Raw genomic sequence first — 54,452 nt, 5'->3', positions numbered from 1 at the left:
TCCGGACGGATGCATCAGCACCATGGGCGTGAGACGCCGACGCTGCCTCCCTCTAAGACAACACCATGACTCACACACTCGTTACGGCCGTCGCCACAGTCCTCGCCGTCATCGCTGCGCTCGAGCATCTGCCCGTAGCGCTTACTCGTCTCGTCCGGTCATGCGGCCCCTTGGCTCAGACATGGCGGGAACTTCGGCACGGGCTTGAGTAACTGGGCTCCCCGCGTACCGAAGACCGTTCTGGCCAGGGACAACTCCGCAGTTGGCGACACACGCGACAGCGTATGAAGCTCTCTCGGCGCGCAGCAGTCCGACCCGCCCGGCTACCTGGAGGTGAAACGACTGTGGCCCCCCGCACCAACGGGGGGCCACACAGCAGTCCGACAGCTTTGCTACCTGATCCCGAAGAACGTCACAGACTTCAAGATTGGATAAGAGCTATCAGTTCCTACCCTGAGGTTACGGGGCCGCTTGGCCTGCCGTCGACCCGCATCACCCGTCGGAAGGCATGGTGGACGACGTCCCGTGTCTTCACCGTCCGGCACTCCGTGCGGGCCCGCGGCCGCACGCGGTCGGTATGGGGAGCCGTCCGCGTCTTCATCACCCGCCACCGCGTTCTGAGCAGCGTCACCGGAGCAGTCCTCCTCGGACTGTGCGGCGGATTCGGCAAGGTCTTCGGCCAGTACTTCGCTGAGGAAGTTCTGGCCTGGATCACGATGCGGTTCTGACGCGCCGGGGCCGTCGCGCCGGCCCCGGCCTCATCGTCATGCTGGCCCACCCGCCCTTCGCACGGCCCCTCTCCCTTACGGAGCTGGCCACGTGAAGGTCGGGTGGGCCAGCTCGTGCACGGCTCCGCTCCGGCTGCCGCGGTGTAGCAGGTGTCGGGCTTGGCCAGCTTGCCCACCCGGCCCGCGCAGCGCCCATGGCTGCTGCGCAGACCGGGTTCCGCGTTGCAGCCCAAGCCACACGTCGTGGACAACCGCTCAGGACCTGCTCCTGCCCGAGACCTGCCGATCACGGGGAGGGCCGGTCCGGTATCCCTGGAGGACGCACAGGACAAGCGACAGGATCAGAGCGCCCCATCCGGCGGTTCCGCCGAGGAACGAGCCCGTGGCGTCCATCGAGTCGCGCACGTTCGGGCGGTCCAGCAGGAAGAAGACCATGGCGACGGTGGTGGGGACGAACACGAACATGCCCACCGCCAGGAGCAGCACAGCCCGCAGAGCGAAGACGGGCGGTACCGGGGCCGGCGCGGGGTCCGGTGCGGGAGTGGCCGGGTCGGGCGTCGGGGTGGAGTCGATCGTTGTCATGTCGGCACGTCTTTCGAGAGTTGGAATTGATCGAGCGCGGATCGTGGAGCACTCGCACCCCTTGCGTCGCGGGGTGGGGCGGCGACAGCAGCCGGGACCGTGGTTCGAGGGGCTGTTGTGTTGCCGGACAGCACCATGTGGGAGGCGGGGGCAAGCGGTGCAAGTCCCGTCGGGCGGGCCTCATCCGACCGGGCAGGGCAGGCGCATTCAACGCTCTGACCTGCTGAGATACGGGATTCCGCGTGTTGAATGGGCGCCCTGGCCGTGCTAGCGGTGCACCGCCCACCGCCTCCATTGGGTATGTCGGCAGGTCGTCCATGTGTGACGTTCAGCCGGTCGAGAGTGGCGCAGATCACAAAGTACGGGTGGTGGGTCGGGGTCCATCCGCCCGCTGCGGGACGGTTCCTGACGGTGGGCCACCCGGCTCCTGGGGGCCGGTCGACGAGGCGGGCGGGCTCGACGAGGGCCAGGGCAGCGACGAGCACCAAGGGCAGGAGCATGGCCGGGGACATCGAGCTCCCTTCGAGCGGATCCGGGCGTTGCTTCGCCCCTTGGGTCCCGGCCAGCGCCACCAACAGGGCCGTGCGCCGCGTTAGCCACCTTGCTCAGTTGCGTCGGTCGCCCGGTGGTCGCCGGGTGCGGCAGCACCATGTGACGGGTCCGGGTTAGCCGCGCAACCCTCCCTCACGGCTTCTAGGGAGGAGCGGTTCTCCGGAGCCGGTCTGCGGTGGTGAGGAGGTCGCGCCCGGAGGGAGAATCGTCGGGTGAGCACCCGCCGCCCGCTGGGCACCCCCGTACCCGCCGTCGACACTGACGGGGCGTCGCCGGGCATGCCCGTACGCGCGCCGTACTCGCCGCGGAACGCCCGGAGGGTGCAGCCTCGGCCCAGCCCCCGCCGGCCTTTGGCCCGGCACGGCATCGCTGACCCGGTGCCAGCCCGGCACACCGGAACCTCTGGACCGGCTGCCGGGAGGTCATCGGACAACGACCGGGACGACGATGGCCGCGACGAGGCCGGCGCCGAGGAGACCGAGCGTCAGCGGTGGGACCCACGCGGGGTGACGGTGCGCGACGTAGGCGAGTCCGGCGGCGAACATGAGGACAACAAGAACCAGGAGCACAGCAACAACTAGGACGAGCGAGGACATAACGAAGTTCTCCTTCGAGTAGGTGAGAGCAGTGGGGTGCAGCGGGAACCAAAAAGGCCCCGGCGGGAAACCGAGGCCTGCTCATCGATACGGGCATAAAAAATGCCCCCGCCTAGTAAAAGACGAGAGCTCGTTGACTGCGGACAAACTTGTGGCGCAGTAGTAATAACTCCTGCGGACACACTGGTGGTTCAGTTCCTTGAACCCCCGCGGGCACGCTGGGGCCGTTCACCACTATCGGGGCTCAGAGCTGCCCCGTCAAGCCGCTTTCAGTCGCGGTCTGTTGGGCGAGGACTGGCCCCGGAAGGTCAGTTGGGTAACAGGACCACCGGGAGAGGTGGAAGGCGTACCCGTCAGATCACGGCGATTGTAGACCCAACCTCGCGTCAGCCGCTAGATACTGCGCGTTGCTGTCGAATCGTCGCCGTCTGACCCCGTGGGACGCCGCCGCGTGCGGTCGCCGGGCGTGGCAGCACCATGCGACGTGGCGGGACAAGCCCCGCAACCCCTCTCAACCCATGGGCTGGGGGGCGGGTTACCTGACCGGGGGAAAATCGTCGGGTGACCACCCGCCGCCCGCTGGGCACCGGACCTGTACCCGCCGTCGACGCCCCGGGGGCGGCGGCCGCTCAGCACCGGCCCCACCCCCACCGGATGACCGATGGGGGTCACCCGATCGGCCCGGCGGGCGCGGCGAACAGTGTAGGCCGGGGCGGGGAGGATAGAGGGATGACGCGTCCGATGCTGACCCAGCGGGAGGCTGCCACCGCGTGTGGTGTGAGCCGTACGACGATCCGTCGGCGCCGTGAGGCCGGGGACTTGCCCGGCGCGGTCCAGGACGAGGCGCGGGGGTAGCTGATCTCGGTAAGGGACCTGTTCGCTGCCCGGTTTCAAAATCCGGCCCGTCGGCGAGGCACGGGCGTGTCCCTGGCCGCAGGGTGTCACCGCTCCTGGTCGTCCTTGTTGTCGCTCTTGCGGGCGCGGTGTAGGTCGAGGGCGAGCTGGGCGAGTGCGGCCAGGGTGCCGAGGGCTGCGAGGGCGGTGTTGAGGTGGTCGAGCATGAGGGTCCTCCCGGGTGAGTGCCGCAGGGGGCGGGGTGTCCGGCGGCTGTTGGGAGGTGACTGTGGGGGTGTACTGGATCGTCTGGGAGTCATCGGCCGGACAACGCAGGTAAGTTCCGGACCGGGGGCTTTTTGTCCAGGACAGGCCGGACAACACAGACAGCCCAAGAGGCGGGGGCTCACATGACACCGAAGGCCGGCGGCGGCAGGCCGTGGGGACCGATCCGCGCCGAGAACCCCGCAGCACGCAAGCTCGCCGAAATGCTGCGCCGCCACGTGGACGACAGCGGGAAAACCCTCGCCGTGCTGGGCGGTGAGATCAGCATGAGCAAGGCCCAGACTGGGGTCTATCTCGGCGGGAAGGTGCCGACGGAGGCGTTCATCACCGCGCTGATCCGCGCGACGGTCCGCCCCGAACTGCGTCAGCGCCGCCAGGAAGAAGCCCTCGCCCTGCGCGACCAGGCCCTACGCCCCGCTACCCGCACCACGACGGGTGCACCCGTCGTGGCCGGGCCTGGTGCGGGGTATGCGGTGGAGCTCGCGGCGGCGCAGGCCCGGCAGATCGAGACGTACGACCGGCTGACCCGGACGCTGGAGCAGCGGGCGGAGGTCGAGCGGGCGAAGAACAACTCCGACAAGCTCGTCATGGTCCTGCTGAACATGATCCACCAGCTCGACCGGAGGGTCACCGGCCTGATCGAGGAACGCGACCAGCTCCGCGCCCAGCCCAGGAGTGAGGCGTTGGAGGATGCCGAGCGGAAGCTGGCCCGTGCGGAGGAGCAGGAACAGCGGGCCCGGGCGGAACTGCGGCGGGCGGAGGAGAAGCAGCGCCAGGCCGAAGACCTCGAAGCCCGCGTCACGGACCAGCTCCGCCAGCTCACCGACGAACTCGACCGCCTCCGCGCCGGCGACACCACCTCACCCATCGACACCCTGCCGGTCGTGGCCGACGAACCGCAGGAACACCACGTTTCCGCGGATCCGGTCGGGGACGACATCGACGCCGCACTCGCCCACGCCAGCCAGGTCAACGACGAAGACAACACCACCCTCAACCGCGTCACCAGCGAGCTCAACGAACCGACAGCCGAGGTTGTCCAGGACAACCCACCAGACAACTCCACAAGCCCGGAGTCCCTGGATGAGCGCTTCACCCGTGCGCTGAGAGTGAGGGAGGCCGGCGACCCGAAGCGGGCCCTCGTCCTATTCGCCGAACTCCTCGCCGACTACAAGCGCACTCTGGACCCCGACCATCCCAGCATCCTCAGTACCCGCTACAACCAGGCGGTGAGCCTGGCGGAGGCCGGCGAGACAAAGCGGGCCATTCCCCTGTTCGACGATCTCCTCGCCGACTACAAGCGCACCCAGGGCTCCGACCATCCGAGCACTCTGAACATCCGCTACAGCCATGCCATAAGCGTGAGAGAGGCCGGCTACCCGAACCATTCCGTCGCCCTGTTCGACAGACTTGTTCCCGACTTCAGGCGAGCGCAGGGACCTGATCACCCCGATACCCTGAACACCCGCTACAACCACGCTGTGAGCATGGCGGAGGCCGGCGCACCACACCGGTCCGTCGCCCTGCTCGATGAACTCATCCCCCACTACACCCGCGTCCAGGGGCCCGATCACCTCCACACCCTGAAGGCCCGCTACAGGCACGCCGTGAGCGTGAGAGAGGCAGGTGACCCGGAGCGGTCCGTCGCCCTGCTCGATGAACTCATCCCCCACTACACGAGCACCCAGGGGCCTGATCACCCCAGCACCCTGAACACCCGCTACAGCCACGCCGTAAGCGTGAGGGGAGCCGGCGACGTGGAACGTTCTGTCGTCCTGCTCGGCGGACTCATTCCCCACTACACCCGCGCCCTGGGAGCTGAGCACCCCAGCACCCTGAGTGCCCGCTACAGCCACGCCGCGAGCATGGCGGAGGTCGGCGACCCAAAGCAGGCCATCGCCCTACTCAATGAGCTCATCCCCGACTACACCCGCGCCTTCGGTGCCGACCACCCCAACACCTTGCGCGCCCGCCACAGCCACGCCGTGAATATGGAAAGGGCTGGCGACCCCGAGCAGGGCATCGCCCTGCTCGATGAGCTGATCCCCGACTACACCCGAGCTCAGGGCTTCGACCACCTCAACACTCTGCGCGCCCGTTACAGCCACGCCGTGAGCATGGAAAGAACCGGCGACCCGGAGCGGGCCATCGCCCTACTCAATGAGCTCAGTTCGCACTGCACCCGTGCGCTGGGACCCGACCACCCCCATACCTTGCGCACCCGCGCCTATCTACGCGGAGAGCGGTAGGCGGCCGTGCACTGGTAGGGGGACTCTCCGAACGGCAAGACGTTATCCCTGGGGCCGCCACCGGCGCTTGTGTCCGTAAGACCGGGCACCACGTGGCGGGGCAAGCACCACGGCAAGTTCCGTCGGACCGGCGACCACTCATCACCGGTCCGACGCCCCCTTCCAGCAGCTCGCAGCCTCGTTCCGACCCTGTTCCCACACGGGTTCCAGCCAGCCCATCGCACGTTCCAACCCGCACCGGAGCGGCTGGAACCGCCGATGCACCGACAGGAGACGGGCATAGTTCGGCGCGGCTACTCCACTCCGGTTTCACAATCCGACCCGTCGGCGAGGTGCCAGATCGGTGTGGACAAGGGCGTCCGTTAGATGGCGCCGACCGGGAACGGGCGATCCAACGGACAACCACGTTGGAAAATTGCAGATTAGAGCGTTCCAACTCCACCGGCTACGCAACCTGCTGCACTCGTCAGGGCGTCCATGCCGAGATCCCGCCGGAGCCGCCGGTGAACCCCCGGCCCCTCACCCGCGGTGCGGCTGGCCGCCACCGTGCCGTCGAAGACGGTCGGCTCTCCAGATGGCAGAACTTCCAGCCCCGGCCGGTCCGCCGGAGCAGACCCCGCGCCTCGAGCCGCCCGAGCTGATGCGCGACGGAGCTCGTACTGGAAGGACCGGCCCGCACCGAGCTGCCGATTAGTCGGCCCCTCGCCGTGCTCGATGATCCAGGACCGGATCACATGCATGATCGCTTCCTGCCGGACCGACAAAGGCACCGTCGCGTCTCACGCCGCGACCCGCATCCGGCCCTCAGCGGTCCTCTGCCGGAGCTCCACCCGGGCCGCAGGGGTGCGGCCCGCCGGGCTGGCCCAGAACGGATGTTCTTCGCGCTTCAGCTGTCTCATGAGACGTGCAAGAAGAGGCCGCCGACGTCACCTAATTGGGTGAGCCGACGGCCTCTCGTTCTGAGCCATCAGGAGAGTTTGGTCTCGTGATCGAGAGCATCGATGATCGACACAATCGTTGCTAGGTCTGCTTCGACTTCGTCAACGCTGATGGTCGCGCGTCCGCGTCCGCTGCGGTCACCGGTGTGGGCGATCAGGTTGCGGCGAGCCACGATCCGGTCGAGTTCCGTGGTGGATTCACCGACGGTGACCTTGCGTCGCTTGTCGACTCGGGTCATGAGCCGCTTCTCGCCGACGAGGCTGAACAGCTGACCAATCTGGGCAGGTGCGGGACTGGCCCGCTGCCGGATCTCCAGTTCAACGACCTGTCGCAGCCCCCATCCTCGCCTGTCATATTTCTCCTCGATTGCGAGGTAGTCCCCGACTGTCATGGAGAGTTCAAGCAGGCCCCCAGGCGGTGGGGTCGAGGCTATGGCAGCGCCATAGCGTTCCATGACGCGGTCTGCGCAGAAGGTCTCTATGGCCGCGCAAGCAGCCACGAGAGCCTGTCTGAGGAGAGGCCGGAGGTTAGGTTCCTGAAGCTTCTCCCGCAGCGAGGCGTATCCCGGCTTGAAGGTCACGAAGACCCTGTCGTTCTCCAAGCACTCAAGCTCGCCCCAGTCCTTCTGGGGCAGCGAAAGGGCATCGCCGAGTCGCTCCCGCTTCTCGCGCCTCATCCTGCGCTGACGGTTGTTGACGAGGGTTCTGGCCAGGTCGACCAAGATCTCCGCGTCTTCCAGGTTGAGGTTGAACGCCTCACGGGCGGTCAGTTTCGGGGGTGCTCCCACGCTGTCTCCATGTAGCTCAGTTGCGATGGAGATCAGACTGCCTCTTCGGCCGTCCCGGGGCACTGTTTTTACGGACGAAGCGGAATGACACGGCCGCCGCTGGCGGCGAGTTCTTGACGGAGCTGGGTGTTGTCGTGGTGCAGGGCCGCGATGGCGACGGCGGCCGCTTCGAGTCGCTTGTTCGCGACGGTGCACTCACGGGTTTTCTCGGCGCGCTTTCGGCGGAGCCGGGTGATCTCGTCATCGCGGCGGGCTTCGCCCGGCGTGGTGGTGCCGTGCTCGGCGATGTGGTTGTCCCACTCGGTGAGGATGGCGGTGGCCCGGTTCATGGTGGCCCAGCTGACCTGGGCTTCTTGCCAAAGGTTCTCCTTGGTGAGGCGTCCGTCGGTGTGCTGGGGTTTGCCGTCGAATAGCCGTTGCATCGCGGCCCGTAGGGCTGCGGCGGTCTTCGCGGAGACACCGTCTTCGGTGAGAGAGCGGCTGTGCAGTGCGGTCACGGCGTCTCCTCGAAGACCTTGGCCAGGACGGCTTCGGTCCGCTCCAGCTCTCGGCTGATCAGCGCCTTGCGGGTGGCGGGCAGCCCGGGGCTGTCCAGGAGCTTGAGCTGGGTGCGTCGGTGCGAGTCATAGATCGGGACGTGCTCGGGGCAGCCCGGACTCCTTGCCCCAGGCCGACGGGCCGATGGGCCGTTCCTGCAACTGGGTCCGGATCTTCTTGAACGCCACCAGGTCCGACTCGGTGGCCGCCAGGATGTCGCGGCCGCGGCGTCCCGGCAGCCCGCACGGCTGCCGGGACCGACACATCACAGAGCCCTGTGCCGGTGGACGATGTAGCCGCCGGGGTAGAAGGCTTCCCTTCGAGTCAGTCGACGAGGTAGGCCTTCTCTCCCATCACAAGGGGAGCGTCCGCGGGGCCCTTGATGTAAGGGCCCCGCCAGATCACGCGGTGCTCCTGCAGGCTCGGGTACCACTGGCGCACCTTGTGCATCCGGACTGGCCAGCGCCGGTTGTAGACGCGCTCCTTGCTTGTGCCATCTGGGTCAGGGCGCTGGGCGGGGATCTGGTGAGTGAGCCGCACGACCCTGATGTCGCGGTCAGCGGCCGGTGCGGTGGTGTCCGGACTGGAGGAATTTCGGCGGGGTGCGACCGGTCCGATGGTGGTGGTGCCGTGGGAGGCAAGGCGCCAGAAGGCGAACATGTAGCGGGCGGCGAAGTCGTCGTTGACGTCTTCGATCCGGCCGCCGTCCCACTCCCCGATATCGGAGGGCGTGTTGGGGCGGGCCACCTGGTTGAGCGCTTGGTTGAACTGGCGGTGTTCGGCGTTCAGGCCGGCGAGGTCGGCATCGGTCTTCTCGGCGGCGGCGCGGTCGCCTCTCAGCCCGTACATGCCGTCGGGCACGAACGGCGGCAGAGGCATGTGGTTGACGCGGGCCTGGGCCACCACCATGCGCCACTCGGCGGGCTGGACCGGCCCGTCCCGGTCCATGAACGTCGTCAGCTGAACACCGGGATAGGCAGAGGTGGGTAACACCTGGTGCTGGGTGATGAACTGCCAGCCGAAAGCCACCGTGTCGGAGATGCCGCCGCCGCGGTTGACGAGGACGACGGGCTCCGGGAGCACCACGAACCCGATGGGTGCGTGGATGTCGGTGTCCCGGTCCAGGGTGACGACGTCGGCGGGCTCCAGCGTGGACGCGGCCGCCATTACCGCCGCGTGCGCCCCGGGTGAGAGCACGCACACGTCGGCCTTCCGCAGCACTTGGAGGATCTGGTCGATCTGCCAGTCGGTGGCCTGCTGCGGACCGGCCGGCCACGGCGGGGCGAAACCCTGCTTGCCGAGCGTCATGGCGAAGGAGACGTCCTCCCGCCCGCACTCGGGCACGTTGCTGCGTCCGAGGACCGTGCGTAACTCCGTCATCCGGTTGTTGATGTTCTGCATCAGCATGGCCCGCACGAACGGGTTACCGTCCAGCAGGTCCACCGTGCTGTGCCGTCGCCGGTGCGCTTCCCTGGCCGCTCCCGCAGCCGTCCAGCCCGACGTTTCCTCCCGGGTCCGCTGCTTCTTCGAGCGGCTCGCCTTCCCCATCCATCCCCCACGATCGGCCCTACCCCTGAGCGTTCAGGGGAAGCGATACCCCTCAGCCCTCGTGGATACGCCGTGGCAGCGACCGCGCAAGACTCCGCCCTTACACTCCTTAATTGCTTTCGCTCTCAGCTGTTAAGTTCTCCTGAGTCGCTCATAATAAAAGTCGAACTCAGCGCTACTAGGGAGCACCATGCCCACCGTCAGTCTTCACTTCGACCCGTCCGTCTTCGCTCACCTCGCCCGCGCGACCGGCGACGACACCGTCCACCTGACCTTGTCACTGGGCGGCGACGAGCCCCCCGCGGTCACGCCCAGCCCAGTGGTTCCCCACGGACCACTCGCCAGCCTTTTGCAGGCCGGGCTGCTCAACCCGGGCACCGAGCTCAACTTCTACCAGCGGCGCGCCAACCGCAGGGGGCGCGCCGTCGTCACCGCCGAGGGGCAGCTCATCGTCGACGGGCACGCCTCCCCCTTCCCTTCTCCCTCGAAAGCTGCTGAAGCGATCACGGGCAACGTGATCAACGGCTGGACCCTGTGGCACCTGTCTGCCCCTGACGGGCGCACACTGGACGACCTTCGGCGTGAACTCCGGCGGAACGATCCCCAGCACTGACCCGTAACGAACCCGATGGGAGGATGCCCATGCCCGTCATCAAGCTGCGCGAACACCAGGTCACACAGAAGGCGGCCTTCCGCAAGTGGGCCGGATTTCCTACAAGATCACCTGTGCCTCCGCAGGGTGCCCGGGGCACGATCGTGTCAGCGACCGGTTCCGGTAAAACGATCATGGCTGCTGCGAGTGCCCTGGAGTGCTTCCCGGGCGGTCGGATTCTTGTGACCGTGCCGACCCTGGACCTGCTCGCGCAGACCGCCCAGGCTTGGCGGGCGGTGGGCCACCGGGCGTCGATGGTCGCCGTGTGCTCGCTGGAGAGCGACGCGGTCCTCAACTCGCTGGGGGTGCGCACCACCACCAACCCGATCCAGCTCGCCCTATGGGCCGGGTCCGGGCCTGTGGTCGTGTTCGCCACCTACGCCTCCCTCGTGGACCGGGAGGACGTCGACGCACCGGCGGGCCAGCGGAAGGTTCGCGGGCCGCTGGAGGCCGCTCTGGCGGGCGGGGAGCGGCTGTACGGGCAGCAGATGACCCGGTTCGACCTCGCCATCGTGGACGAAGCGCACTCAACCACGGGCGAGCTCGGGCGTCCGTGGGCCGCGATCCACGACAACCAGCGCATCCCGGCGGACTTCCGGCTCTACCTGACCGCGACGCCGCGCATCCTCGCCGCAGCCCGCCCCCAGAAGGGCACCGGCGGCCAGGAGGCGGAGATCGCGAGCATGTCGGACGACCCAGACGGCCTGTTCGGCGCCTGGCTCCCCGGGGCGGAGCTCGGGCTCTCGGAGGCGATCGAACGGGAGATCCTCGCCGGGTTCGAGATCGACGTGCTGGAGATCCGCGATCCCTCGCCGGTTCTCGGGGAGTCGGAGGAGGCGCGGCGGGGCCGGCGGCTGGCCCTGTTGCAGACCGCGCTTTTGGAGCACGCGGCGGCGTACAACCTGCGTACGGTCATGACGTTCCACCAGAAGGTCGAGGAAGCCCGCGCGTTCGCGGACAAGCTCCCCGAGACCGCTGCCGAGCTGTACATGAACGACGCCTCGAACGAGGACCTGGCCGCCGCGGACCGGCTGCCGAAGTCGTCGATCGCCGCGGAGTTCTACGAGCTGGAGGCCGGCCGCCATGTCCCGCCGGACCGGGTGTGGTCGGCATGGCTGTGCGGCGACCACCTCGTATCCGAACGACGCGAGGCGCTGAGGCAGTTCGCCAACGGCATCGACGCCGCCGGACGCAGGGTGCACCGCGCCTTCCTCGCGTCCGTGCGCGTGCTCGGGGAGGGCGTCGACATCACCGGTGAGCGCGGGGTGGAGGCGGTGTGCTTCGCGGACACCCGCGGCTCGCAGGTGGAGATCGTGCAGAACATCGGCCGCGCGCTCAGATTGAACCGCGACGGCACCACGAAGGTCGCCCGCATCATCGTGCCCGTCTTCCTGGAGCCCGACGAGGACCCCACCGACATGGTCGCCAGCGCCAGCTTCCGCCCCCTTGTAGCCGTCCTTCAGGGTCTGCGTTCGCATGACGAACGTCTGGTCGAGCAGCTGGCTTCCCGCGCGCTCACGAGCGGGAAGCGCAAGGTCCACGTCCAGCGCGACGAGGACGGCCAGATCGTCGGGGCCGGCGGCGCGGGTGACGGCGAGGACCAGGAGGACGACGACACCCAGGCCGCCGCCGAAGCAGCCCTGCTCCACTTCTCCAGTCCGCGCGACGCGGCCACCATCGCGGCCTTCCTGCGCACCCGGGTCTACCGGCCGGAGTCCCTGGTGTGGCTGGAGGGCTACCAGGCCCTGATCCGGTGGCGGAAGGAGAACGAGATCACCGGCGTCCACGCCGTCCCGTACGACACCGAGGTCGAGGTGGGGGTCATGAAGGACTTCCCGCTCGGGCGGTGGGTGCATCAGCAGCGCAAGGCGCTGCGGGCCGGTGAGCTGGAGGAACGGCGCAAGACGCTGCTGGACGCCCCGGAGGCCGGGATGGTCTGGGAGCCGGGCGAGGAGGCGTGGGAGAACAAGCTCGCCGCGCTCCGGTCCTACCGGCGGGCGACCGGGCACCTCGCGCCGCGTCAGGACGCGGTCTGGGGCGAGGGCGAGGCGATGGTGCCGATCGGGCAGCACATGGCCAACCTCCGCCGCAAAGGCGGCCTCGGCAAGGACTCGAAGCGCGCGGCGGAGCGGGCGGCGCAGCTGGCGGCGATCGATGAGGACTGGAACTGCCCCTGGCCGCTGAACTGGCAGCGGCACTACCGGGTCCTCGCCGATCTCGTGGACGCCGACGGGACCCTCCCCTACATCGCCCCCGGCATCACATACGACGGCGACGACATCGGTACGTGGAGGTGGGCGCAGCAAAACGCGGGCGTCCAAGCGCAGCTGATGCCCGAGCAGCGGGAGCGCCTGGCCGCACTGGGCATTCCCGTCACTGAGCCCGCCTTTCCCGCCCCGGCAGCACCCCGTACGACGAAGACCAAGGCGAAGGGGCCGGGCAGGGCACAGGCGGCATTCCAGCGCGGCCTGGCGGCCCTCGCGCAGTGGGTGGAGCAGGAAGGTACGGACCGGCCGGTGCCGCGGGGTGCGGTCGTCGAGGTCGCCGTCGACGGCGAGGCCGAGCCGGTGCCCGTGAAGCTCGGTGTGTGGATCTCGAACACCAAATCGAGAAAGGACCGGCTGGACACCGATCAGCTCGCCGCCCTCGCCAAGCTCGGCATGGACTGGGCCGGACCGCCCCCGGCCATCGAGGCCGCCCCGGCACGGCCCGCCCTGCAGCCCGCACCGCCGGCAGGTCCACCGCCACCGCACCACCACGACGAGTGCGACAAGGCGTCGTACGAGGGCGGGGCGTGCACGTGCGACCTCATCGAGGAGTACGGGCTGCCCTCCGAACGCGACAACTACTGACCACACCACCGCACCAGCCGGGCCCCGGACCTTCTGGTCCGGGGCCCGGTCGTCGTCAGCCGCACACAGACACGGCCACTGAAACGCGGAGTGAAACGCGCCCGCCCCGCTCGCCCTTGCGAGCGTTCTCGCAGGTCAGCGTGAAACGCGGCTCTCCGTTTCACTCGCGCGTTTCAGGGTGGCGTTCCAGTCACGCAACCCGGTCGGCTCGCTGGGCGCGGACCGCCTGGCTCACCGCCGACCAGCTCGCCGCCCTGGCGAAGCTGGGCGTGGAGTGGGCCTGACCAAGGCACGCATGACTGTCCGTGGTGCCCGGCTGGTGCTCACTGCCTTTCTCGGGGTGGGAAGAATCCTTGGCGTTCCGAGCCGTCCACGCTGAATGCGTGAACGGTGGCACGCCCTCTGATGCTCGCTGGCGGTGTCAGGTTCTCGATCACGATGACCTGGCCTGACGGGTTCTCCAGGAGGTCGCGGTAGAAGTTCTCGGCGACGTCGGCGGTCATCAGCTCGGGACGGTCTTCGTGCGGGTCTTCGGGCCGGCGGTAGGTGAGGACCGGAGTGTCGAGCACGACGAAGCCCGGGTGGATCAGGTCGCGGGCTGTGTTCCGGCGCGCGAGTGATACGGCGAAGGCGGCGTGGAGGATGGACCGCATGCCCCTGCCGCGGCTCTTTCGCGGCTGTCCGTCGACGGAGAGCTCAGCAGTCGTTGGGTCGTAGCGGACGCGGTTGCTCCCCGGGACATGCCAGGCTTCCAAGGTCTCATGGATCATGCGCTCGAAGTCGGCGACATCGGCGGCGGGGATGCCGTCGGGACGGGCAATCGGCGGAGCGGGAGCCATGGTGGACAGTGATGCCTTCAGGTCTTCGAGCTGCTCGATCTGAGCGTGCAGGGCCAGCTCGTTTTCGACCCGTGAGCGGGCATTCAGTAGTTCGGTGGCATCTGTGTTGACCGGCTGGATGCGCTGATCGAGTGCGCGGAGTTCCGCAGCGTTGTGTGTGAACTCTTCGTCTCGGGCAGCGCGGGCCGACTCTATGTCCGCTGCCTGCTCTTCCAAGTCCTCGATCATGAGGAGCAGGTCGTTGAGCAGGTCCGTTGTCTTACGCGTCTCGGCAGATACAGAGGCTGCCAGCTGGGTGCTCTCGGCGACGTTGTGTTCCGGGTGCTGGTGATGGGGCTCGGCGCCGCAGAAGACGCAGGTCCCGGTCTGGAAGTAGCCCAGGAGGGTTCCGGCTTCACCGACCATTTGGAGCCGGGCCAAGTCTGACTCGTACTGCTCTTTCAGCAGAGCGAATCGCGCGAGCAGCTGCTGGACCTCGTCGCCCCGCTGCTGGGCCGCGAGGTCGATCTCTTCCAGGCCCCGGCGGTTACGCAGAAGGCTGGTGCGGACTTCAGCAAGTTCGACGGCGGCGGAGGTCACCTCGCTGAGGGCCGCCTGCAGGCGGTCGAGCTGCTCCCGCAGTTGCGACTGGTTCACCTCCAACGTGAGCTTTCCGCGGCTCTCATCGATCAGGTGGTCGATGACCGCGATCTTCCCCTTGCCGAACTGCTTCTCCAGATTGCTGGGCGCCGCAGGACGTTCTGGCTCTTCCTCCCCGCTGAGGAGGAGTTTGAAGACCGACTTCTCCCTGGTCTCGTTCAGCGGATTCCGGGTGCCGAGTACCGGAGAGTGCTGATCTGCCATGCGTGTGTCGTTGACGACGGCCAGGCGCGCGAGGTCCCGAAAATTCAGTGGCAGCACGTTGCCGCGGCCGCTCTGGAGGATCCGCTGGCCGTCGATCCCCAGGACGGTCAGCAGGTAGCGGGAGATGTTCTTCTTCGACTTGGCGTTGTGCTTGAACTTGAGAGTCTCATCCGCTGGCTCCGAGGGCATCTCTCGGAGATCGTGGTTGAACACCTCGATGGTGTCGCCGCCGACGGCGCGGGACAGGGTGAAGCTGCGACCGTCGCTCACCCGTAGGCCGAGGAGGATGCGGGTGTAGCCGGCGTCCTCCGGGATCGACTTGAGTTCGCTGGCGCCCAGCATGTAGTCCACGGCCTCTTCGACGTAGGACTTGCCCGTGTCGGAGGCTCCGTAGATGACCGTCAGGCCGGAACTGAATTCGACCGCCGCCGGGGACTTTCCCATGCCGAGGAAGGTCAGGTGTACGAGCGTCAGTCTGATCACAGGACGTCCTCTCCCAGGTCGCCAGGGCTCACGTGGATACGGTCAGACCAGCGCTGGGTGATCTGCTTCATGCCCTCGCGGACGTCCGTTCCTTCATGCATGTAGGTGTTGGTGAGCCAGTCGGCGCGTTCGATGAGCTGGCCGACGTAGGGGGCATTTAAGGCGCTGAGGAAGCTCGCTGCCTCGTCTGTGGCCCCGTACATGAAGCCGTGGTCGGTGGTCGTCATGTCGGCGAGGCCGGCGCGCAGCAGGACCATGAGGCCCTGCTCGATGAGGCGCCGGCGCAGGCCGAGCTCGCCGGGGCTGGCGGGTAGGTCGGGGTGGAGGCTGGCGGGGCCGTGGTCGAGGTCGCCGCTGTGGAGCATGGCGTGGTCCAGGTAGACGAGCTGGGCGACGTCCAAGCGGCGGGGGAAGGTCTCTGACAGGAGGATCAGAGCGCGCATCCCGGCCTCCACGGGGCTGTTGAGGGGGCTCACGGGGTCTCCTCTTTGCACCAGGTCAGCCGGTCGTCGTTGGCCAGGCGATGGCACATGCCCTTGAGGTCGATGACTTTCACCACGGGGGCGAGGATGTTCGCCGGGTTCGGCTGGTGGGCGACGGCTGCGTCGAGCACGGCTTCGAGCCGTGTGTAGCCGCTGGCGTGGTCTCGGTCTTCGATCTCGATCACGGCGTCGTACAGATCGGTCTCGATCGCGGTGTAGGTCGCTTCCGGGACGCTCTCCTGCGCGAAGCGCCAGAGCGACTCGGCATGGAAAAAGGCAGCGCGCTGGCGGAAAAGGTGGCCGCCCACCTTCGCATGGTCGCGGGCCTCTTGCAGCGTCTCCAGGGCGAGGCCGTGCTTGGCGTTGTAGGCATCCAGCAGCTTGCGGACGTAGACGGCTTCGTGGGGTGCCTGGTCTGCTGGGGCCGGGTCGGCGGCGGGGCGCTCCTTGAGCTGCTTCGGGAAGCGTCTTACGTGGTGGGGGGTCGCGGCGTGCAGTTCGAGAATCTCGTCTAGGTCCCTGGCTTTGAACATCGAGAAGTCCGTCGCCTGCGCCAGCACCCCCACAGCAGTACGCATCTCCGGGGTGAGCTTCTTCCCGAGCTTGGAGTCCTTGTCGTTCCACGCCGCGAAGAACTCATCCTTCAGCTGAGGCGGGTTGAGCAGGAGTCGCTCCAGTGTGGTGCCAATCTTGGGCGCGACAAAAACGTACCGGGTGGGCAGCTCGTACGTACCGAGGATCTTCGCGACGAAGATCTTGACCATCTCCGGGAAGGCGTCCGCCTGCCCGAGCGCCTTTGCGTAGTGCTTGCACTGATAGCAGTGCCATTCACCCGCCGTACCTTGCTCGGAGAGGCAGGCTGCGACGTCCGCTCCGCGGTCGCCGGCCCCACCCATCCTCTGCACCCGGACGTAGGGGCGACCAGACCATGTACCGAACTGGTGGACCCACTCGACGGTGAAGTCCTCCCAGTCGTCCGCGTTGTAGATCCACTGCAGGTACACCTGAGGTGTGGGCAAGGGAGCGCTATGGGTCGGCGGGGCAACCACGACGACCTCCGGCGATTTGGGCTCCGGAAAGCCCTCGAATACCGGCCGGGCTCCATCCCTGCCCGGCTCAAGCCCCCCTGCCACAGCCCACCCCCGTCCCTACCACCACGCAAAATCACTGACCGTAGTGATATCACCTCGCACGGTCCGTCAGGAAGGCACTTGGGCAGCCTCACCCCCCTCACCCTGATCGTCGGCGCCTCTGCGTGATCCCCTCCGTCCTCGTCAGCGGCATCCTCAGGCGCCGCTGACCTGCCGAGCTGGGGCCAAGGGCGTCCTGGTGCTTCACCCCACGCCGTGCAGGCCACCTCCTAAGACAGCCCCTCACCGGCTCGCCGCCACCGCTTCCGGGCCGGCTTCCTCACGCTGGGGCAGGCGCGGCGCGGGCCAGGCCGGGTTCCAGCGCCAGGACGCCCACCGGTCGGCGTCCGCGAACGGCCCGGTGCGTTCCTCGAGCATCGCGAGGGCCTGGGCGCGGGCGAGCTCCACCACCTGATGCTCGGTGTCGGTCACGATACCCAAGCACCGGACGTGGGCGTACTCGTCCTCGTCCTTCCACTGCCAGCTGGTCAGGTCGGGGTCGATGACGAGGTCGACGGTCAGGTCGGGGTCGATGACGAGGTCGACAGTCAGGTCGAAGGTGTCGAACCCCGACTCGCTACGGCGGGTGGGGCGCTCGAAGTTGACGTACCAGTTCCTCAGCCCGGCCGCGGTGAAGAAGGCGTTGACGCTGAACCACGCCGTCGGCGGCTTCCACAGCAGCAGCTCCGTCTCCTGCCACACCCCGGGCGCCAGCTCCCACTCTCCCGTCGCCATCGCGTCGAACGCCTCCGTACGGACCGACCGGTCGCCATCGACGCGGGCCTTGGCGTACAGGGAAGGCCAGCGGGCCTGCGCCCCGGGCGCGCACGCGGTCACCAGCGCCTCGCCGGTGCGGCGACCACGCGCAGCGCCTGCTCGCTCCACACCCGGCTGCTGCGGTGCACGTCGCGCCGCACGACCGTCTCCCCCGTCGTGAAGGTCTTCACCGGTACCTCCCCTCACGAGTCCGGCCGGGACGTCCAGCCGGGCGGACACCACCTCAGCGCGCCGGAGGTGGTGTGGGCAAGCCGCCGTTCGGGGCGGCTTGCCCAGCCGCTCAGGCTTGCCCGCCAGCTCCCACAGCGGGCGGGCAAGCCCGGTTCCGTTGCAGTGGAAGCACCAGCCTTCCTCGATGGCGCCAACGGCGCTGCGGGCCCCGACGGTGTTGGTGGCGTCTTGGAAGAGCTGGGTGAGGCCGGTGATGTGTGCCGCGTGAATCGGGAGCTCCTGCCGTCTGCTGAGCGTGAGTTCCAGGGCGACACCGGGGCCGGTGAAACGGGCATGGGGGAGGTCGCCGGTCATCGCGCGGAGCGTCTCGTTCACTTGGCGCATCGTCTCCGCACCGGTCAGCTGCACCCGGGCCGCAAGGATGGTGTCGGCGGCCGCGGTGAAGGCCAGCAGCCGGGCCGGACGGGCGAGCGGCCCGACGCGGCTCACCGGGTCGGGATGGGTGTGCTGGAGCTGAGCCAGGGCGTGCCACAGGTCGCCCGGCAGGTCTTGGGGGGCGGTCTCTTCTCTGCTGCGTCTCATGAGACCGGTCTATGGCCTGGCACCGGCGTACAGCCGGGATCGGGTTGTTCCCTCCCGTACGGCGGCGCCGCGACTTTACGGGCCGTCCCGCCGGGCGGGGAGCTCTGCTACTCGTTCTTCCGTCCGTGGAGGAACCCGAAGAAGCCGGCCTGCTTCGCCGCGGCTTCCTGTTCAGCTCGTTCCTCGGCCTCGCGGCGTTCCCGTTCCTTGATGCTGAGGCAGACGCGGCAGTCCCCGTGGGGAGCTTCGGCCCCGTCGTCGGGGTAGGTCTTGCGGCCACAGGTCGGACACGGCCAGGTCGTTGCCTCCCGGCGGCGCCTCTCCTCCTTGTACGCGAGGCGCTCCCGCTCCCTCTCTGCCTCAGCTGTCCGCCGGCGTTCCTCGTCCCGGACACGGTAGGCCCGGACGTCGTCGGGGTTGTCCAGGGCCGTCTTGAGGGTTTCCCAGTCGGAGTGGCCGTATCGCCACCAGATGGGGCCCAGCGGGCCGTGCTGTTGGAGGCGGGCGAGGGTGGTGACGATGACCGGCAGGGCGCGGCTGTGGTCGCGGTAGCCGTCCTTGGATGGGCCGCCGTACATGTCGTCGCCGTTCCACTCGCCCCGCCAGCAGTGGCGGGTCAGGTCGCGGACGGCCGTCATGCGGTTCATCATCGCCTTCGCGCCGACGTCGGCGGTGAAGACGATCGCCAGGGGCGGGTACCCCTCGCGGTCGCTTTTCTCGTAGAGGGTGGTCCACAGGGGGACTTCGCTCCGGCCGGGGGCGTGGACGGTGCGCTGGTAGAAGCGGACGTACTTGCCGAGTTTCGCGGCGAGGCGGGGGCGGTCCTCGGTGCCGTTGTCGACTTCCACGCACAGCATCGGCAGGCCGGCCTCCGGGGCGGTGAGGACGGCGTCGGCGCGCAGGCTGCCCTTCACAGGGTTGACGAAAGATCCGCCGACGGGCAGGACGACTTCGGTCTCCCACGCGTCGATCGTGCTGATGCCCGGCGGTGGGAGGGGCGGTGCGGCGGCCGGGAGGGGAGCCGGCTGGTTCTTCCGGACGACCGGTTTCGTCGGGACGGGAACGGGCTGGATGAACGCGTTGATGGTGTCGGTGACCTTCCGGGCGTGCGGGGCCCCTGACGCCACGGATGCCTTCGCGGTGCTGCCCATGTCCCGGACCTCACGCTCCAGGACCACGCCTGCGGCCTCGAGGCCGGCCGGGGTGAGGTTCCACAGCTTCTCCGTGACCCGGTTGCCGTTCGCGTTGACGCTCTTCGCCGATCCCAGGGAGACGACCAGGCCGTGGGCGGCGAGGTCCTTCGCCCCGTTCAGGATCGTCTGGTTGGTCGCGTGGCCCGGTGCCATCAGCCTCCGCAACTGCGCCGCGGTCGCGACCTTCACCACCCCCAGCGCGGTCAGGATCATCGTCCGGGTTTTCTCCGTCGACCCGAACGGACACACCTTCGTCCCACCCACCGTGACTCCCCACCCTTCCCCGCGCACCCGACCGCCTTCCGGCCGGAAGGCCGGCGCGCGCCCCGCCGCCCCGAACCGATGATCACACTCCTACCACTCCCTACTGACTTAGGAGTGTTGATATAAGGGTTGTCGAGGTCGCGGAATCGAGCTGATCAAGGGGTCTGATCTGCGGAAACGCGGCGCGATGACGGCTCGGGCAGCGTAGGGGAAAACGTAGGGGAAGCCGTATGACGGTGCGTAGGGGCTGGAACGCGCAAGATTGGCATCGCGTGCAGCCCCGCGTGTGACCGGACGAAGTGGTTGGGGGCTGAGCGTTGGCGTTCTGCCTGGTCGCGGGTCTTCTGGCCAACGCGGATGGCGGGCCCGGCCACAGTAGTCGGCGGTGCCCCCGTCGAAACGGCCGACTGCATGGACAAAACCGCTGCTGGCGGATGTGTTGCCCTGTAGTTGGCGGATCCTCTGTCGGACCGCCGCGGGGGAGCCTCACGCCGTCCTGCGCGCTTCGACGAGTCGCCGCTGCACATCTGACACCAGGCTCTGAAGTCGTCCTGGCCGCACCCCTTCTCTCTCGATCTACTCGTCCAGGCGCGGACGCAGATACCGCACCATGTGAGCTCCATGGCGGCGAAGGGCTGACCGGCTCATGGAAATCTCTTCCTGGATCTCTCTTCGGAGCTCATCGGTCCAGCCCTGCTCCCGGTCGTCCTCGCCAAGAGGGGTTTTGAGAGCAGCCACCGCCTCATCGAGGACCGCGAGCAAGTCCATGACCCCTCCAGATGTGCCTCAGCAAGTACCGCAACGGCGAGCTCGCCAACTATCGCTCAAATCCGCCAACTACCGCTCAACGTCACACCGCGGTGGCCGCCGGGCCGTACTACGCCGTCAGTCCGCAGCCTCTGTCCACAGGGCCGCAATTGGAGGCTCCTCTTGAGCCGCCGCGATCAGCGGGGCGGCCCGTCGTTGAGGAGCTGTCATGCCCGAGAACACCGTCACCGTGCCGCTCGCCCCGATGGAACTGGAGGACGTCGCCGTCGCCTTCGCCTACATCCGGGCGTTGCAGGCCGACGACATCGACACCGCCTGCGCGGTCGCCGACGACACGGGCCAGGAGCTGCACCGGCTGCTCCTGGACATCGCCGCGCGCGTCATCATCCCCATCACCGCCGTGGACGACTGCGGCGGGGAGCCGTGCACGCACTCCTTCCTGGCAGCGGCACTCGGCCAGCTCCTGCTGGAGCTGCTCTGCCACGGCGAGTGCCTGGCCAATGCGCCGGGCGTCGCCGCGACCATCGTCCGGTTCACCGAGAACATCCTCACCGGGGACCACGGCGACGTCGCCGACGTCCTGCGCCAGCTGGAGGCCGCGGGGATGGAGCAGGCGATGGAGGCGCACCCGGCGCACCGCACCACCGCGTAGCCGCACCTCCAGGACTGCAGTGGTGCGGTGCGGCGCGCATCGGGACCACACCACCGCACCACGCCACGCCACCGCCCGCACCGCACCTCGTATCCGGGGCGCGTCACCGCACCGCACCGGGCACACGGCGCACGGCGGCGGGCCCAATATCACAGCCCCCCTTGACCGCGGCCTGATCAGCGTCGGGACCGGCTCTGGCAAGGGGAAATGCTCCGGTAGCCAACGTGGTCAAGGAGAGACGTGCGCCCGCCCGGACGTGGACAAGGGGTAGCCGGGCACCCGCTCGGAGTCGGACAAGGGGTGCCGGTTCGCCCGGCCCGAGCCGGACAAGGGGGCGGGCCGCCGGTGCACGCGATCCGGGAGGTGCGCATCGGGTGCGGTGGGGGACATCGGGTGCGGCGCACCGGTGCGGTGGCGCACCATCGCGGTGCGCCGCACGGTGGCGTCCATCGTCATCCGGCGCACCAGAGTGGAGCCCACCGGGTGGGCTGGACTCCATCCGATGTCGTGCATCGCCACTGGATGCAGAACATCGCGCTCCACTCGGTGGACGATGCCCAACATCGTCACCACAGCCAGGCGCTGGAGTGCCGCACCCGGGACAGGGCGCGGGCATCGCGGCGCGCGGCGGCGTTGCCGATCCGGTTCTGCCGGGGCCGGGGCCGGCGCGACTCCCCGGCCGCAAGGCGGCGCTTCCCGGCGTCCTGGAGCCGACGGCGCTGCTTGTGCAGCTGAAGCTTCTTCGCCGCCTTCGACTTCGGTGTCCGGGGCCGCTTCCAGACCGGCTGCCACCCCGCAGGCTCATCGGGCTCGGGCTCCTGATCCTCGTCGAGCGCGGCGGCCATCTTCGCGCGGGCCGCGCGGGCTCGGGCGAGGGCGTCCTGGGGGTCAGGCAGTTCTTCCGGGGTGCTCACGCGACTCCGCCTGTCGGTCGGCCCGGCGTGTGCTGGATGCCGGGCTGCTGGGTGTGCGGCGCCGGGGCCGACGCCGGGGCGGGCTGTGGACGCAGGCCGTGGGCGGCTTCACGTGCCCGCTTGCTGTCCTGGATCGTGGCGGCCAACTGCGCGGCGACGGCTTCCATGGTCTGGCGGGTCTGCTCCACCGCGTCGACGCCGGTCTCCGGCTCCAGAAGGCCGCCGTCCTTCCGGCCGGAGCGCAACGGCCGCGGGTGCGACCTCGAGGCGGCGGGCACGGCGACGGCGTACGGCCGGGAGCGGGAGCCCAGGCGCTCCGCACGTCGCGCCGCGTTGACCCGGGCGGCCAGGGCACCGGCGGCGAGGCGGGCCCGCTCGTACGGGGGCGCGGTGCGCTTGCGGGTCAGCGGGCGCAGCACGGCCTGGTCCTCGGTGTCGCGCGGGTACAGGGCGGACAGGTCGGCGGTCACCGACCGGCCCCGGCCGACGGGCCGGGTGTAGTCGTCGACGGCCGTCTGCACGATTCGTTCGTCCAGGCCCGCCTGGTGGGGGCGGCCGCGCAGGACGTAGGAGAGGTAGCGGCGGGCTTCGGCGAGCAGGTGGTGGTGCTTGAAAGCGCCGCGCATCACATACGTCACCGCGACGACGGCGACGGCCGCCAGGACCATGTCGACCACAGGCCGTACCCGCGCCCACACCGCCGCGGCCGCCGCCCTCGCCCGCTGTGCGAGCCGGTCGACGACGTCGGCGCCGAAGGCCCGGACCGCTGAGGTGCGCCACCGCTTGCGCAGCTCGGTCAGCGACAGCAGCTCGGTGCGCTTGGGCGGGCGGGTACGGTCGGCGGCCTGACAGCCCAGCGCGTAGGCGGCCCGCTCCCCCGGCGCGTGCCCGTGCTTCTCCTCGTACGTGGCCGTCAGGACGGACACGGCGTCCTCGATCTGCTGGCGGCGGGTCGACTGCCAGCCGATGAGCCGCTGATCAATACCCGCGATCTCCATGACGGGCCGGCGGCCCGGGGTCACCTCGCGCGGCTCCCACGCCCACCCGAGCCGGGCGGACACCTCCTCCATGAAAGTCAGTACGTAGAGGGTGTCGGCCGCGACGATGTGGGCCAGCATCGTGTCCGCCGACAGGTTGCCCCACGTGCCCTTCTCGTCGGGACGCCGGGCACGGATCGAGACCATCGCATGATCGTGGAGAAGGGGCCTGGACTCCGCGGCTCGGGACTCGTAGTGCCGGAAGACCGCGACGATCAGCCCGTCCCGGACACCGGCCCGGTTCTTGCCGCCGCCCTTCCAGCGGATCTGCGCGACCGCATCCTCCAGCCACTCCAGCGTCCTGTCCCGGGCGATGTCCTGGCACAGCTCCAGCACCAGGCGGATCTCGTGCCCCATCAGCGCCCACGCGATGTGGGCCGTCGGCGGGGGCCGGAACACCAGGTGCATACCGAGCCAGGGCACACGCTCCTTGGCCTTGTCGGTCTCGGGTGAGCGGTTGTGCTCGATGGGCCTGCCCAGCACCGTTGCCCCCCCCCGGGCGCGGGCCGGGCTCTCGCCCTGCGCCAGGAGCTCGCGCTCGATCCGGTCGGCGTCCGGGTGCCGGCCCTCCCCCAGGAGCAGCTCGGCCTGCCGCTCCGTCACCACATCCCCGGCCGTCAGGCCGACTGCGGCCAGGCCCCGGCCCTTCCAGATCCCGGGCGGGACACCGGCCTCGTCCTGGGCGGCGCGCAGCGACGTGCCCGCCGCGCGGTGGCCGTCGCCGACCATCACGCCACGGAAGAGATAGCGCCCGTCGCCGGGACGAATCTTCGTTTGGCTGATCACCGGCACATGAAACACCGGGGTTGAGCTGCGGAAAAGCGTGATCCGGGGTTCTTCCCGCCGGGCGGGAGGGCATCACCAAGTCTTTTCCGTGGCGCCCGCCAGGCGGGCCGCCGCACCAGCCCGAGACGGTAAGCCGTCGACGTGTGCACAGTTCGCCGCATGAACCGCGAACTGCTCCACGGAGACCTCTGCCCGCTGTGCCGCCGCCCTCTCACGCTGCGCACGACCGTCGAAGTCCACTCGAACACGCCGTACCCCAGCCGGACCGACATGGTGCCCCACTGCGAGAGCTGCGCCAACGACATGCCCCGCGCGCAGGAGTGGAACGACCTGATGCACGCCCGCCACGACAGCTGACCCCGACCGTGCGAATACTGCGCGCCCACCACCACACGAGCACCACCCGCCACGAAATTCGACTCCAGCCAACTGCAACATCGTCGAACACCCATCAACGCACCACTCCTCCGACCACCCACCACCGCTGAGCACATCGCGTCACCGACGCCCTTCAACCCAAACAGCCACCACCGCCCCCGGCCGACCCGGCCGGGGGCTTCGTGCGTCCTGGAGGAGATCACCGTGCCCACGTACGAGGCCCTGCCCCGCTTCAACGCCGACCACCGCCGCCTCACCCCGGAGCAGCGCCATCGCTTCCGTGAAGCCGTGACCGCCTTCGTTCACGACCTGCGTGCTGGAGGACGCTTCCGCGCTGGTCTCCGCGTCAAGCGCGTACAGCGGTCCACCGGCATCTATGAGATCACCTGGTCTATGGGCACCGGCCCCGCAGGCCGCGCCACATGGCAATACGGGCCCGAGGTCTACCCCCAGGTGCCGCACGTGATCTGGCGCCGCATCGGCACCCACGACATCCTCACCGGCCCCTGATCCGGCTGGTGCGGCGTGCGAATTCGCACGCGAGCGTTCGAGCCGAATCGAGCGGGAGCGCTTGCGTTGAAGTGTCTCGCCCCTGCGATGAGCCCACGCGCCAGCGGCCCACCACTCAGTGGTTGGTGGGCCGCTGTGGCCGTCGAGCCGGGCCAGCCGCGATCATGGAGTGCCAGCATCACGCGGACTGGCCGTACTCGTTGGGCGGGACATGAAACTCTCCACCACCCTCCTGGACCCGCTGGCCGAAAACGCGGTTGTCGCCGCGTGTGCTCTCGCCGACGCCTCCGGCCCTGAACGGTGGAGCGACGGCGCCGTCGAGGACGCGGCCACGGCGTTGGAGGTGCTCGCTGGAGCGCTGTCCGAGCTCAGCCCGGAGGCAGCAGAGCTCTTGGAGGTCATTCCGGCCGCCGTCGCCGCGCTTCGTGAACGCGTCGAGTCCACGCCGGACGCAGCCGCACCGCCCCGCTCGACCGGCCGCGCGGAGGAGCACTCGGCGGTGCTGAGCACTGGCCTGCGGCGAGCTCTGGCCGCGCACAACCTCGCCGGGCACCGGGTCCACCAACTCGGCCCCGCACTGCTGACCGTCACTCTGGACGCGGCCCGCGCCCAGGCCCTCGCCGTACTCCTCGCCGCACGCCGCGAACTCCCCCGCCAGGCACCCGCCGCCGAAGACGAACCCCGATGGGGCGCCGGGCCGGCAGAGACGGCTGCGGCCGCCCTCGCGGTGGCTCTGGCCGCCTACGGGCCGGGAACGTACGCCCGGGTTCTCGCCTCCGGGCACGTAACCGCAGGGCTCACCCCGACGGCTGCCAGGCAGGTAACGGACGCGCTGAATACTCGCCCGGCCCCCTCCGGCCTACCGCCGCGGCCACAGCGCCGCGGGCTCGGGCACGGGTGGAAGGGAATCGACGCCGGACGCTGACCCGGTGGAACGCGGAAGGGCCCGGCCACCCCGAGGGGTGGCCGGGCCCCACGCCGTTTCCATTGGAAACGGCGCTCAGCTGCGATCGGGGAATCCGATACTGGACGTCAGCTTCGGTAGTCGGCAGCTGGCTCGAGTGCGGGTAGCGCTGACCAGCGAGCCTCAGTGCCGTGGGACAGGGCTTGATCGATACGTCGTTCGATGCCTTCCGCGATCTTCCGATGCTCAGGCGCGCACAAATGGAGCTGCAGCTCAGGGTAGTTGAAGGTCTGGAAGCGCAGCTCGATCAGGCCCGTGCGGATTTCGTCGTCCAAGCGGATGCAGGTGTCTTTCTGCTCTGCGTAGATCGCGTCGAGGTGGCGCGCGGGGGCGACCGGCAAGCCGAACTCGGGGTCAGTGAGTGCAGCCACCAGTGGTTCCCTGCGGTACGGGATGCCGCTCCGGTGGATGATGTCGATGCACCAGCGCACGGGGCCCAGTCCTTCGTACCCGTTGATGCCGAGTCCTTTGTATCCGGTGACCGCGTCAGCTGGGGTGGTCGTTTGGAAGATCCCCAGGCGCCGCAGCAAGCCGCTGCTACACCAGGCACCGGCTTGCCAGTACTGATTCCAGCTTCCTGTGTTCCATCGCTGCTCGAAAGCAAGTTCTTCGTCTGACCACTGCTGAGGTCCGCGCCACAGTGGACGCCATCCCATGTCGGACAGGTGACCCAAAGCAGAGAGTTCATGCCGCTTCCAGGCCCCTGACGGCACGCCCGTCAGCCAGGCGGAGGTCCGGCGTCCTGCGACATGGATCTCGATGCCGCGCTGGGTGTACTTCCGGATCCGCAGCCCTGGCATGCCGTGGACTTCGCCGTCGGGTTCGTACGACGGCAGGATCCGGCTGAGCAGCCGGCCTGCACGCTGGTCGCTCTCCACCACCAGCTCGATGGTGGTCGGCTGCGGCTGCACCCGGCGGATTCCGAAGGCGAACTCCGTGAAGTCTGTGTGCGATTCGAGTACCTCGTGGAAGAGGTCGGCTTCGAAGTGACGCTGCTCATCGCCTTCTGCGGGCGGGATGGGCGGCTGGTCAGGTCGCAGGGAGGAGCGCGCCTGGGTGTAGGTCTCGTTCGTGTAGAGGGTGCGGCGTTTTGTGTGCTTGCTGATTCGGTCACGGCGCATGAGGAGGTCCTGTTTCCCCGTACCGTCGGCCCTGCGGTACGGCGAGACGAAGCCGCTACCGGAGTCATGCGTGTGCGTGCACTGCCGTGGTGTGAAGCTGGCCTCCTTTACCCCCTCTTGGGACGCTCGAATGGGCCGAGAGCAGTCCAGGGGGCCCGGCCCAACCACGGCCGTTGGACAGAGCTTAGCCAGTGACCGCCGTGTTGGGTGCCACCGTCACCCGTTCGTGTACGCGCCCTGATCGCGGCGAGGCGCGTACATGTCGCCACCGTGGTCTCGTGAGCAGTGCTCGCCACCGCAGCCCCACCCAGTGGCAGATGCTCAGACATCGATCTCACACGGCGTCGGGGCCTTCGACGTAGGGGAGGCCCACCGCCGCAAGTTTGGTCTGCAGGTTGATGTCGCTGGTCGCGGCGTACAGCTTGGAGCCAGGGTGGGCGGACTGCAGCAAGAGCGCTGAGGCGATGAAGCGGTCGTCAGGGACGTCCAGGTCCAGCCAGGTGGGGAGGCCTTCTCCGCGGGGTTCGGTGTGCTCGAAGACGGCATAGACGTCGCCGGCGATGCGGGCGCCTTTACGGACGTCCCCGTTGTCGCGCATTGCCTTCAGCCTCCGGTTTGCCCTTTGCGCTGCCTCCCGGCCCTCCAGGCGGTTGTGGCCGCGCTTGAGGTCGTCGATCTCGCGCAGCACAACAGGCAGGAGGTGAACCATGTAGCGCGGGCTGCCCAGCGCGTCCCGGTAGACCGTGACGTCGGGGTCGTCGATCAAGCAGTTGGTGTCGACGACCACGCGCACCGCCCAGTCGTCCTGTGGCAGCAGCTGTACCAGCTCACGCAGCGCCGTCAGCGAGTTCTTCAACTGCGTCACCGCCTCCGGGATGTCCTGGGGTGCACGGTGCTTCACCCGGCCCTCGCGGACCAGCCAGTCCTCCAGCAGTCGGAGTCCGTCGTCCATGCCTCGCTGCACAGCTGGTGTGGGGTGAGGAAAGAGCAGCCGGAACCGCGGAGCCCAGTCGCGTATCTGCCGCAGAAGTTCCATCCGGCTGGCCTCAACTTCGGGCGTGCTCGGCACCCACGACCACGGATGTCCGAAGATCTGTACCGCCCCCAGGTCCATTTGCCGTTCACGCACCTGCGAGTTGCTCAGGACGGTGGCGTAGGCGGATTCGATGGCGGCCAGCTCGGACAGCAGTTGGTCGACGTAGGTGGGCGGCGGGGACTTCTTCGGCATCTGCTGATGGTCCTCCCTTGAGCTGGTGAGGGCCATCGCTTCGCTTGAAGTCGTAGGCGAGCTTCTTCCTGGGTGCTGCGGTCATCGCCGGTTCCTGACGAGTGTTGCTCGATCGGACCCGCACATGGGTGAGTAAGGTATACGCATGACCGCCCCATACAGTCCCGATGATCGGGAAAAGGTAGTTGCTAAGCTCCCAGCCCCACTGCGGCAAGAACTGAAGGTCCGAGCCGCAGAGTTGGGCGTGGACATCAAGGATGCCGTCACGGAAGGCGTCCATGCCTGGCGTAGCGCCGACACGCCTCGCCCTCAAGTCGATACGTCGGGCGGCGGTTCGTTCGCTACGTACCTCCCGACGGGCTTGTACGGGGAGTTCAAGGACGTCTGCAAGACCCGGGGTATCCCGTTCAACCAGGGCATCGCCCAGTCGATCCGGCTGTGGCTCGACAGCCACCCTTCGCCCCGTCGTGTCCCCCGCACAACCGGTGCGAGGCGTCTCGTGTTCGGGAACCAAAAGGGTGGTGTCGGCAAGACGGCGACGTCAGCCGGCGTGGCGGAGGCTCTCGCGGAGATCGGCCAGCGCGTCCTGCTCGTCGACTTCGACCCCCAGTGCCACCTGACTAAGCAGCTTGGCTACGAGATGCTCGCCATCGATGAGCCCAGTCTGGCCAAGCACATGCTGGGCGAGGGAAAGGGCGCGCTGCGTGACCTGCTGGTGCCGATAGAGGAGGGTGCTTTCGGCGGCCGGCTATTCCTTCTGCCTGGGTGCAAGGACGCGTTCCTGCTCGATGCGAAGCTGGCGACGACACGTCATGTCCGTATCAAGGAGATCGCCCTGGAGAAGGCGCTGGAGCCCTTGGAGAGCGAGTTCGACTTCATCGTCATCGACTGCCCGCCCAGCCTGGGCTACTCCATGGACACGGCCCTCTACTACGCCCGTACGCGGGACGGTGAGGAACCCAGCGCGTCAGGCGTGGTCATCCCGGTGTTGGCAGAGGACAGCTCGGCCGACGCCTACGACATGCTGTACGACCAGATCGAGGACCTCTCGGAGGACCTAGACGTGGCCATCACCAAGTTGGGATTCGTCGTCAACATGTACGACAGCCGCAAGGGCTTCATCGCTACGTCATCCCTCGAAAGCTGGAAGGGCATCGGTGATCCGCCGGTTCTGGCGGTGGTCCCTGAACGGAAGGAGCAGCGTGAGGCCAACCGTCTCAAAGCTCCGCTGCTGTCCTCGGCGCCGGAGTGTGAGCAATCCGAGGCGATGCGCGCCGTTGCTCGGGCGGTGAAGGGATGAAGGCCGCAGACCGCCTGGGTAATGGGTCGTCGTTCAACAAGGTGCCGCGTGGTCGTAGTGACCGAGGGCGGGCCAAGGCCGTTGCCCAGGGTGATGTGCCGACCTACGAGCTGGTGCGGCTCCGCCTGAGCGAGGTGACGCCCACTCCCCTGAACCCTCGCCGGAACTTCGGTACGGACGATCAGAAGGCCCGTTTCGGTGAGGAGCTGCGGGCTGTACAGCTCGCAGCGTGTGTCGCCGTGTCGCGCGATGCGTACCTGTCTCTGTGGCCCGAGCACGCTGATCACGTCGGCGGGGCCGACTACGTGCTCGTGAACGGGGAGCGCCGCTACCGCAGTGCGGATCACGTGGGACTCGAGGCGCTCGATTTCGTCGTGCGGAACGACCTGGCCTCGTCGAGGGAAGACTTCGTCGACTCCCTCCTCAAGGAGAACCTCGACCGGGAGGACTTCGATCTCGTCGAACGGGCTCGTGGTGTCCAAGCGCTGGTAGAGGTCTGCGCTGGGGAGGGCGATGCCGGCGCCCAGACTCGGGCGGCTGAACGGCTGGGCAAGTCCAAGGCCTGGGTGACCAACCAGCTGGCCCTGCTCACTCTGCCTGAAGGTATTCAGGAGAAGCTCAGTGCTGGCGTCCTTCCCGAAAGGGAAGGCCGTCTGCTGGCTCGTCACCTCAAGGCATACCCGGGGCTGAGCACCCCTGACCTCATGGAGCACCTGGCCTTGCACCGGGAGGCGGAAGCAAAGAAGCGGGACGAAGAGAAGAAGCTGCTGCGGGCAGCCAAGAGTGGAGGCGTGTTGACCGCGGTCAACACGGAGACCGGCGGAGCGGGCGGCCTCGCGAATGGGCAGCCATCAGTGTTGACCGCGGTCAACACTTCGGAGCCGCTGGCAGAACCCACGAAGCCAGACGAGGAGACGCCCGAGGTGTTGACCGCGGTCAACACCTCCGCTCCCCCGCCGGTGCCCGAGCGGAAGGTGTCGGCCGACTCGGGCTCCGCAGTCTCCGAACCGCCCGCTCAGTCGTCCGTACCGTCCCAGGGCCGCTCGGCGCAGCACACCGGGGAGGCTGAGGAGTACGCGCAGGTCCTTATGAAGGAGCTCGGGGAGACTCCGGCAGCTCAAGCGGCGACGATCGCTTCGGCTCTCTCTGCGACCGAACTGACTGCCTTGATCGAAGCGCTTCGAGAGCACGTCTAGCGGACGACGTGACCCGTACACCATGGGCCTGGTCATGACAGGCACCACGGTGTGTTGACCGCGGTCAACAAGTCCACGTGCGTTGACCGCGGTCAACAAGCTCATGGTGGCGGCCGGAAAACGGATCGCGGGTACGGCTGCTGCTGTTCCGAGGATCTCGTGGACGCTGAGGCCGTCGGCTGACGTATGCGGAAAGCGTGTCGGGAATTCCGCACGCCAGGCGCCGCAAGGGCTGCAGCCACCTGGGTGCCGTTCAGAGAGGTTCTGGAGCCGCACGGAAACACAAGAAGGCCCGTATCCCGCCACAGCTTTCGCGGCGGGGTACGGGCCTTCAGAGTGAGCATCGGGGCGCCTGAGCGGTTACCCGTTCACGTCCGCGACGGCGGCGTTCAGGAGCGCGACGACGTCGGTCTCATACGGGTCGGTGAACAACTGGTGGTCGCTGACGTTGAACGGCCCGAACCTCATAGTGACGCGGAACCCGGGCGCGAGGGTGGTCTCCCGTCCGTCCAGTGCGGCGGTGAGCCGGTCACCGTCTTGCTGGGCATGCTGGGTCTCGGTGTACGGACCGAGCCGGATCAGGGTGTATCCGTCGAGGCTGTCGTCGCGCTTGCGGGCCTCGATGTAGAGGGCGTAGTGGGCGGGGGCCATGCCGACGTCGTCGGGGAGCGGCAGTCCGGTGGCGGCGTGGGTGAGCATCGCGTAGCCGGGCTGCCAGAAGCCGATGATCGAACTGGTCTGGCAGCGTAGCCAGCCGCGTTCGGTGTAGCCGAGCTGGCGGCCGTGGAGGTAGGCGGCGGCGTACGGGGTGCTGGGGTGGACCAGGGTGACGGCGATCAGGTCGGGGCCGTGGTCGTCGCCGGGGCGTGTCTGCGCACGTTCCACGAACGGGCCGACGCGTACGGCGATGTCCCGGGCGCTGCCGGTGCCCGGCGTCCAGGGCTCGGGGTTGCGCAGGGCGGTGAGCATCGCGTGGAACTGGTCGACGACGGCCTGGTCCTCGGGGGAGATGGCGCCGGGGGCGTGGCCGCAGCGGCGGAATGAGGGGAGCTTCATCGGGCGGGTTCCTGTTCGCGGGTGGGGTGGGTCCAGGGGAGGGCGAGGCCGTCGCCGGCGACTCGAGGAATCAAATGCCCGTGAAGATGCAGCACGGTCTGGGTGGCGTCGGGGCCGCAGGAGGTGAGGTAGTTCCACTGGCCGCCGATCTGGGCGGCGAGTTCAGCGGCGCGCATCTGCACGGTGGCGGAGACGACGGGGTCGGTGGTGAAGTCGGCGACGTGGCCGCGGGGGAGGACCAGGACGTGGCCGTCGGTGCAGCCGCGGCGCCCGTGGTCGTCGGCGCGCGGCAGGATCGCGAGGGCGTCGGTCCACTCGTGGACGATCGTGGCGGGTGCGCCGTCGTGGATGATCCGGCAGAAGACGCAGTCGGAGCGCGGGTGCTTGCGGGGGACCGGGGGCCGGTTGATGTGGTGGTGGGTGACCTGGACGCGGGCGCCGGTCTCCTGCATGCGGTGGCCGATGGCGTCGGCGATGGCGGGTGCGCGGTGGCGTCCGTACCAGCAGTTCACCAGGAGCTGGACCGGGCGCCCGTGCGCCGCGGCATGGAGCGCGGTGAGTTCGTGGACGGCGTCGTTGATGATGCGGTCCGTGCCGGGTGTGTTGAGGACGTAGTCGCGTACGCCGGCGTCTCGTCCGGTCTGCTGGGCGACGATGTCGGCGAGGGCCGGGTCGTCCGGCGGGTTCAGCAGTGCGTCGGTCAGGTTGATGGCGAGGACGGCGGCGCGGTAGCGGGGCGGGGGAGCGTCCTGCCAGCGGGCGCCGAAGGAGTCGATGAACAGGTCGGGGGTTGTCACGGTGCCTCCAGGGTCGGGATGTGGGGTGGAGAAGCGCTGCCCCGGCCGGAAGGCCGGGGCAGCAGGGCGCCGCGCTGGGTGTGGTCGCGGCACCGTCTAGGCGTGGCCGGGTCAGTCGCCGTTGGCGGCCTGACGCTGCTCGAAGGTTTCGAGGAGCTCGCTGATCGCGTTCGGCTCGGGCGCGGTGCCGACCCAGGCACCGGTTGCGGTGAACACCTCCACGTCGGGGGTGTCGGCGTCGAGCCAGCAGACGTACGGCCCGTACCGCTCCAGCACGGCCGTGGCGACCGTTTCCGGGTCGGACAGCAGCGGGGCGGTCTCCAGCACGGCGAGCGTGCTGACGACCAGCCACATCGGCTCGTCCGGTGTGCGGGGGAGCCGGAGGTGGCCAGTGACGCGGAGCTTGTCGCCGGGGACCAGGTCGTGGATGACCGCGAGAGCGAGCGCCGGGTCGGTGACGTTGCAGGGCAGGACCATCTCGTCGGTGCGCTCGTCGGTGGGGGAGACGGTGAGGCGGAACCGGGCCGTGCTGCCGTGCAGGTCGCCGGGCACCGTCTCCTCGTCCAGGAAGCCGTCGAGGGCTATGGCGTCGTTGGTGTCCATGAGGTCAGCCGGCCTTCCGGGCGGTGGCCTGGTGGGCGGTGTCGTACGCCTCCTGGATCCGCTTGGACACCATGCCCTGGTCGGCGACTTGATAGCCGTTCTCCCGGGCCCAGGACCGGATGGTGGCGAGCTCCTCCCGGCTGCGGCCACTGCCCGATCCCGGACGGATCCCGGCGGTGGCGGCCGCCGTGGTGCGGGTGCCGGCCTTCACGGTCCGCAGCTCCTCCTGGGCGCGCTCCAGTTCGGCCTTGGCCCTGGCGACCTTCTCTTCGGCCTCGCGCTGCGCGGCCTCGGTGTCCCGGCGCTCGATCAGCTCGGCGAGGTCGGCGGTGATGCGGTTGGCCCGGTTGCGGACGGCGGCGGCCGGGTGGGCGGCGGCCCAGTCCAACAGTTCCTGCACGGGGTTGGAGAAGGTCAGCGGGACCACGGGGACGTCGATGGCCTCGGGGGCGGGGGTAATCGTCACGGGTTTGTCTCCGGTTTCCGGGATGAGGGGGAGCAGGACGGTGAGGGTCTCGGGGTCGGTAGGCAGCCCGAGGACGTCCAGGAGCAACGTCATGTCGTGCTTGTCGCGGGCGCTGCGGGCGGTGACCCGGGCAGCGGCGGCGAGCTGCTGCGCGGAGATGGGGTCCAGGGGGAGGGACTCGGCTTCGAGGGCTTGGGCCCAGTCGGTGAACACGGTTCAGGCCGCCTTGCCGGTGAGGGCGAGTTCCAGCACGCGCCGGTTGGATGCCGCCTGCTGAGGGGTGATCGGCTGCGTCCACGGGTTGTACGGCTCTGGGCGGGTGGGCACGAGCTCCAGCTCCAGCCGTGCGAGGGCCTGGTTGCGGACGGTCGGCGGCGCAGTGCGCGCCGTACGCCGTTGCTCGCGTCGGCGGCGGTCCTGGTCGGCCACCACTCCGGCCCAGTCGTCACCGAGGCGGGCCGTGAGCTGCTTGCGCAGCCTGGTGCGGTCGCGCTTGGTGGTCGCCGCCCACACCCCGGTCAGTGCGAGGTCGGGGTTGGCGAGCGCCCACTTGAGGCACTCGGTGACGACCGGGCAGTCGGAGCACGCCTGTTTGGCCTGGGCGGTGGCCTTCTCCCGGGCGCGCGGGTCGTCCGCCGTGCTGACGTCCTCGATGGCGAACAGAGCGGGGTTGGCGCGGCAGGCCAGGGGCTGGTCGGAGACGGGGAAGGGAATCCGGGTGTCGGCCGGGACGAGCGTCGCCGTGCCGGTAAGGGAGCCGGGCATGAGAAGCCTCCTCAAGGGGAGCGAGACAAGGTGTGGTGTGGCGGTGCGGGTCAGGCGTGGTCGTCGCCGCGGCGACGTCCGGCCTGGACGTCGGAGGCGAACCGCCCGAGACGGGCCTCGACAGGGTTCGCCGCGATCCAGGACTCGGCGCAGCACTTGTGAACCGGCTCTCCCGCGTGGGAGCGCATCGGCGTGGGTTGGCCGCACAGGGCGCAGGGGCGGTCCTGCCAGCGGTCGAAGTGGCTGGCGTCGCGCCAGTCGAGGAGGCCGCCGGGGGCCGGGATCAAGCCCGGCTCCACCGACGGCTTCATACCTCGGGTGCGGGTCACGGGCGGAAGTCGGGCAGCTGCTGGAGGACCTGATCGACGAGGTCCTCGGTGGGCCGCCAGGGCCCGAGCTGCCCGCGCGCCGGAATCGGCAGGGCGAGGGCCTGGACGTCGGCGAGCTCGAGGTGCCAGGCATCCGTCTGCGCCCAGAGGGAACAAGGCGGGGACCCTTCGGGGTCCTGGTGGCAGTCGGTGATCCGGGCGATGCCGACCACCGCGCCGGTGACCAGTTCGCGGTCGCGGACCGTTCGGGCGACCAGCGGCATGCGCAGGGCGGGGCGGTCGATCTGCTGGCCCGCGTGCAGGAGCACCCACCCGCGCCAGGACCAGTGCTGCGGGCGATTCTCAACCAGCTTCGCGCCGGTCAGGATCGCCGCCGTCCAGGGCTGCTTGATGCTGATGCCGCGGATCCAGTCGCCCTCGGGCAGGGTCAGAGCGCTCATGCGGCTCGCCCCCACACGGTGGTGCCCGGGCGGCCGGCCCGGCGGCCGTTGATGGATGGCGTGGTCGCGTGCGCGGCCGTGGCGACGACGGCCCTGCCGGAGTGTTTCCCGTCGTAGAGCGCGGCGTCGGCGGCCCTCTGCAACGCGGTCAGGTCGCGGGTGCCGAGCACGTCGGGGGCCGCGGCACCGACCGATGCGGCGACGTCGACGGTGCGGCCGTCGTCCAGAGTGACCGGGGTGTGGAGCATCCGGACCAGCTGCTCCAGGCGCTGCGCGCGTCGGTCGGAGGCCAGGTCCAGGACCACCGCGAACTCATCGCCTCCGAGGCGGCCGACCGCGGCGCGGGGGCCCGCCCACGCGGCGAGCCGGAAGCCGAACGCGGCGAGCACGGCGTCGCCCGCAGCGTGGCCCAGGGTGTCGTTCACGGCCTTGAAATGGTCGGCGTCGACCATGACCACGGTGACGTCGTCGCCGTGGCGGACCAGGAGCCGGCGGGCGCGGGCGGTGTAGGCGTCGCGACGCAGCAGCCCGGTCAGCGGGTCGCGCTTCGTCGCGGCCAGTCGCTTGTGCAGGGCGACGGCGTGGACCGCCCAGCCGGTCAGCGGCAGGGCGGCGGTGGTGATCAGGAGGGCGTGCGGGCCGATCCGGCCCGGTAAGCGCGCAGGGGCGTTCATACTGAGGTCTCCCTCTCGTCTGAGACACGGGTGGGAATAGCTCGGGACCGCCGTTGCGTCGGCGGTCCCGAGCGTCTTTTGTTTCGGGCCGTCAGTGGCCGGTACGGCTGCGGTGGGTGAGGGTGGAGGAGAGCTGGACCGCGTCCCAGCCCTCGTCGATCAGTTGGTCGACGGTGGGCAGCAGGCCGTGGAACTCGCGCACCACGTCGCTGGGGACGACGCGGTCGCGGCCGGCGTTCTGCGCCTGCACGGTCGCGAGGGGCACGTCGAAGAGCACGGCCGTGGTCGGGCGCTGCCAGTGGCGGGCGCAGGCGAGAAGCCAGGCCCGGTCGGAGGAGCGGAGGTTCGTCGCGTCGATGACGGTGAGCCGCCCGCGCGCCAAGCGCTTGTCGACGATGAGGTGCAGCACCTCGAAGGCGTCGCCGGAGGCGCTCTGATCATTCTCGTCGTCGGCCACAAGAGCTCGGCAGAAGTCCGAGGAGACGATCTCGGTGGGCTTGAAGTGCTGGCGGGCGAAGGTGGACTTACCGGCGCCCGGCGGGCCGATCAGCGCACAGAGCGCACCGGCGGGAAGGGTCAGGGCGGTCATGGTGCCTTCCGGTGGGGAGGCCGGCGGCCTCGGCATGAAACCGTGGCCGCCGGGCTGTCGCGTGGGTCAGGCGGCGACGGCCGACGCGGCATCGAGGCGGACACCGCGCAGCGCGTCGAGGACGTACGGGCTGAGCCGGGCCTGGTGCTGGGCGGCGACGGTGAGCTCGGCGGCGCGGGAGCGTGCGTAGTGGACCGCGTCCTGACTGAAGTCGGCGGCGGCGAGGATCCGTTCGACGGTGTCGGTGGCCAGCTGCTCGGCCCAGCGCTGGGCGGCGGACTCGCGGCTGGCGTAGGCGGTCATGTCGGCCGCGGCCTGCGCCCACTCCCCGCGGCCGATGTCCCGGGTCCCGCACAGGCGCCAGTTCCGGCGCCGCTCCTCCATGCCCTCGGGGTCGGCGTCCCAGTCGGCGGCCCACCGGACGGCCCGCTCGGGGATCTGCTCGTGGATGACGTCCAGGACCTCCCGGCCGCCGGCACCGAGCGCGGGCCACGGGTCGGTCTCCTCCAGCACGCGGATCTGGTGGGCGACCATCCGGTAGGGGTAGTGCTGGTGGCTCCAGTTCCCGGCGTCGCCGACCGGCTCCACGATCCAAAGCCGGACCGGCCAGATGGCGGGCCAGATGCCGGTGTCCTCCAGCGCTTCGCCCACCCGCTTGACCATGCGGAAGTACGAGAAGGGGCTCTCGTCGAACCACTTGTTGGCGCAGGGGTTGGGGTGGTCGATGACCTGGCCGACGGCGTCGGGGAGGCTGACCGGCGTTCCGGCCTGGCGGGACATTTCGATAATCCCGTCGGCGGGGGTGGTCATGTACCAGGTGACGGGCTTGGGGTTGCGTGCCATGCGGATCTCCTCAGGAGAAGGGGGCGCCGGGCAGCACGGGATCGGGGCGCTGCCCGGCGTGGTGGGGAAGTAGGACGGCGGCGTTGTGCGGCGCCGTCAGCGGACGATCATGTGGTCGGGGTGGCCGTTGATCATGTGGTCCACGCACTGCGGGCAGTCCTCCCGCGGGCCGGGCCCGGCGTGGGCCTCGCGGCTGGCGTACGCGTGGAACCAGCACTGCCGACACTCCCGGCGGGGCGGATTCGTCGCCTTCTCGCTCGCCATCTCAGCGGGCACCGGGGCGCGTGGTGAGCCAGGTGGTGACGGCGGCCGCGCCGATCCCGACAGCACGGTGGAGCGCGGCGTCCAGCTCCATCCATGCGCTGCCCGGCCCGTTCACCTCCCGGGTGAGCGTGCCCTCGTCGTCGAGGCGGACTGCCTGGCAGTGCTCGATGTAGCCGGTCTTCTTGGTCTTCTTCGCCAACCACAGAAGAACAGCACCGCGGTCGATCGCGGCATGGGTCGAGGCGTTGATGGCCGCGCCGGCGAGGAGAGCGGCTGGGGTGACCCGGTAGCCGAACGCCCGAGTGACGCCGATCGTCGCGGCCAGCTGCACGGCGGTGTAGGAGGCGACGTGGCAGGCGACCGCGCGCCTGCCGAGGGTGCTGGTGGTCATGGTCGGCCGGGTGGAGTCCGGCGCGGCGGGGGTGCCGTCGGCGTGGACCAGGTCCTCGCCGTACAGCCGCTTCCGGGACGCGGTCTTGCTGCCCTGGGCCCAGTGGTCGCAGGCGGGATGCAGTTCACCGAAGGTCGCCAGGAGGGTCGCGAAGAGGGCCAGGCGCTCGGTGGTGAGGCGGTGGGGCATGCTGGTGGGTCTCCTGATCTCGGATACGGGTGAAGGGGTGCGGGGCGGCCGGCCTCTTTGCCGATGCTGCGGCCGTCCCCGTGTGCGTCTCCGCCCCGGCCTGTGCGGCCGGGGCGGAGGTGTTCAGAACGGTTCCTCGTCCGGCCAGGCCGGGACGGGCAGGAGCCGGATGCGGAGCTCGCGCCGCTCGGACCAGCAGCCGCACGCCTCCATCTCCGGGAACGGCCCGCCGGTCCACCAGCCGCCCGCGCCCCGGCAGTCGGGGCAGGAGCGGCGGGCAATGGGGGTGAGGTGGATGCGGTGCCGGTCGGCGTACAGCCGCCAGCGGTTGGCTTTGAGGACGGCGGCGGCCGCGAAGACCGTGACGGGCACGGCGGCGGCGACCAGCAGGGCGGTTCGGGCGCGCATGGTCAGGGCCGGCGGAAGGGCTGGACCATGAATCGGATGCCCTGCCCGTCGCTGGTGGGCGCCGTGGTGAGGAAGCCGGGTTCGGCCTGCACGAGGGACTCCAGCAGCGCCTTGATCCAGTGGGTGGGGCGCTGGATGTCGACGCGCAGTGCGTTGAAGTCGGCGAGGTGCACCGGGTGCGGCGCCTTGCCGTAGCGGTGGCGCCACAGCCGGGAGCGGACGAGTTCGACGGCCTCGGGGTCCTCGGGCCGGGCGGGCACACAGCGCGGCATCGCCCGGCAGGTCGTCGCGTGTGCGTTGGCGGCCTTGGCTGCTTCCGTCTCCGACATCCGGTTGTGCGCGGTGGTCTCGTCCGCGCGGTAGGTGCAGCCCAGGCAGGCGGCGGCGTAGTACGCGGTGCCGCGGTCGGCGTCGGCGGTGTAGACGAGGACGGTCGCGCCCTCCAGCGCCCGGTAGCGCTGGGAGACGAGCGTTCCCTCCGGCGTCCAGGTCTCGGGCGCGTCGACGGGAGGGAGGGCGGGGGCGGGGCGGGTGAACAGGCTGTTGAGCATGGCGGTCTCCTTCTGGAGGGGTTCAGGCGGCGAGCCGGTGGGCGACCGGGGCCGTGGAGGTGAAGTAGGTGTCGGGGCTGGGCTCGTAGCCCTTGTCGCAGGGGTCGCAGCGCCCCTGGGTGCGCAGCGGCAGGCAGAAGTAATAGCGGCGCCGGCAGTCCGGGCATGTGGACCTCGCGGCCATGGCCCGGTCCAGCGCTTCTTCCTGCGCGAGCGTCGGCGTGCGCTTCGGCCGGGCGAGTTCCACGCTGTAGAGCCAGGCCCGGGTGGGATGGATGCACGCCTGGCCGGGCCGGTAGGAGCACCCCTTGCAGCGCAGGACCGCGACGGGGCCGTGCCCGCCGGGGCTCAGTCCGCGGTCGCGTAACTGCCTGCGGGTGACCAGGCCCTCGGGGCAGGAGCGCCGGTCGAACTCCTCGAGCATCGCGTCGCTGCGCGGCACCTTCGTGATCTCGCGGCGGCGCTTCTTCCGGGGGCGTGGCATCACCGGTTCCAGGTACCGGGGAGGCGGCGCTGGGGCAGCGGGTAGCGAGGGCCGAGGCGCTGCGGGCGGGGCCGGCCGATCCGGCGGCGCGGGCGGGGGATGAGCACGGGGTGTCCTCCAACGGGTTGATGGCGGGCGGGCAGTGCTGCGCCCCACCGGCGAAGAGCGACGGCGGGGTGTGGCAGGTGGCCGGGCGGCCTGTCCGGTCCTCACCCCCGGGAGCAGGGGTGAGGGCCGGGCGGGCGGCCGGGTCAGCGGGTGGTGGCGGCGAGGATGGCGGCGTGGTCGAACGCCAGGTCCGGGAGTGCGGTGAGGGGCCACCAGCGGGCGTCGGCCGCGTCGTCCAAAGCCGTGGGTGCGGTGAGCTCGGGGCGGGTCGCGGTGTAGGCGACGGTGACGTACCGGCCGCGCGGGTCGCGGCCCGGAGCATCGAACGCGCCGACCTGCCGCAGGGCCTTGGCCGGGACGGTGATGCCGGTCTCTTCCTCCAGCTCGCGCACGGCGGCCTGGAGGGACGCCTCCCCGGCGTCGACGTGACCACCCGGGAGCGCCCAGGATCCGGCGTGGGGGTCCCAGCGGCGCTGGATGAGCAGGACGTGGCCGGCGGCGAGGAGGACGACGTCGGCGGTGTAGCGGATCGTCTCGTCGCGGGTTTCGACGGTCATGGTGTGGGTCCCTTCTCGGTGGTTCAGGCCGGTCGGCCTGTCCGCTCCTCGCCCACTCGGGTGCGGGTGGGCGAGGGCCAGGCGGGGCGACCGGAGGTCAGTCCCGGAAGGGGCAGTTGCTGTGCCGGTCGGCGGCCGGGGCGGGCAGGTGGATGTGCACGTCGGGCCGGGCGGGGGGCGTCGCGGGGTGGGCCGGGCGGCCGACGGTGCGGCGCAGGGTCAGCCCGTGCAGCGCGACGGCGGACAGGAGCGTCCAGGCAAGGACCGCCAGGGCGACGGCGACGGTGCGGCTGGTGTCCGGGGTTGCCGTCCAGACCATGAACACGGTGGCCGCCCCCCACGTGGTCCACATCGCCCGCAGGGCGTTGCTCCGGGTGAAGTAGCCGAGGACCAGGGCGGCGATGCCGGTGGCCAGCCAGAGCGTGTAGACGGTGGAGGCGGCGATCGGGAGGCCGGCGGAGTGCTGGGCGATGTAGGTGCGGACCGGCTGGTCGACGATGGCGAGCACGCTGTCGGAGGTGTCGACGCCGACCTGCACCGTCGGCACCAAGGTGAGCAGCTGGTGCAGGACGTGGAGGACGGCTTCACCGGCGGCAAGGACCGCCAGCAGGACGAAGGACGCTGCGGTCAGCATCAGGACGGCCCGGATCCAGGGCGCCATGTGCCGCAGCCCGTCCTGGGGGACGTTGAGGATGTCCATCCACATCAGGTTCAGGACGCCGTCGTCCTCCCACGCCTTGTCCCACCAGGTGCGCAGCGCCGCGAGTACGGATTCCTTGGGCGGTGTCTTCGGGAAGGGCACGGGGAGGTGGGCGAGCTCCTGGCGCTCGGTGCGGGGGGCGTTGTCGTTCTGCATGGGGCAACTCCTTGTTGGTGATGCGGGGTTCACGGAGCGTGCGAGTGGGCCAAGCTGTGAGCGACGGAATCGACAGAGGGTGAAGGGGGCGGCTGCGATGGGGTGGTTCACCCGGGATGAGCCGGTGGAGATCGTTTTCGACCAGGTCATCGACACGGACGGGACGATCTGGCCCGCGTTCACTGACGACGACGGTGTGCTGTGGCTCGACGTGGAAGAGGACGTCGAGGTGACGGTCGACCGGGCGATCGTGGACGGTCAGATCCGGGACGCTGAGGTCGATGACTACGGCCGGATCTGGATCGACTACGACTGACCGGTGAGGCCGGACGGCCTGTCCCGCACCCGAGGCCCGGCTGGCGGGCGGTGTCGGATGCGAGGCAGGGCGCCCGGAGTTCAGCGGACGTCGTTGCGGGTGCGGGAGAACATCCCCCGCTGGTTGCTGGTGTTGTTGATCTGCGTGTTCTGCACGACCGGGCCCTCGTAGACCGTCTTGGACACCGACTGGCGGGCCTTGCTGACCGCGCCGCCGATGGCGGTGGCGACCATGGCGAGGCCCGCGAACGGCAGGGTGACCATGAGGACGCCGTAGAGCGTGACGGAGGCCAGGCCCTGGAGTACGAGCCAGGCCCCACAGCCGATTCCGGTGATGCCCGCGCCGACGCCGATGGAGGCGACCGCGATCCCGGCCGCCCAGGCCGGGACGATCCGCTTGTCGTCCTGATGGACGGGCGGGGTGTCGCCGTACGCGGGCGGCGGTGTGGGGTCGCGGAAGGACGTCGGGAAGTGCCGCACGGGCGTCTCGGGCTGGAAGGACTGGGTGATGATCCGCTCGGCTTCGACCCTGGCTTCGGCGTCGGTGAGCGGGCGGGTGATGTGCTCGAAGTCCACGGTGATCTCCGGTTCGAGGGGGGAAGCGGGGCGCCCTCCCCGCCGGGTGGGCGGGGAGGCGCAGAGGGGCGGGGATTGGGGCTGGTCAGAAGCTTCCGATCCAGCCGGTGAGGGAGGAGACGGCGCTGTTGACCGTGGGGGCGATGCCGGTGCCGGCGAGGAAGAAGCCGAACAGCAGGACGGCGGTGCCCTGCATGATCCGCTGGTAGCCGGTGCGCACGAGGATGACGACGATGATGCCGAGCAGGACGACCAGGGAGATCGACAGGGCCACGGTTCGTTTCCTTCGGTGAGTTGGGGTGTCGGGGGTGCGGGTCAGCTGTCGGTGAGCTGCCAGACGCCGCGCTTGCGCGTGGTGGCCAGGCCCTTCGCCTTGAGCTGGGAGCAGGCGTTGCTGACGCTGGAGGGCTGGAAGTCCGGGAGCGCGGCGCGCAGGTCCTTGAGCGGCTTGGGCCCGTCCGCGAGGAGTTCGAGGATCTGGTCCTGGAGGCCGGGCTCCTCGCCGGGGTCGTTGTCGAGGCCGAACGGGATGTCCGCGAACGGCGCCCCGAAGGGGGCAGGCGCGGGGTCTTCGCCGCCATCACCGTCGGCGCCGGTTGCGGGGGCCGGGGTGCTGGCTGCTGGGGTGCTGCCGGGGGCGTCGGAGAAGGCCTGGGCGAGGGTGTCGCAGTCGGCGTACGGGTTGGTGTGCCGCAGGTCGTAGAGGCCGACCTTGGCCTGCGCGGCCTCCGCCTCGCCTCGGGTGAGTCCGTTCGCCGGCTCTTCGCCGTACAGGGCGATCAGGTCGGGGTAGACCCCGTCGACCTTCTGGGCGAAGAAGGTGCGCATGAACTTCGCCCGGCCGTCGAGGAACATGTACGCCATCCCGGCCGTGCTCTCTCCGTCCTCGTCGTCCTGGCCGGAGAACAGCGCTTCGATCTGCCCGTTCTCGTAGATCCGGGCGGGGATGTTCTCCATCTGGAAACCGGCCGGGGCGATGCCGTCCAGGCCCATCTCCTTGGTGGACGAACTTGCGGTGCGCATGAGGAACAGCGCTCCGACCTTGCCCTGCTGGCGGATCGCGTCGTCGTCACCGAGGTCCTTGAGGTGCAGGGACTGCACGGCGAGCCGGATACCGATGCCGACCTTGCGGCCGGTCTTCTGGATGTCGGCGATGAGGTAGGCGGTGGCCTTGCGCATCGCTTCGTCCGGGTGGGACAGCAGCCGGTTGATCTCGTCCAGCGTGATGTTGATGAGCGGCCACGGCTTGCCCAGCGCGAAGTCGCCGCGCCCCATCTCGTTGGAGAGCCGCTCGCGGTACTTCATGACCGCGTGCGCGGCCGTGAGCATCAGGAGGGTTTCGACCGGGCCCTTGGCGAACCAGTCGACGCGGCCTTCGGCCTCGGGGAGGCTCATGCCGCCCTGGACGTCGCCGACCCAGGAGACGATGCCGGAGCGCTTCTCCCCGGCGAGGATCAGGTTCTGCAGGACGGACTTGCCCGCGCCGGTGACGCCGGCGGTGATGCCGCGCAGCGCGCCCTGGCCCGGTTCCCACAGGCGCATCCGGGCGGGCTTGCCGTCGTGGCAGACGCCGATGGTGATGCGCCCCTTGTCGTCCATCGTCAGGTCTTCGACGGTGGCCTTGCGGACCTTCATGAGCGGGTTGGTCTTGTAGACGGAGACGACGCCCTGGCGGATGCCGTCGGTCTCGATGACGAGGCGGGAGGGGTCGTCGATGCCGAAGGCGGAGCAGATCGCCGTGTGCGGCAGGTAGATCGTCTTGCCGGGCGGGGAGGCGACCAGCAGGACGATGCGGTCCTTCTCGGTCCGGTGGTCGATCAGGTCGACGCCGGGGGCGGCCTTGCCCGGGGCGGCGACCGCCGTCTCCCACAGCCCGCGGATGCCTTCGGCTACGGCCTCCCGGTCCTCGGAGGTGGGGCGGGCGACCAGCCGCATCCGGCCAGGCCCCGAGCCCTGCACCGGGCGCATCTTCACCGTGCCGACCGGGAAGTCGAACGCGGCGGCCAGCTGCACCTCAGTGAAGACCGGGACGGCCTTCCCGGCCTGGGCGACGACGACGGCCTCGAAGTCCGGCCGGTCGGCGCGGTACGGGGCGATGGAGACGAGCCGGGTGCCGTCGCCGGTGGCCTGCGCCCACTTCGCGGCGAGGAACTCGGTGTAGGTCAGCTCCCGGGGAGCAAGACCGGTGCCGCCGGTCGGCACCTGGTGCTCGGTGAGCTCCAGGACCAGGCCGGCGCTGCGCGTGAGCGGCGCCATCCAGCCCATCAGACCGGCCCACGCGGCCGGAGCGACGACCTCCCACCAGTTGAAGCCCGGGGTGATCAGGTTCGCCACGTAGGTGCCGGCGGCCGTGAGGAACGGGATCGCGCGCTGCGCCCGGGTGATGGCACCCAGGCCTTGGCCCTGGTCGGTGCTCTTCGTCTTCGCGTACAGCCAGGCCAGGGTGCCCAGTCCGATGCCGCCGGAGGCGAGGTAGGACCAGGCGCTGTCGTCCAGCTGCGGGCCGACGGCCATCCCGGCGGCGGCGAGGGCGTAGGAGGTGCGTTCGGCCAGGACGCGCCGGTAGATGACGTGGCTCGGGACGCGCTTGGTGGTGTCGACGGCCGGTGCCGCCTGGTCGATGGTGCTCAACACAGCCTCCGTTCGGGGGCAGGGCGCAGTACGGGGCCGCGCCCGGTGTGGGTGCGGCCCCGTACTGCGGGGGTGGTGGGTTGGGTTAGTTGCGGCGGCCGGTGCGCCGGTAGAAGCCGGGCTTGGCCTGCTGGACTCCGGAACTATTGGAGGCTTCGTAGCCGGGGCGGTACTCGCTCTCGTGGGCGTTGTTGAAGCCGCGGGCGTCGTTGTCGACGGAGTCGGCGGCGTTCACCATGTCGCCGGAGGCCTCCGCGACGCCGGTGAGGGCGGTGGAGACGTCCTCGATCATCGAGGTGAAGCGGGGCTCGACTTCGGCCTGGCCGCACATCTCCGACAGGCGCAGCGCGGCGGTGGAGTTGGCCTGCATGTGGGAGCGGAGCAGGTGCATGCCCTCCTTGAGAAAGAGGGCGGAGGCGGCGAGCTTCGCGGTGCGGCCCGCGAGGGCGAGGAACCCGAGGCCGCCGCCGCCCGTACCGCCGGTGCTGCTGGCGACGCCGTGGTTCATGCCCGGGATGGCCGGGAGGTTGTCGCTCACGTGCTGATCTCCTCTCAGTTCAGTTCTGGTTGTGGACGCGGGCGGCGGGTACGGCCAGGCCGGTGTCCTCGGTGGCCTGCTGGAGCGGCCGGTAGGCGTCGAACATGGCGTTCTCCGCGCTCTCGGAAAGCTCGGCGGCCGTGAGGGACTTGGTGGCCATCTCGTCGGCCTTGCGGGCCAGCACCTCCATGGACTCCGCGAGCTTCGCCATCGCGGCGCCGGTCAGGCGGCCGATGACGTTGTGCGTGGAGCGCAGGTCGGCGGCGAGGTCCTCCAGCTCGTACCGGATCTGCCTCGCCTTGGCGGAGAGCTTGTTGCAGGTCTCGTGCGCCTTGAACGACTGCGCGGTGAGCTCCTCGAGGACGTCGAGGGAGTCGTCGAGGGTCACCTCCGTCTGGTGCTGGGCGTCCATGTCCGCGATGCCTCCGCTGCCCCACTGGGCCAGCCAGCTGTCGCGGGTGTCGGGGGCAGTGCTCACGCTGTTCTCCTTCGTGCTCGGGTTGTCGGCGGGGCCGGACGCCGCCGGGCTGGGCTCGGGGGCGTCGGCCCGCTCGACCGTGATCGGCCCGGCCTGGGCGGGCACCGCCGTTGCCAGGCCCATCGCCTCGAACGGCGTCAGGCGCTGCTGGCCGGTGCCCGGCACCGTGCCCCCGCCCACCGAGGCCGGAGCCGTACTGGGGCTGGCAGGTGCGGCGGGCGGGCCCGGTGCTACTGCGGCAGAACCGGGTGCTCCCGGCGGCGATGGCGGGGCAGTGGCTGCCCCGGCAGGCGCGGCGGCCGCGGTGGCCGGAGCCGGTGCAGCTGCCAAAGGGCCGGGCGGGGCCGGCGGCGCGGGCGGGGCGGGGACGGTGGTGCCGGTCGCCGGGGCGGGGACCGTGGTGGTGTGCATCCGGGCGCGCTTACGGGCCCGCGCCTTGGCGGTGGACCAGGGCGTGCGGCGGGCCGGTGCCTTCGCGGCCGGACCCGACGGTGCCTTTCCAGCGGGACCGGAGGGCGCCTTCGCGGCGGGGCCGGCGGGCTTGGTCGTCTTGGGGCCGGACTTCTTCTTCGGCTTCCTGACCTTGGCCTTCGTCACGATGGGCGGGCCCATCTTCTTGCGGCGGCGCTTGAGCCGCTTCTCGGCGGCCTCGTGCACGGCCTCACCGAAGGTGGTCCGGCCCCGGGCGGCAGACTTCATCGCCCCCAGGACCTTGCGGCTGTACTCCTTCTTGAAGCGGCGGCAGGCGCGGCAGCGGCAGTCCTGCTTCACCGACGACGCGAACGTGCCGTGCGCGATGCCCGGCGTCAGTACCTGCTTCTTGCCCTTTCGGGACTTCCCGCCCGGCGCCGTGGGCACCGAGGCCGGGCCGGTCCCGCCCTTGCCGGAGCGGGGCTTGCTCTTCTTCCCGCCGCCGCGCTTGCTGCCGGGGGCCGTGGTGGGGCCCGTACCGCTGCCGCCCTTCCCCTTCGGCTTCGTTTTCGGGCCGGTGCCGGGGGTGGTGGTGCCGGGCTTCTTGCGCAGGATCCCGGACGGGCCGGTCGTCCCGCGCGGCGACTTCTTCGTGCCGCTCTTGGGGCCGGCCCCGGTTCCCTTGCCGCTACCGGGCCCCTTCGAGCTGGGCGCTCCGGGCGTGGTCTTCCCACCCGCACCCTTGCCGGAGCCCGTGCCTTTGCCCGGGCCGGTGCCCTTCGTGGTCGGTGTGGTCTTCCCGCCCGTGCCCTTACCGGGGTTGGGGCCCGTCGTCTTGCCGGTTCCCGTCCCGGAGCCCGGTCCGTGCTTCTTCTTCGGACCGCCGGACGAGCCGCCAGCTCCGGCCCCGGTGCTGCCGGGGCCGCGCTTACGGTTCAGGAGAGAGCCGCCGCCGGAGGACCCGGACCCGCCGCCGGGGCTGCGGTTCTTCCCGCCGCCACCGCCGCCGTTGTTCGGGCCTTTGCCAGAGCCGGAACCTCCCGACCCGCCCGAGCCGGAGCCCGAACCGGGGTTGCGGTTCTTCTTGAGGCTGTGGCCGCCGCCCTGCGAGTTCCGCTTGAGCGGGGTAATCCCGGAGCCGCTCTTGGGAGGCGAGTTGGTGCGACCGCCGCCGCCCGAGCCGGAACCCGAACCGCCGCCCGAACCACGTCCACGCCCACCGCCGGAACCGCTGGGTGACTTGGTCGTCGACCCGCCGCGCCCCCGGCCGCCCGAGCCGCTGAGCGACCCGCTGCCGCCCCGCCCGGACCTGCCCGGACCGCCGCCGCCAGACCGCCCTGACGAGCCGCCAGAACCGCTCTGGAGGGCTTTGCGGCCGTACTCGGGCCCGGACGGCACGGGCTTCTTCGGGCCGTCCTTGGAGGCGCCGTCCTTGCCGCTGCTCGCGGTCTTCGCGACCGCCTCACGCTGCTCCCGGCTGGCCCGGCCCGCCGCGATGCTGGAGTGAATCCCGCGCATCGCGGCGAGGGACACCGCGAGGATCGCCGCCAGGGACAGCGACCCCAGGCCCGGAAGCGGTGCCGCCTGCGCACCCTCCGAGCGGAAGGTTGCCGGGACCGCCGCGCCCGCCGGTCCGGGGGCCGCGGAGGCCCCCGGACCGGCGGCGAACGGGGCCCCCTGACCCGGGTCCGGGAGGGCCGCGATAACGCCGATCGGGTCGGTCCGTGTCGCGAGTGCAAACGGCTCCGTCGGGGCCGGGGCGGGGTCTGCGGGGGCCGCGAACGGGACGTCGGCGGGGGCCTGCGCGGGGGGTTCGGCCGGGGGGTCGGCGGGGGCGGTGTAGCCCACGCGGGGGAAGTTGATCACGTTGGTGGGGCCGTCGTCGTCGGCCATGACGTCTCCCTCTCGAAGTTGACAGACGGTCACCGCCTGGGGCACCCTCGCGCGTGCGCATCACGCACGCGCCTTGGGGTGCTCCGGGCGGCGATGACGAAGCGGTGATGAAGAAGAACTTCGTCACCCTGCGTGGTGCTTGTAGAAGTCGTGCAGGTGGTTGGTGAGCGCCCGCCATACGTCCGGCCGGCCTTCCCTCTGCGCCTGCGCGGCGAGCGTCCGGCAGGCGTTCTGCCAGACGGTCGCCCGCTCCTGATCGGTCGTGGCTTCCGCGATCCGCTCGTTCCAGAACTTCGCGCGGTTTTGCGCCTGCCGAGGCGTCGTCACCCCTGCTCTCCTTTCGCGAAGTAGTCGTTGATCGTGCTGGTCGGCCGCTCACCACCGGCCGCCATCGGCCACTGCCCGAAGGGGCTCTCCGGGGCCACGAACTCCGCCGGCCTCGCCTGCGGAACCTGGCCCGCCGTGGGCTGCTCCTGGGGAGTGTTGAGCGCGGTCACCGTCCGGTTCAGCGAGCCCGCGACGGCCGCGCCGACGGCGGCCTGGCGGCCGTTCTTGCGCTCCAGCTTCTTGGCCTCCGCGACCGCCCGGCGCTGCGGGAGCTCCAGGACCTCGTTGACGTAGGTCGCGTACAGGGCCTCGGCCTTGCTCGCGGCCTCGCCGGAGGCCTTCTGCATGGCCTTGAGCTGCCGCGCGACCTTCCAGGCCCGCAGCCTCTTGGACAGCCAGCGGTCACCGTCGATCGGCGTCTGCTCCAGGCGGCGGCGCACGATGTCGGCGATCTGCCCGTACTGCTGGGCGTCACGAACGTGCTGGTCGCGGACGGTCGCGGTGAAATTCCGCAGGCCCTCGTCCGTGAACAGGGCGTTGATATCCATGAGGGGGTTCTCCTTCTGGGGGCGGGGACGATCTGGGAGGCTTTGTCGTGGCGTTACGGCGCCTTCACCGTGTCCCCGAGGCGCTGAGATCGTCTCGGGGGCCGGTGGAACCGTCGAACGGCCTGTTTGTGCAGGTCACTGCTCCGGGACGTAGCCGTCGGACAGCAGCTGGACGGCTTCGGCGCGGTACTCGGAGGCCGTGCCGGCGGAGTTGAGCAGCAGCTCGTGCTGGATGTCGGCGAGCGGCAGCCGTTCGGCGTCGCCGCCGACGGCGAGAATCATCCGGGCGACCTTGCGCAGCCCCCGCTCGCGCGGCTTGAGCCGCGCGATGTCCTCGGCTTCGACCGCGGCCCGCTCGATTTCGGCAGCGGCCTGTCGCGTTTCGGCGGCAGCCTTCGCCGTTTCGGCGGCAGCCTTGCGGGCGGCCTCGATATTGGCGGCGGCGATCTCCTGACGCTCGATCTCTTCCGCCTCCAGGCGCGCCGTTTCGGCAGCGGCCCGACGCGTTTCGGCAGCAGCCGCTTCGATTTCGGCAGCAGCCCGATCGGCTTCGGCAGCAGCCCTGCGGGCTTCGGCAATGGCCTGGGTCTCGATGGCCTGCGCCTCCGTCACGGCGACCCGGTCGGCCTCCGCAGCTTCCTTCCGCTTCTGGGCCGCCCGGTGCTCCAGCTCGGCCGCGTCCAGGTCGGCGGCGGCCGTCGCCTTGCGGGCCAGCGCGATCCGCTCGGTCTCGATCGCACCGGCCTCCGCAGCGGCGACCGCATCCGCCTCGGCCGCTGCCTTGCGCTGCTCAGCGGCCTTGCGCTCCAGGCCGGCCTTCTCCAGGTCGGCGGCGGCCGCGGCCCTGCGCTCCTCGGCCTCATTGCGCTCGGCCTCCGCCTCGCGGGCTCGGGCTTCGGCGACCACCGCGTTCTCCAGGGCCTTCTGCTCCAGCTCGGCGGCCTTCTCCGCCGCGCTGACCTGGGCTCGGGCGTGGGCGCGGGCCTGACCGGTCTGGCCGTCGACCTCGGCCTGGACCAGCTCGACCTTGCCCTTGGCGCGCAGCCGCTCGGCGGCGGACTCCGCCTGGGCGACCTCGCTGCGGGTCTCCGCGTCCAGGCGGCGGCGCTCGGCCTCCTCCGCACGCTCCTGAGCTGCCTGGTCCTGCTGGTCGGGCATGGCCAGGGCCTGGGCGACGGTGTAGCCGTACGGTGCCATCCTCATCGGCAGCAGCTCGTCCTCGGATGCCTGGGAGATGTCACCGTCGTACTTGCGCTTGAGCCACTGCTCGTAGGCGATGAGTTCCTGGTCGCGGCGGGTCATCTCCGGGTAGGAGGTGACGCCCCACAGCCGCATCCGGCGGAAGATCCGGGACGTCGCGACCGGGGCGAGGATCCACCGCAGCCACGGGATCGAGTCGCGTTCGGCCTGGTCAGGCCGGACAACGCGGTCGATCGACGTGCGGCCCAGCTCCACCACCATGATGAAGAGGACCGGGACGACGCCGTGCGCGCCGGCTGCGACGTAGTCCAGGAACTGCCACGCCCGTTCCTTGGGGGCGCCGGACGCGGCGTTGAGGACGACGGTGGCGGCTGTCAGAAGCCACACCGGGTAGCGGATCCAGCTGATGGGGCGCTTGAGCCAGGCCATCAGCAGGTCGACCGCGATCATCACCATGATGCCGACGTCGATGCCGATCGCGAACAGCTGGCCCTTGCCCAGCGAGCCAAAGCGCAGCTCCTCGTGAGCGAACTGGGCGACGTGCTCGAAGGAGAGGTAGAGGCCGATGCCCGCGAGGGCGAGCGCGAACGCGACGATCGCTCCGGCCGTCCACTTCTGGGTGCCGGTCAGCTTCGCTGTGGAGGTGTTCGTTCCGGTTCCGCTTTCCGTCTCCGAAACGAACTCGTCCGTCTCCGAAACAGGATCGGCCGTCCGCGAAACCGGCGCGGGCGCTCCCGAAACGGCAGCCGGTGCAGCCGTCTGGGGGTCGGGCTCGGCCGCGGTTCGCGGCCAGTCGGTGATCGTCATGAGGTCCTCCGAAGGGGGTCGTTCGGGTGTGCGCGAAACGGCGGGGGCCGCTCCCGAAACGCGGTGAGGCGTTCCCGAAACGGCCGGTTGGGCGGGCGGTTGCTTGCGAACCGGACACCGGCTCTACCCCCTCCGCGCACCCGAGCAGGCCGGCAGTCCGGGGGGCGGGCGGGTGTGCCCGCGAAACGGCGCGGGGCGGGCTCGAAACGGGGAGCGGCTCCCGCCGGGCGGGCGCGAAACGGGCGTCAGCTCTCGGGAAGCTGAGCGCCGTGCCGCCGAAGGTCGGCGGTGGTGATGCCGAAGTGACGGTCCGGCTCCCCGTCACCGCGAACCGCCTCGGACCCACAAGGCGTCCGAGGCGGTTCGCGGATCAGGCAACTGGCAGGCCGACGTCACCAGCCGTTGAGAAACGCTTCGTAGGCGGGCCAGCCGAGCCGGGCGGCCTCCGCGTGCTGCCGGGCGTCCTGCGCGCCGCGCCGGTGGATACCAGCGGCGATGGTGTGGCCCTTGGCGGCCAGCTCGTCGGCCAGGCGCTGCTGCCCGGCCGCCGACGCCTGCCACGCTTCGGCCTCGGCCTGCATCTCACGGTGGATGTAGGGCGGCGGGGGCGGCGGGGCGATCTCCCCGATCACCTGGTAGCTGTCCAGGGTGGCGGCGGTCCAGGTGGCGGGGTCACCGTGCTGGTCGCGGAAGGCGTCGGTCGTGAGCGTGAGCGTCATTGCGTACTCCTCGGCGAGGTGGGGTCAGCAGACGGGTGGAGCGGGGTGGGGCTGTCCGGCTCCCCTCGGCCCTGCCCGTACCAGCCGCTGGGCCGGGACGGGCAGGGGAGGCAGCTGGCAGGCCGTCAGGCCGCCCGCCGGCGGGGCGGGCGGAGGCACGCGGCGGCGTGTTCCTGGGCGAACTCCGAGGTCACCAGGAGCGTCCAGGCGTACTCGCCGCAGCCGGTGCAGTCGCTGCTCAGGGAGCCGTCGGAGTCCTGGTAGACGTGCACGTCGGCCCCGGCCCCGGTCGGGATGCTGCCCAAGAGCATCGGGGCGGGCGGGGGCACGTACGCTGCGATGGAGGTGACGGTGGCGGGCCGGATGGAGAGGCAGGTCATGGCGTGCCCTTCTTGGCGCGTAAGCGGGTGAGGTAGTCGTCCTGGAGCCGGACGAGCTCGGCGTAGAGGCGCTGGCCCAGCAGGCAGCGGCGGACCGGCGAGCACGTGGTGCAGGTGGCGTCGTGCCCGCGGACGGCTGCTGCGGCGGCCATGTAGAGGTCGTACAAGCTGCGCTTCGTCACGCTGCGGTCCGCTGCTCCTTGAGACGGAGGCGAGCGGCCCGCCGCTGGATGCGGCGCCGCTCCTCCTCGTCGGTGCCGCCCAGCACACCGTCCTGCTGGCCGGTTTCCAGGGCCCAGTCCAGGCAGGTCTCCATGACCGGGCAGCGGCGGCACACGGCCTTGGCCTCCTCCGCCTGGACGACGGCCGGGCCGGTGGTACCGATCGGGAAGAACAGCTCCGGGTCCTCCTCCCGGCACGCGGCGGCGATCCGCCAGTTGGTGTTGACCGGCAGGTTGGAGGAGGGGGCGTAGACGGCGTTGCCGATGGTGTTCTGCATCAAGGGCTCCGGACGGTGTGCGGCGAACAGCCCGGGACGTTGGCTCCCGGGCTGCTCGCCGTGTTGGCGGGGTGGATGTCCGTCACGCGGTGGCCGGCCTCCCACGCCCTGGCGGCCGTCGTGGAGGCGGCCGCCAGGAGCGCGAGGGTGAGCGGGTGGGCCAGTCCGTGGGCGGTGAGGGCCCGGACCGCGAGGTGCTGCGCGGTCCGGGCGGCGCGTATGAGAGCGGCCACCACTACTTCGGGCGGGACTCGCTGCGCTTGTTGGCGTCGCGGACCTTGTCGCTCAGGTCCTTGCGCTCCTGGTCGTTCAGCGCGGTGACGCCGGGCGGGCAGTCGTGCCCGCCGCAGTTCCACCGCTCGCAGAGCGGGCACTGCCCCATCACCGGCCGGTGCAGGATCAGCACCGGCTGCCGGACGTAGCCGGGGGCCATCTCCTGGAGCGTGCGCCGCGCCCGGCGGCCGGCCACGGCGGCACGGTCGTCGCCGTCGGCCACCAGCTGCTGCACGAGCTGGCGGAAGGCGCGTTCGGTCTCGTCCCGCTCGTAACCGCGGCCGTCGTCGCCGCTCCGGTCGTCCAGGTCACCGATCTCGTCCGCCACACCCGCACGGGGAGTCAGAGCGGTCCGCAGGCCGTTCGTCCGGGTGGAGATCGTTCGTGTCATGCTGTGCATCAGGTCCTCCAGTTCAGGTCCTGGACAGTCCGAGGGCTGCTATCCCTTGGGCTATCGCGATCACTCCCCATTTGGGGAGTCGACTGCTACGAGCAGCCGAGGCCCCGGCCGAACCCGTGATGGGGTCGGCCGGGGCCTCGGTCGTTCGTCGTCAGGAACGCGGTCAGAACGGGATGCGCGTCCAGGCCGGGAAGCGCTCGGCGCACCGTCCGCAGTGAGACCGGCGAGTGATCCGGCACCATCCGGCAGCGACCGCGCTGGTCAGGCTGGACTCGGCGGCACCGCAGCGCTCGCACGTGAGCGGGCCCGCTTCCGGCTGCTCGGCAGCCTGGCGGGGGACCAGGTGGTCCAGGGGGACCTCGGGGCCTTCGGCGGGGTGCGCGCCCTGCGGAACTGCGACACGCCGCTGGTCGGCCTGCCGCACACGGTAAAGGGCGGCGGCCCACTCGGCACGGCGTCCGACCGCTCCACGCACGCTGCGCCCGCGCAGGGTCCGGTCGGTCTGCGGGCTGAACGCCTTGGGCAGCACCGCGGTGGCCTGGCGGCTGGAGGCTTCCGTGCCAGCGTCGGTCAGGGCGTGGCGCCACTCGGGGATCGTCATGTCGAACTCGACCCGGCGGTTGCTGCTCCGGCAGTGGAGAGCGGCGGCGACGTGGGCCTTGCCGGTGTGGTGCGGGACCAGCTTCTGAACCTTGCTCTGCATGCCGGTGATCGGCACCCAGGTCTCGCAGTCCTCGCAGACCAGAACGGCCTTGAGCGGGTCGCGGAGGTCGATGTGCGAGGGCAGGAGCTGGGAGAGCTTGATGGCGGGGAGGGCGCCGACCCGCTTCGTGCGGGTCCGGCGGGGGCGTTCCTTGGCGGTGGGCACCGCGGCGGTGATGGACATGCGGAATCTCCTCATGTGCGAAGGGGAAGGGCTGCGCCGCGGTGCTCTCTCCGCCCATCAGGTCGCGCGGGTGACCCCGGCGTCCTGGCGGACGGACAGCGCATAGCGCTGCGACGTGCAGTAGAGAGTCGAGAACCCGGGGGATTTGTTGGTGCCATCAACCCCGGCCCCCTCTTGCGAGGCGGACGACTTCCTACGGTCTTGCGATGGGGCGGTGGTGCGGTGGTGCTAGCGGAGCCGGGCAGAAACCACGTGAAGGCAGTACCTCCAGCGGTTCTGCAGCGCCGTGGCATCAATGTAGACCACTAGCGCACTCCAGCGCTAGTGGTAGCGCTGGAAGTTTGCGTGGCGTAGTCTCTGACGTATAGAGCTGCACCAATGGAGGTGTGGCGCGCGAACCAGAGAGAGGAGACCGGTATGCCCAGTACAGTCGGATATGCAG

Annotated in this window: 61 protein-coding genes (1 of these 61 only partly in view); 12 read left to right on the top strand and 49 right to left on the bottom strand. The window is 70.1% G+C overall.

Going from position 1 to position 54,452, the window contains the following annotated elements:
* Nucleotides 1–548: 548 nt before the first annotated feature.
* Nucleotides 549–728, top strand: a complete 180-nt coding sequence (locus ACH4RG_RS35330) for a hypothetical protein (RefSeq protein WP_398540855.1) — start codon at nt 549–551, stop codon at nt 726–728.
* 255 nt (nt 729–983) lie between these two features.
* Here ACH4RG_RS35330 and ACH4RG_RS35325 read toward each other — a convergent pair whose 3' ends face one another.
* Nucleotides 984–1,310 carry a hypothetical protein gene (locus tag ACH4RG_RS35325; protein WP_398540854.1) on the bottom strand — a complete coding sequence of 109 codons (327 nt, stop codon included), beginning with the start codon at nt 1,308–1,310 and terminating at the stop codon, nt 984–986.
* Between the two features lie 974 nt (nt 1,311–2,284).
* Nucleotides 2,285–2,458: a hypothetical protein gene (locus tag ACH4RG_RS35320; RefSeq protein WP_398540853.1), complete on the bottom strand. Its 174-nt coding sequence runs from the start codon at nt 2,456–2,458 to the stop codon at nt 2,285–2,287.
* Between the two features lie 1,244 nt (nt 2,459–3,702).
* Here ACH4RG_RS35320 and ACH4RG_RS35315 point away from each other — a divergent pair.
* Nucleotides 3,703–5,826 carry a tetratricopeptide repeat protein gene (locus tag ACH4RG_RS35315; RefSeq protein WP_398540852.1) on the top strand — a complete coding sequence of 708 codons (2,124 nt, stop codon included), beginning with the start codon at nt 3,703–3,705 and terminating at the stop codon, nt 5,824–5,826.
* A gap of 967 nt (nt 5,827–6,793) precedes the next feature.
* Here the strand turns inward: ACH4RG_RS35315 and ACH4RG_RS35310 are convergent.
* From ACH4RG_RS35310 to ACH4RG_RS35295, 4 genes are all read right to left on the bottom strand, one after another.
* A complete protein-coding gene (locus tag ACH4RG_RS35310; protein ID WP_398540851.1) occupies nt 6,794–7,552 on the bottom strand; it encodes a hypothetical protein in 759 nt (252 codons plus the stop codon).
* A 68-nt stretch (nt 7,553–7,620) separates the two neighbouring features.
* Nucleotides 7,621–8,049 carry a hypothetical protein gene (locus ACH4RG_RS35305; protein ID WP_398540850.1) on the bottom strand — a complete coding sequence of 143 codons (429 nt, stop codon included), beginning with the start codon at nt 8,047–8,049 and terminating at the stop codon, nt 7,621–7,623.
* 126 nt (nt 8,050–8,175) lie between these two features.
* The gene (locus ACH4RG_RS35300) at nt 8,176–8,355 is read right to left on the bottom strand and encodes a hypothetical protein (protein ID WP_398540849.1); all 180 of its coding nucleotides are present in this window, start codon (nt 8,353–8,355) and stop codon (nt 8,176–8,178) included.
* A gap of 58 nt (nt 8,356–8,413) precedes the next feature.
* Complete coding sequence (locus ACH4RG_RS35295) at nt 8,414–9,637, bottom strand: hypothetical protein (RefSeq protein ID WP_398540848.1); 1,224 nt, start codon at nt 9,635–9,637, stop codon at nt 8,414–8,416.
* 190 nt (nt 9,638–9,827) lie between these two features.
* Between ACH4RG_RS35295 and ACH4RG_RS35290 the strand changes: the two genes are divergently transcribed.
* Both ACH4RG_RS35290 and ACH4RG_RS35285 read left to right on the top strand, forming a co-directional pair.
* Nucleotides 9,828–10,250 (top strand): DUF4357 domain-containing protein, encoded by a 423-nt coding sequence (locus ACH4RG_RS35290; protein ID WP_398540847.1) that lies wholly within the window; start codon nt 9,828–9,830, stop codon nt 10,248–10,250.
* A 29-nt stretch (nt 10,251–10,279) separates the two neighbouring features.
* A complete protein-coding gene (locus ACH4RG_RS35285) occupies nt 10,280–13,141 on the top strand; it encodes a Helicase associated domain protein (protein ID WP_398540846.1) in 2,862 nt (953 codons plus the stop codon).
* A gap of 323 nt (nt 13,142–13,464) precedes the next feature.
* Here the strand turns inward: ACH4RG_RS35285 and ACH4RG_RS35280 are convergent, their stop codons facing one another.
* The 6 genes from ACH4RG_RS35280 to ACH4RG_RS35255 form a co-directional block, all read right to left on the bottom strand.
* A complete protein-coding gene (locus tag ACH4RG_RS35280; protein ID WP_398540845.1) occupies nt 13,465–15,306 on the bottom strand; it encodes a hypothetical protein in 1,842 nt (613 codons plus the stop codon).
* A complete protein-coding gene (locus ACH4RG_RS35275; protein WP_398540844.1) occupies nt 15,303–15,782 on the bottom strand; it encodes an ABC-three component system middle component 2 in 480 nt (159 codons plus the stop codon). The genes ACH4RG_RS35280 and ACH4RG_RS35275 overlap by 4 nt, the downstream gene beginning before the upstream one ends.
* Nucleotides 15,779–16,792 (bottom strand): ABC-three component system protein, encoded by a 1,014-nt coding sequence (locus ACH4RG_RS35270; RefSeq protein WP_398540843.1) that lies wholly within the window; start codon nt 16,790–16,792, stop codon nt 15,779–15,781. The genes ACH4RG_RS35275 and ACH4RG_RS35270 overlap by 4 nt, the downstream gene beginning before the upstream one ends.
* 369 nt (nt 16,793–17,161) lie before the next feature.
* Nucleotides 17,162–18,448 (bottom strand): DUF402 domain-containing protein, encoded by a 1,287-nt coding sequence (locus tag ACH4RG_RS35265; RefSeq protein ID WP_398540842.1) that lies wholly within the window; start codon nt 18,446–18,448, stop codon nt 17,162–17,164.
* Nucleotides 18,449–18,555: 107 nt separating this feature from the next.
* The gene (locus ACH4RG_RS35260; RefSeq protein WP_398540841.1) at nt 18,556–19,854 is read right to left on the bottom strand and encodes a replication-relaxation family protein; all 1,299 of its coding nucleotides are present in this window, start codon (nt 19,852–19,854) and stop codon (nt 18,556–18,558) included.
* Between the two features lie 627 nt (nt 19,855–20,481).
* Nucleotides 20,482–20,673, bottom strand: coding sequence for a hypothetical protein (locus ACH4RG_RS35255; protein WP_398540840.1), 192 nt, complete (start codon nt 20,671–20,673; stop codon nt 20,482–20,484).
* 208 nt (nt 20,674–20,881) lie between these two features.
* On the opposite strand from ACH4RG_RS35255, the gene ACH4RG_RS35250 reads away from it, so the two are divergent.
* Nucleotides 20,882–21,325 (top strand): hypothetical protein, encoded by a 444-nt coding sequence (locus ACH4RG_RS35250; protein WP_398540839.1) that lies wholly within the window; start codon nt 20,882–20,884, stop codon nt 21,323–21,325.
* Nucleotides 21,326–21,553: 228 nt separating this feature from the next.
* Here the strand turns inward: ACH4RG_RS35250 and ACH4RG_RS35245 are convergent, their stop codons facing one another.
* Genes ACH4RG_RS35245 through mobF form a run of 3 tightly spaced genes read right to left on the bottom strand, consistent with a single transcriptional unit; the run spans nt 21,554 to nt 24,005 of the window.
* Nucleotides 21,554–21,838 carry a hypothetical protein gene (locus ACH4RG_RS35245; protein WP_398540838.1) on the bottom strand — a complete coding sequence of 95 codons (285 nt, stop codon included), beginning with the start codon at nt 21,836–21,838 and terminating at the stop codon, nt 21,554–21,556.
* Nucleotides 21,839–21,891: 53 nt separating this feature from the next.
* Nucleotides 21,892–22,239 (bottom strand): hypothetical protein, encoded by a 348-nt coding sequence (locus tag ACH4RG_RS35240; protein ID WP_398540837.1) that lies wholly within the window; start codon nt 22,237–22,239, stop codon nt 21,892–21,894.
* Nucleotides 22,236–24,005, bottom strand: a complete 1,770-nt coding sequence (mobF, locus tag ACH4RG_RS35235; protein ID WP_398540861.1) for a MobF family relaxase — start codon at nt 24,003–24,005, stop codon at nt 22,236–22,238. Before mobF ends, ACH4RG_RS35240 begins: the two co-directional genes overlap by 4 nt.
* 216 nt (nt 24,006–24,221) lie before the next feature.
* Between mobF and ACH4RG_RS35230 the strand changes: the two genes are divergently transcribed.
* The 3 genes from ACH4RG_RS35230 (at nt 24,222) to ACH4RG_RS35220 (ending at nt 25,875) form a co-directional block, all read left to right on the top strand.
* A complete protein-coding gene (locus tag ACH4RG_RS35230) occupies nt 24,222–24,419 on the top strand; it encodes a hypothetical protein (protein WP_398540836.1) in 198 nt (65 codons plus the stop codon).
* A gap of 225 nt (nt 24,420–24,644) precedes the next feature.
* Nucleotides 24,645–24,950: a hypothetical protein gene (locus ACH4RG_RS35225; RefSeq protein WP_398540835.1), complete on the top strand. Its 306-nt coding sequence runs from the start codon at nt 24,645–24,647 to the stop codon at nt 24,948–24,950.
* Nucleotides 24,951–25,161: 211 nt separating this feature from the next.
* Nucleotides 25,162–25,875 (top strand): hypothetical protein, encoded by a 714-nt coding sequence (locus ACH4RG_RS35220; protein WP_398540834.1) that lies wholly within the window; start codon nt 25,162–25,164, stop codon nt 25,873–25,875.
* Nucleotides 25,876–25,982: 107 nt separating this feature from the next.
* Here the strand turns inward: ACH4RG_RS35220 and ACH4RG_RS35215 are convergent, their stop codons facing one another.
* Nucleotides 25,983–27,035 (bottom strand): hypothetical protein, encoded by a 1,053-nt coding sequence (locus tag ACH4RG_RS35215; protein WP_398540833.1) that lies wholly within the window; start codon nt 27,033–27,035, stop codon nt 25,983–25,985.
* Between the two features lie 334 nt (nt 27,036–27,369).
* Nucleotides 27,370–28,263 (bottom strand): PIN domain-containing protein, encoded by an 894-nt coding sequence (locus tag ACH4RG_RS35210; RefSeq protein WP_398540832.1) that lies wholly within the window; start codon nt 28,261–28,263, stop codon nt 27,370–27,372.
* Between the two features lie 145 nt (nt 28,264–28,408).
* On the opposite strand from ACH4RG_RS35210, the gene ACH4RG_RS35205 reads away from it, so the two are divergent.
* Entirely contained in the window at nt 28,409–29,563 is a 1,155-nt protein-coding gene (locus tag ACH4RG_RS35205) for a ParA family protein (RefSeq protein ID WP_398540831.1), read from the top strand.
* Nucleotides 29,560–30,759 (top strand): ParB/RepB/Spo0J family partition protein, encoded by a 1,200-nt coding sequence (locus ACH4RG_RS35200; protein WP_398540830.1) that lies wholly within the window; start codon nt 29,560–29,562, stop codon nt 30,757–30,759. The genes ACH4RG_RS35205 and ACH4RG_RS35200 overlap by 4 nt, the downstream gene beginning before the upstream one ends.
* A 360-nt stretch (nt 30,760–31,119) precedes the next feature.
* Here ACH4RG_RS35200 and ACH4RG_RS35195 read toward each other — a convergent pair whose 3' ends face one another.
* From ACH4RG_RS35195 to ACH4RG_RS35115, 17 genes are all read right to left on the bottom strand, one after another.
* On the bottom strand, nt 31,120–31,815 hold the full coding sequence (locus ACH4RG_RS35195) for a hypothetical protein (protein ID WP_398540829.1): 696 nt from the start codon (nt 31,813–31,815) through the stop codon (nt 31,120–31,122).
* Nucleotides 31,812–32,612 carry an HIT domain-containing protein gene (locus ACH4RG_RS35190; protein WP_398540828.1) on the bottom strand — a complete coding sequence of 267 codons (801 nt, stop codon included), beginning with the start codon at nt 32,610–32,612 and terminating at the stop codon, nt 31,812–31,814. The genes ACH4RG_RS35195 and ACH4RG_RS35190 overlap by 4 nt, the downstream gene beginning before the upstream one ends.
* A 111-nt stretch (nt 32,613–32,723) precedes the next feature.
* Nucleotides 32,724–33,215: a hypothetical protein gene (locus tag ACH4RG_RS35185; RefSeq protein ID WP_392169180.1), complete on the bottom strand. Its 492-nt coding sequence runs from the start codon at nt 33,213–33,215 to the stop codon at nt 32,724–32,726.
* Nucleotides 33,216–33,219: 4 nt separating this feature from the next.
* Nucleotides 33,220–33,894, bottom strand: a complete 675-nt coding sequence (locus ACH4RG_RS35180) for a histone-like nucleoid-structuring protein Lsr2 (RefSeq protein WP_398540827.1) — start codon at nt 33,892–33,894, stop codon at nt 33,220–33,222.
* Between the two features lie 3 nt (nt 33,895–33,897).
* Entirely contained in the window at nt 33,898–34,446 is a 549-nt protein-coding gene (locus ACH4RG_RS35175) for a WhiB family transcriptional regulator (RefSeq protein WP_398540826.1), read from the bottom strand.
* Between the two features lie 50 nt (nt 34,447–34,496).
* A complete protein-coding gene (locus tag ACH4RG_RS35170; RefSeq protein WP_398540860.1) occupies nt 34,497–34,757 on the bottom strand; it encodes a hypothetical protein in 261 nt (86 codons plus the stop codon).
* 14 nt (nt 34,758–34,771) lie between these two features.
* Nucleotides 34,772–35,215, bottom strand: coding sequence for a hypothetical protein (locus ACH4RG_RS35165; RefSeq protein WP_392169174.1), 444 nt, complete (start codon nt 35,213–35,215; stop codon nt 34,772–34,774).
* On the bottom strand, nt 35,212–35,889 hold the full coding sequence (locus ACH4RG_RS35160) for a GGDEF domain-containing protein (protein WP_392169173.1): 678 nt from the start codon (nt 35,887–35,889) through the stop codon (nt 35,212–35,214). Before ACH4RG_RS35160 ends, ACH4RG_RS35165 begins: the two co-directional genes overlap by 4 nt.
* A 91-nt stretch (nt 35,890–35,980) precedes the next feature.
* Nucleotides 35,981–36,478, bottom strand: coding sequence for an AAA family ATPase (locus ACH4RG_RS35155; protein WP_392169171.1), 498 nt, complete (start codon nt 36,476–36,478; stop codon nt 35,981–35,983).
* A gap of 66 nt (nt 36,479–36,544) precedes the next feature.
* Complete coding sequence (locus ACH4RG_RS35150; protein ID WP_392169170.1) at nt 36,545–37,321, bottom strand: hypothetical protein; 777 nt, start codon at nt 37,319–37,321, stop codon at nt 36,545–36,547.
* Nucleotides 37,322–37,417: 96 nt separating this feature from the next.
* On the bottom strand, nt 37,418–37,585 hold the full coding sequence (locus ACH4RG_RS35145) for a pRL2-8 (RefSeq protein WP_398540825.1): 168 nt from the start codon (nt 37,583–37,585) through the stop codon (nt 37,418–37,420).
* Nucleotide 37,586: 1 nt separating this feature from the next.
* On the bottom strand, nt 37,587–38,165 hold the full coding sequence (locus tag ACH4RG_RS35140) for a hypothetical protein (protein WP_398540824.1): 579 nt from the start codon (nt 38,163–38,165) through the stop codon (nt 37,587–37,589).
* Nucleotides 38,166–38,288: 123 nt separating this feature from the next.
* On the bottom strand, nt 38,289–38,573 hold the full coding sequence (locus tag ACH4RG_RS35135) for a hypothetical protein (RefSeq protein WP_398540823.1): 285 nt from the start codon (nt 38,571–38,573) through the stop codon (nt 38,289–38,291).
* Between the two features lie 2 nt (nt 38,574–38,575).
* Complete coding sequence (locus tag ACH4RG_RS35130) at nt 38,576–39,124, bottom strand: hypothetical protein (protein ID WP_398540822.1); 549 nt, start codon at nt 39,122–39,124, stop codon at nt 38,576–38,578.
* A gap of 22 nt (nt 39,125–39,146) precedes the next feature.
* A complete protein-coding gene (locus ACH4RG_RS35125; RefSeq protein WP_366819942.1) occupies nt 39,147–39,608 on the bottom strand; it encodes an RRQRL motif-containing zinc-binding protein in 462 nt (153 codons plus the stop codon).
* A 251-nt stretch (nt 39,609–39,859) separates the two neighbouring features.
* On the bottom strand, nt 39,860–40,273 hold the full coding sequence (locus ACH4RG_RS35120; protein WP_398540821.1) for an NUDIX domain-containing protein: 414 nt from the start codon (nt 40,271–40,273) through the stop codon (nt 39,860–39,862).
* A gap of 97 nt (nt 40,274–40,370) precedes the next feature.
* Nucleotides 40,371–41,129, bottom strand: a complete 759-nt coding sequence (locus tag ACH4RG_RS35115) for a hypothetical protein (protein WP_398540820.1) — start codon at nt 41,127–41,129, stop codon at nt 40,371–40,373.
* Between the two features lie 97 nt (nt 41,130–41,226).
* On the opposite strand from ACH4RG_RS35115, the gene ACH4RG_RS35110 reads away from it, so the two are divergent.
* A complete protein-coding gene (locus ACH4RG_RS35110; RefSeq protein WP_398540819.1) occupies nt 41,227–41,445 on the top strand; it encodes a hypothetical protein in 219 nt (72 codons plus the stop codon).
* An 80-nt stretch (nt 41,446–41,525) separates the two neighbouring features.
* Here the strand turns inward: ACH4RG_RS35110 and ACH4RG_RS35105 are convergent, their stop codons facing one another.
* The 15 genes from ACH4RG_RS35105 to ACH4RG_RS35035 all read right to left on the bottom strand — a co-directional run bounded on the left by ACH4RG_RS35105 (nt 41,526) and on the right by ACH4RG_RS35035 (nt 54,010).
* Nucleotides 41,526–42,020 (bottom strand): hypothetical protein, encoded by a 495-nt coding sequence (locus ACH4RG_RS35105; RefSeq protein WP_398540818.1) that lies wholly within the window; start codon nt 42,018–42,020, stop codon nt 41,526–41,528.
* Nucleotides 42,021–42,105: 85 nt separating this feature from the next.
* On the bottom strand, nt 42,106–42,294 hold the full coding sequence (locus ACH4RG_RS35100; protein ID WP_398540817.1) for a hypothetical protein: 189 nt from the start codon (nt 42,292–42,294) through the stop codon (nt 42,106–42,108).
* 41 nt (nt 42,295–42,335) lie between these two features.
* The gene (locus ACH4RG_RS35095) at nt 42,336–44,651 is read right to left on the bottom strand and encodes a hypothetical protein (RefSeq protein ID WP_398540816.1); all 2,316 of its coding nucleotides are present in this window, start codon (nt 44,649–44,651) and stop codon (nt 42,336–42,338) included.
* Nucleotides 44,652–44,736: 85 nt separating this feature from the next.
* Complete coding sequence (locus ACH4RG_RS35090) at nt 44,737–45,189, bottom strand: conjugal transfer protein TraB (protein WP_398540815.1); 453 nt, start codon at nt 45,187–45,189, stop codon at nt 44,737–44,739.
* Nucleotides 45,190–45,208: 19 nt separating this feature from the next.
* Entirely contained in the window at nt 45,209–47,971 is a 2,763-nt protein-coding gene (locus ACH4RG_RS35085) for a hypothetical protein (protein WP_398540814.1), read from the bottom strand.
* Between the two features lie 123 nt (nt 47,972–48,094).
* Nucleotides 48,095–48,298 carry a hypothetical protein gene (locus ACH4RG_RS35080; RefSeq protein WP_366846515.1) on the bottom strand — a complete coding sequence of 68 codons (204 nt, stop codon included), beginning with the start codon at nt 48,296–48,298 and terminating at the stop codon, nt 48,095–48,097.
* The gene (locus tag ACH4RG_RS35075) at nt 48,295–48,846 is read right to left on the bottom strand and encodes a hypothetical protein (protein WP_398540813.1); all 552 of its coding nucleotides are present in this window, start codon (nt 48,844–48,846) and stop codon (nt 48,295–48,297) included. Before ACH4RG_RS35075 ends, ACH4RG_RS35080 begins: the two co-directional genes overlap by 4 nt.
* 135 nt (nt 48,847–48,981) lie before the next feature.
* Nucleotides 48,982–50,853: a DUF2637 domain-containing protein gene (locus tag ACH4RG_RS35070; RefSeq protein ID WP_398540812.1), complete on the bottom strand. Its 1,872-nt coding sequence runs from the start codon at nt 50,851–50,853 to the stop codon at nt 48,982–48,984.
* A 392-nt stretch (nt 50,854–51,245) separates the two neighbouring features.
* Nucleotides 51,246–51,572, bottom strand: a complete 327-nt coding sequence (locus tag ACH4RG_RS35065) for a hypothetical protein (RefSeq protein ID WP_398540811.1) — start codon at nt 51,570–51,572, stop codon at nt 51,246–51,248.
* Between the two features lie 125 nt (nt 51,573–51,697).
* Nucleotides 51,698–51,952: a hypothetical protein gene (locus ACH4RG_RS35060; RefSeq protein WP_398540810.1), complete on the bottom strand. Its 255-nt coding sequence runs from the start codon at nt 51,950–51,952 to the stop codon at nt 51,698–51,700.
* Complete coding sequence (locus ACH4RG_RS35055; protein WP_398540809.1) at nt 51,949–52,134, bottom strand: hypothetical protein; 186 nt, start codon at nt 52,132–52,134, stop codon at nt 51,949–51,951. The genes ACH4RG_RS35060 and ACH4RG_RS35055 overlap by 4 nt, the downstream gene beginning before the upstream one ends.
* Nucleotides 52,131–52,451 (bottom strand): WhiB family transcriptional regulator, encoded by a 321-nt coding sequence (locus ACH4RG_RS35050; RefSeq protein WP_398540808.1) that lies wholly within the window; start codon nt 52,449–52,451, stop codon nt 52,131–52,133. Before ACH4RG_RS35050 ends, ACH4RG_RS35055 begins: the two co-directional genes overlap by 4 nt.
* Nucleotides 52,451–52,684 (bottom strand): hypothetical protein, encoded by a 234-nt coding sequence (locus tag ACH4RG_RS35045; RefSeq protein WP_398540807.1) that lies wholly within the window; start codon nt 52,682–52,684, stop codon nt 52,451–52,453. The genes ACH4RG_RS35050 and ACH4RG_RS35045 overlap by 1 nt, the downstream gene beginning before the upstream one ends.
* Nucleotides 52,685–52,686: 2 nt before the next feature.
* The gene (locus ACH4RG_RS35040; protein ID WP_398540806.1) at nt 52,687–53,115 is read right to left on the bottom strand and encodes a hypothetical protein; all 429 of its coding nucleotides are present in this window, start codon (nt 53,113–53,115) and stop codon (nt 52,687–52,689) included.
* A 172-nt stretch (nt 53,116–53,287) separates the two neighbouring features.
* Nucleotides 53,288–54,010 (bottom strand): hypothetical protein, encoded by a 723-nt coding sequence (locus ACH4RG_RS35035; protein WP_398540805.1) that lies wholly within the window; start codon nt 54,008–54,010, stop codon nt 53,288–53,290.
* A 417-nt stretch (nt 54,011–54,427) separates the two neighbouring features.
* Between ACH4RG_RS35035 and ACH4RG_RS35030 the strand changes: the two genes are divergently transcribed.
* Nucleotides 54,428–54,452: the start of a GntR family transcriptional regulator gene (locus tag ACH4RG_RS35030; RefSeq protein WP_398540804.1), read on the top strand. It continues 716 nt past the right edge of the window; 25 of the gene's 741 nt are visible here — the first part of the coding sequence; it begins with the start codon at nt 54,428–54,430; its stop codon lies off the right edge, out of view.

Origin of the sequence: Streptomyces sp. NPDC021019 (genome assembly GCF_044333295.1) — a bacterium.
In the GTDB taxonomy this organism is placed as follows: Bacteria; Actinomycetota; Actinomycetes; order Streptomycetales; family Streptomycetaceae; genus Streptomyces.
Note: the sequence above shows the minus strand (reverse complement) of the source record. Positions and strands in the feature narration are given on the sequence as shown.

Bases quoted from the DNA above. Each gene is read 5' to 3' on its own strand.
- ACH4RG_RS35060 (WP_398540810.1), bottom strand. From the start codon at position 51,952: ATGACCTGCCTCTCCATCCGGCCCGCCACCGTCACCTCCATCGCAGCG.
- ACH4RG_RS35170 (WP_398540860.1), bottom strand. From the start codon at position 34,757: ATGAAGCCGTCGGTGGAGCCGGGCTTGATCCCGGCCCCCGGCGGCCTC.
- ACH4RG_RS35325 (WP_398540854.1), bottom strand. From the start codon at position 1,310: ATGACAACGATCGACTCCACCCCGACGCCCGACCCGGCCACTCCCGCA.
- ACH4RG_RS35075 (WP_398540813.1), bottom strand. From the start codon at position 48,846: ATGGATATCAACGCCCTGTTCACGGACGAGGGCCTGCGGAATTTCACC.
- ACH4RG_RS35130 (WP_398540822.1), bottom strand. From the start codon at position 39,124: ATGCTCAACAGCCTGTTCACCCGCCCCGCCCCCGCCCTCCCTCCCGTC.
- ACH4RG_RS35255 (WP_398540840.1), bottom strand. From the start codon at position 20,673: ATGGACTTGCTCGCGGTCCTCGATGAGGCGGTGGCTGCTCTCAAAACC.
- ACH4RG_RS35050 (WP_398540808.1), bottom strand. From the start codon at position 52,451: ATGCAGAACACCATCGGCAACGCCGTCTACGCCCCCTCCTCCAACCTG.
- ACH4RG_RS35300 (WP_398540849.1), bottom strand. From the start codon at position 8,355: ATGTGTCGGTCCCGGCAGCCGTGCGGGCTGCCGGGACGCCGCGGCCGC.
- ACH4RG_RS35085 (WP_398540814.1), bottom strand. From the start codon at position 47,971: ATGGCCGACGACGACGGCCCCACCAACGTGATCAACTTCCCCCGCGTG.
- ACH4RG_RS35215 (WP_398540833.1), bottom strand. From the start codon at position 27,035: ATGCGCCGTGACCGAATCAGCAAGCACACAAAACGCCGCACCCTCTAC.
- ACH4RG_RS35250 (WP_398540839.1), top strand. From the start codon at position 20,882: ATGCCCGAGAACACCGTCACCGTGCCGCTCGCCCCGATGGAACTGGAG.
- ACH4RG_RS35150 (WP_392169170.1), bottom strand. From the start codon at position 37,321: ATGGCACGCAACCCCAAGCCCGTCACCTGGTACATGACCACCCCCGCC.
- ACH4RG_RS35195 (WP_398540829.1), bottom strand. From the start codon at position 31,815: ATGAAGCTCCCCTCATTCCGCCGCTGCGGCCACGCCCCCGGCGCCATC.
- ACH4RG_RS35290 (WP_398540847.1), top strand. From the start codon at position 9,828: ATGCCCACCGTCAGTCTTCACTTCGACCCGTCCGTCTTCGCTCACCTC.
- ACH4RG_RS35230 (WP_398540836.1), top strand. From the start codon at position 24,222: ATGAACCGCGAACTGCTCCACGGAGACCTCTGCCCGCTGTGCCGCCGC.
- ACH4RG_RS35295 (WP_398540848.1), bottom strand. From the start codon at position 9,637: ATGGGGAAGGCGAGCCGCTCGAAGAAGCAGCGGACCCGGGAGGAAACG.
- ACH4RG_RS35145 (WP_398540825.1), bottom strand. From the start codon at position 37,585: ATGGCGAGCGAGAAGGCGACGAATCCGCCCCGCCGGGAGTGTCGGCAG.
- ACH4RG_RS35070 (WP_398540812.1), bottom strand. From the start codon at position 50,853: ATGACGATCACCGACTGGCCGCGAACCGCGGCCGAGCCCGACCCCCAG.
- ACH4RG_RS35315 (WP_398540852.1), top strand. From the start codon at position 3,703: ATGACACCGAAGGCCGGCGGCGGCAGGCCGTGGGGACCGATCCGCGCC.
- ACH4RG_RS35115 (WP_398540820.1), bottom strand. From the start codon at position 41,129: ATGCAGAACGACAACGCCCCCCGCACCGAGCGCCAGGAGCTCGCCCAC.
- ACH4RG_RS35285 (WP_398540846.1), top strand. From the start codon at position 10,280: ATGCCCGTCATCAAGCTGCGCGAACACCAGGTCACACAGAAGGCGGCC.
- ACH4RG_RS35265 (WP_398540842.1), bottom strand. From the start codon at position 18,448: ATGAGACGCAGCAGAGAAGAGACCGCCCCCCAAGACCTGCCGGGCGAC.
- ACH4RG_RS35205 (WP_398540831.1), top strand. From the start codon at position 28,409: ATGACCGCCCCATACAGTCCCGATGATCGGGAAAAGGTAGTTGCTAAG.
- ACH4RG_RS35140 (WP_398540824.1), bottom strand. From the start codon at position 38,165: ATGCCCCACCGCCTCACCACCGAGCGCCTGGCCCTCTTCGCGACCCTC.
- ACH4RG_RS35120 (WP_398540821.1), bottom strand. From the start codon at position 40,273: ATGACCGTCGAAACCCGCGACGAGACGATCCGCTACACCGCCGACGTC.
- ACH4RG_RS35165 (WP_392169174.1), bottom strand. From the start codon at position 35,215: ATGAGCGCTCTGACCCTGCCCGAGGGCGACTGGATCCGCGGCATCAGC.
- ACH4RG_RS35220 (WP_398540834.1), top strand. From the start codon at position 25,162: ATGAAACTCTCCACCACCCTCCTGGACCCGCTGGCCGAAAACGCGGTT.
- ACH4RG_RS35245 (WP_398540838.1), bottom strand. From the start codon at position 21,838: ATGCACGACATCGGATGGAGTCCAGCCCACCCGGTGGGCTCCACTCTG.
- ACH4RG_RS35110 (WP_398540819.1), top strand. From the start codon at position 41,227: ATGGGGTGGTTCACCCGGGATGAGCCGGTGGAGATCGTTTTCGACCAG.
- ACH4RG_RS35320 (WP_398540853.1), bottom strand. From the start codon at position 2,458: ATGTCCTCGCTCGTCCTAGTTGTTGCTGTGCTCCTGGTTCTTGTTGTC.
- ACH4RG_RS35135 (WP_398540823.1), bottom strand. From the start codon at position 38,573: ATGCGCGCCCGAACCGCCCTGCTGGTCGCCGCCGCCGTGCCCGTCACG.
- ACH4RG_RS35200 (WP_398540830.1), top strand. From the start codon at position 29,560: ATGAAGGCCGCAGACCGCCTGGGTAATGGGTCGTCGTTCAACAAGGTG.
- ACH4RG_RS35160 (WP_392169173.1), bottom strand. From the start codon at position 35,889: ATGAACGCCCCTGCGCGCTTACCGGGCCGGATCGGCCCGCACGCCCTC.
- ACH4RG_RS35175 (WP_398540826.1), bottom strand. From the start codon at position 34,446: ATGCCCGGCTCCCTTACCGGCACGGCGACGCTCGTCCCGGCCGACACC.
- ACH4RG_RS35260 (WP_398540841.1), bottom strand. From the start codon at position 19,854: ATGATCCTGACCGCGCTGGGGGTGGTGAAGGTCGCGACCGCGGCGCAG.
- ACH4RG_RS35035 (WP_398540805.1), bottom strand. From the start codon at position 54,010: ATGTCCATCACCGCCGCGGTGCCCACCGCCAAGGAACGCCCCCGCCGG.
- ACH4RG_RS35210 (WP_398540832.1), bottom strand. From the start codon at position 28,263: ATGCCGAAGAAGTCCCCGCCGCCCACCTACGTCGACCAACTGCTGTCC.
- ACH4RG_RS35040 (WP_398540806.1), bottom strand. From the start codon at position 53,115: ATGACACGAACGATCTCCACCCGGACGAACGGCCTGCGGACCGCTCTG.
- ACH4RG_RS35065 (WP_398540811.1), bottom strand. From the start codon at position 51,572: ATGACGCTCACGCTCACGACCGACGCCTTCCGCGACCAGCACGGTGAC.
- ACH4RG_RS35185 (WP_392169180.1), bottom strand. From the start codon at position 33,215: ATGGACACCAACGACGCCATAGCCCTCGACGGCTTCCTGGACGAGGAG.
- ACH4RG_RS35125 (WP_366819942.1), bottom strand. From the start codon at position 39,608: ATGCCACGCCCCCGGAAGAAGCGCCGCCGCGAGATCACGAAGGTGCCG.
- mobF (WP_398540861.1), bottom strand. From the start codon at position 24,005: ATGGTCGGCGACGGCCACCGCGCGGCGGGCACGTCGCTGCGCGCCGCC.
- ACH4RG_RS35155 (WP_392169171.1), bottom strand. From the start codon at position 36,478: ATGACCGCCCTGACCCTTCCCGCCGGTGCGCTCTGTGCGCTGATCGGC.